This window comes from Desulfovibrio sp. JC010, assembly GCF_010470675.1.
Classification (GTDB): Bacteria; Desulfobacterota; Desulfovibrionia; order Desulfovibrionales; family Desulfovibrionaceae; genus Maridesulfovibrio.
On the sequence record NZ_VOIQ01000005.1, the window covers coordinates 173015 to 230685 of the forward strand.

Sequence of the window (57671 nt, forward strand, 5' to 3'; positions counted from 1 at the left end):
TTGCGGTTGAAGTTGCAGGTTAATGAAATTATCTCCACCCTGATGCTCAACTATATCGCCATCCTGCTGCTCGAACTGCTCGTGTTCGGCGCATGGAAGGACCCGGCCAGTTTCGGGTTTCCGGTGACACCGGAGTTCTCTCCCGCAGCCATTATCGGCCAGATCGGGGATACCCGTCTGCACTGGGGCTTTGCGGTCTGTGTCGGTTCCGGTATCGCCATGTGGGCATTCATGCGTTTCACCCGTCTCGGCTTTGAAATCAAGGTTGCGGGCGAGGGTGAGCGTATCGCCATGTATTCACGGCTGCCTTACGGAATGCTGACTATTCTGGTTATGGCTATTTCCGGCGCGCTAGCCGGATGGGCCGGGTGCATTGAAGCTTCCGCCACCATCAACAGGTTGCAGCCTTCCATCATGGTCGGTTACGGCTATACCGCCATTGTTGTGGCGTGGCTGGCGCGGCTGCATCCGCTCTACATCGGCATTTCCGCTTACCTGCTGGCTGCTCTGCGTGTAGGCGTTGAGAACATGCAGCTGGAATTGCAGACTCCGGCGTCTTTCGGCTCCATCATGGAAGGTCTGATCCTCATGTCCGTGCTCGCAGGCCAGATGTTTGTTACTTATAAGATTGTTAAGAAAAATTAGATACGGGTGATCTAATGCTGGAAAGTTTTATTGTCCCCTTGCTGGCTGCGACAGTGCAGTCCGGTACACCGATCCTCTACGCGACCCTTGGTGAGATTCTCACTGAGAAGGGCGGGGTGCTCAACCTCGGCGTGGAAGGCATGATGAGCATGGCGGCTTTTGCGGCTTTTTTTGTGACCCTGACCACAGGCAATCCGTGGCTGGGCTTCATTGCCGGAGGTGTTGCCGGAACATTCATGGCCGCGCTGCACGGCATCGTCTGTATCAGCTGCCTCGGTAATCAGGTTGTCTCCGGTCTGGCACTGACTATTCTCGGCGTGGGGCTGTGCAACTTCCTCGGTACCCCGTATATCGGGACTGCAACTGACGGCTTTGATAAATTCGCCTTTCCGGTGCTTTCGGCCATTCCGTACCTTGGGGACATCTTCTTCAGGCAGGACGCCCTTGTTTATGTTTCCTATATTATCCCGGTGCTGTTCATGCTTTTTATCAACCGCACCAGCCTCGGTCTGGCAATTACCGCTGTGGGCGAGAAGCCTGCAGCTGCGGCTGCCGTGGGGCTGAAGGCTATCCGTCTGCGCTGGATCGCGCTGCTGGGCGGCGGATTCCTGATTGGCCTTGGCGGATCGTATCTTTCCCTCGCTTATACCCATCTCTGGGCCAACGGACTTTCCGGCGGACGCGGCTGGATCGCGGTGGCCTTGGTTATCTTCGCTTTCTGGAGACCGGGACGCGCTGTTTTCGGTGCTTATCTTTTCGGTGGGGTTATGGCTTTTCAGCTCCGTTTGCAGGCCGTGGGAACGCATATTCCGTCTTCATTGCTGCTGATGCTGCCGTACGCCCTGACCATTCTGGTGCTGATCTTCTCCGCCGTGCGGGGACGCAGCGGTAACGCTCCCGCGCATCTGGGAATCAACATCGAGCCTGAAGGGTAGGTGCTAGCGATGAGTCAACAGGATTTCACCCGTCCCGAGTGCCAGAAGGCCACCGGATTTGAAGGCTGCGCACCGCTGATTTCGCTGAAAGGGATCACCAAGCGTTTCGGCAAGGTTGTCGCCAACAATAATATTTCACTGGACCTCTATCCCGGGCGTATCAAGGCCCTGCTTGGTGAGAACGGAGCAGGCAAGAGTACGCTCATGTCCATGCTTGCCGGGCGTTTTCGCCCTGACGAAGGCTACATTGAAGTAGACGGTCAGCGTGTGGATTTCTCCAACTCCAAGGACGCCATCAAGGCCGGGGTGGGCATGGTTTACCAGCACTTTATGCTGGTGGATACCATGACCGTAGCCCAGAATGTGTTGCTCGGTCAGGAGGGCGGATTTTTCGTCAATCCCAAGGAGATGGAAGAGCGGGTCCGCAAGCTGGCCGAAGACTATGAGCTTGAGATCGACCCTTCCGCCAAGGTTTCGACCCTGTCCATGGGCGAGAAGCAGCGGGTGGAAATCCTGAAGCTGCTTTACCGTGAAAGCAGGGTGCTTATTTTTGATGAACCCACAGCGGTTCTGACTCCCCGTGAAGCTTTCCGTCTTTTCGAAGCCCTCTGGGCCATGACCCGTCAGGGTAAATCTGTTGTTTTCATCAGTCATAAGCTTGAAGAAGTTATGGCTATTGCAGACGAAGTAGCCATCCTGCGCCGGGGTGTTGTGGACGGTGAAGTTCCCCGCGACAAGATTACTTCCAAGGCTGATCTGGCCTGCCGCATGGTCGGTAAGGAAGTTCTTCTTGAAGTGAATAAGGAAGAGGTTGAGCCCGGCGAGAAGGTTCTGGAAGTAAAGAACATGACCGGAATCGGGCTGCGCGATATCAATCTTGATGTGCGCAAGGGCGAAGTCGTCGCCATTGTCGGTGTGGCTGGTAACGGTCAGCAGGAGCTTGTGGAAGGTGTATGCGGTATGCGCAAGCCTCCTAAGGATACAATTTTCATCATGGGCAAACCGTGGCGCAAGTTTTTTGCGGAGATGAGCTGGAACAATTCCATGTCCTACATCCCGGAAGACCGTCTTGATCTTGCCACTGCCCGCAATCTTGACTTGGTGGACAACCTGTTGCTCAGTACCCGTCAGGGGTTCAGCGCAGGCCCGATTCTGCAGCACGATAAAGCCGCCAAAGTGGCAGAAGAGCTGGTAGAAGAATATGATGTGCGTCCCGGACGCATCCGTGCCCTTGCATGGCAGCTTTCCGGCGGAAACCTGCAGAAAATGGTGCTGGCCCGTGAACTTTACCGTCAGCCGCATCTTATCGTAGCTGAGCAGCCCACACAGGGGCTGGATATTTCCGCTACCGAGGAAGTCTGGAACAGGCTGCTCAAGGCCCGCGAAATGGCCGGAGTGTTGCTTGTAACCGGTGACCTCGGCGAAGCCCTGCAACTGGCTGACCGCGTGGCAGTTATGTATTGCGGCCAGATCATGGACGAATTTTCAGTCAACGACAAAGCAAAGGTGGACAGCATCGGTCTGCTCATGGCTGGTGTGCGGGAGTAATCCTTTCGACCTTATTTATCCGCTTTAAAGATTACACTTTTGTAGGCCCCATTCTGTATACAGAGTGGGGCCTTTTATTGTTTTGAATATAAAACGGGGTATTAATTCCCGTCTGTGAATGTCCGTTATTTAGGACAGGAGAGGCAAATGTGTCATTATAGAAAAAATGTGAAGTTTTTTTTGTTTCTTGTTCTACGTAAGTAGCTGTTGATTTGACTGCTGGTGTTTATGCTCTGGTGTAAAAAATCTCAAATTCAGCTCTAGTGAATATAACTTTTAATTGTTGAGCGGTGCTTAAGTCTGTTGATCGGTGAAGCAATAGTTGGTTTTGCGTTTATGGGTGTTGTTTTACATAAAACGAATTTGTGTGAAAATTTTCTCAATGTATTTTCTGTAGTCCGTAAATTCGCTGTTTTCAGGCGTTGCAGAGTATATACATCTACGTATTTTTATTGAAATAATCCCTGAATTTGAGTAGGTAGTTACGACTTTCATGAGGAGGATTAGAATGAAGACGAATTTTCTGTATGTTGGAGCGGCTGTGGTCTTTGCCGTTCTTGTTATTGTTTACTCTACCGCGACCAGCAATCTCAGTGAGGAGATTGCAAGCATCTCCGGCGATAAAAATGTTGAAATCGTTACCGAAGAGCTGGTTGTAAGGTTTCCCGTAAATCTCGAATTCAAGCGTCCTGAAGTGCTTAACAAGACCCGTTTCGCACTGGTCAAGTTCTCTCACTTTGACCATCAGGATGTTAACTGTGGTAAGTGTCACCACACCTGGGACGGCAAATCCCAGATCAAGAGCTGTGCTGCTGCCGGTTGTCATGACAACCTGAAACAGAAAGCTGCACCTCACTCCTACTTCAAGGCTTTCCATACCCTGAAGAGTGACATCAGCTGTCGTGGCTGCCATGTGAAGCTGAACAAGGAAGGCAAGACTGATCTCGCCGTTGCTCCTTGCGCAAACAACGCATGTCACCCCAAGCAGAAAAAAGCACACAACTAGAAAGTATTTCATAACTTTTTGAAGTTGTACGATAGAGCCGTCTGTGGTTGCCCCGCAGACGGCTCTTTCTTTTTGGTGAGTGTGTTGACTTTGTTTTATGTATTGTATAATTTAAGCATACCGTACGGTATGGTATGGATTTGAGGGGGGTAAATGGCAAATAAAAAGGAGCGGCATGAAGGGCGGCATTGTGCGGATGATCTTCTCGATGCCGGGTTGAAACTGCTGGAAACGGAAAGTGTGCACCAGCTTACAATTGACGCCTTATGTCGAAATCTAAAAGTGACCAAGGGCTCTTTCTATCATCACTTCAGTAGCCGGGCAGATTATCTTGAGCGTATGCTTGAACATTGGGTGGAGGGTTGGACGTTATCCAGTATTGAAGCTGCGGACAAAGGGGCTGACGCAATTGAGCGATTCAATTTGATAGTCGAGAATTCACATAAGCTGCCCTCAGGAACAGAGACCAGTATCAGGGCGTGGGCTTTACGGGATTCGTTTGCGCACAAGTATATTGAGCGTGTCGATAATATGCGGATTGAGTATTTGCGTTCCATCTTTGAAGAAGTCAGTGGTGATCCTGCTCGGGCGGCTTTGCTTTGCAAAATCAGTTATTCCATGTTCCTTGGGGTGCGGATGATGGGGGCAAATATATCTGAAAAAGAGCATGGCGATATTCTTAAATTATTGAAGCAGGAGTTGTACGGAATTTCTGCAGAATAAAGGAGCGTTATCATGCAGTCTGATATTTCATGGAATGAGGTCGAAAATCTTTTCAGCAGGGTGCAGTACGTGTCGCTCGGCACAGTGGACAGGGATGGTTATCCCCGCATTTCACCTATAGGTTCTGTGTCCTTTACCGGACCGGGCAGGGGATACTATTTTGAAAAATTCCCGAAAACAATGCGCGAAAATATTGAACGCGATCCGCGAATGATCCTGATGGCCGCAGAGTCGGGTGCGGGATTCTGGATTAAGTCTCTGTGGAAAGGGCGGTTCCCATCGCAACCTGCGCTCCGTCTCGTTTGCCGGACAGGGGAAAGACGAAAAGCCACTCAGTCTGAGATTGATGATTTTCTCGGCAAGGTCAGCATGTACCGCTTTTTCAAAGGGCATGATTTGCTCTGGAAAGACATGAATATGGTCCGTGAATTTGAAGTGTTGCGTATCGAAGGTCTTGAGGCCGGGAGAATGAACCCATGAATGAGTCAAAGGCAATCTTAAATTCAATTCCCCAGATACATAAAATCAGCACCAGTGCTGATCACGTATACAGCCACGTCTTTGACAGTCGTCGCGATATGGATGATTTTTTGGTCCGTTTGATGAGTTACAAGCCGGGTTGGTTGGTATTTCTGTACAAAGTCAGAGGTGTGCTGGCCAGAATAATGAGGCTGAAGCATGATGAGTTTGTAAATCACGGTCTTGAAGTTTCTGATTATGATTTCAATCCCGGCGGGCAGGTGGATTTTTTTAATTCAGTTGATTTTGAAGCGGAGAGATTTTGGATCGGCGAGGCCGAGGATAAGCATCTTATCGGATATATCGGAGTGGTTTCTGAAATTGCTGAAAATGGCTTGTATAATTACCATGTCTTTACGATTGTCCGTTACAGGCATTGGACTGGGCCTATTTATTTTAATCTGATTAGGCCGTTTAGTCATTTAGTGGTCTATTTCATGGGTAAATACGCGGCTAATTAAAGTAAGAAAAGCGCGTGAAAAATATTTTTCACGCGCTTTTATATTTATTCGAACAATGCGTCCGCAGCACTCATGTGAATTTCCATTTCGCTGTCTTTCAGCTTCAGCGTATGCTGCAACTCTTTCAGCGATTCTTCGGGGTCGAAGAGCGGGTAGTCGCTGCCGAAAAGGATCCGTTCCCTCGGATGTTTGTTCATGATGTCCAGCAGGACCTGTTTATCCATAAAAGGAATGGCACTGGAAGTATCCATGTAAACATCATATCCGGCCAGTTCTTCCGAGGCCCATTTCCAGTGGCAGTAGCCGCCCATGTGCGCGGCAATGCAGGTCAGTTTCGGGAAATTGTCCAGAATTTTGCGCAGCTTGATGGGGCATGACGGGTTTTTCTCAGGTGGCAGTTTGTCGCCCACATGGAACATAACCGCAAATCTGCCCTGTACCATTTCCAGCAGACGGTAGAATTTAGGTTCATCCATGAAAAATCCTTGAAAGTCCGGGTGAAATTTCAGGCCCTTGATGCCGTGTCTTTCCAGTTTGGCAAATTCTTTTTCCGGGTCGTCATAGTCCGGGTGCATGGTCCCGAAAGTGATAAATCTTTCATCCGACTTTGCCAGATCAATGGACCAGTTGTTGGCCGGAATGACCTGATCGGGCGCAGTGGCCGCCGTATGGACCACCACCCGGTCCAGTCCGGCTTTTGTCGCCCGTTCCAGCAGGTCTTCCGGATGGCCGGTTCCTTTTGCTGTTATGCCGTAATGGTCATGAAGCTGTTCAAGGACTTTATCAGCAATTTTTGGATGGAATGCATGAGTATGAACGTCGTAGTACATGAAGCCTCCGGCGGCCCTGCCGGGGGCCTTAAACCCTTTTTGTAAAAAGGGTTTAAGAATCCCAAAAACTTTTAGTAGGGCTTCGCCGTGTTGATTGGTTGGGCGGAGGGGAATTGCAAATTAGAATATTTCGCGCAGCCATTCAGGTACGCGTACGGGGCGTCCGTCTTTGTTAACGCAGGCGTGTTCGGTGAATCCTGATGCGATTAGTTTTGAACGGTCATCTTTGTAGATGTCGTAGATGAACTTGATGGAAGCGCGCTTCCATTCGCTGATGCCGACCTGAATGCTGAGCTGGTCATCGTACTGCGCCGGGATGCGGTAACGGCAGTTGGCCTCGCGCACGGGCAGGTAGATGCCCCGGTCTTCAACCTCGGCATAGCTCATGCCCCGTTCGCGGATGAAAAGCGAACGGGACCGCTCAAAAAAGTGCAGGTATTCTGCGTAATAAACCACACCCATGGCGTCTGTTTCTCCGTAGGAAACGGAGTGGGAGAGCCATGAATGCGGGCTTGGGAATTCGCTAGTCATGATTATTTGGTTTTATTCAATACCCATTGCATGAAATCGTGTCCGTCCGGGATGATGATTCCGGCGCGGTCGGCGGTTTCCTCGGTGAATGAAGTCTCACCCGAAGGAATCAGGCGGGGAGAGGTCATGATGAAGGGAACCGGGGTTTCATCGTGGGTTCTGGTTTCGATGGGAGTGTAGTGGTCGCAGGTGATCACGTAGTTGGCCTTATCCAGCGGATATTTTTCCAGCAGCGGGGCTACAATGCGGGAATCAAAACGTTCGATGGATTTGATCTTGTCTTCAACGCTGCCCATGTGGCCGGACTCGTCCGGTCCTTCAAGGTGTACGTAGACGAAATCACCGTGCTCGAGGAATTTCAGAGTAGCTTCGACTTTGCCCTCGTAGTTGGTATCCACCAGTCCGGTTGCTCCTTCCACGTTGATTACTTCCATGCCGGAAGCGTGGCCGAGACCTTTGATCAGGTCCACAGCGGAAATAACCGCGCCCTTCATGCCGAATTTTTCTTCAAACGGCGGCAGGATCAGCGGGCGTCCCTGCCCCCAAGGCCAGATGGATACGGCTTTGCTGCCGTTGCCTTCGAGCACTTTGGCGGCATCACGGACCAGTTTGTCCAGACGCTGGCTTTTGGCGTATTCGCGGATATCCTCGTCAATGGGCTTGTCGGTCAGGTCATGAGGCGGGCGGATATTCAGTCCTGCTTCCATTTCCCTGGCGCCGCCCTTCTGGACCAGAAGATGGCGGTACTGGATGCCGGGGTAGAAGGTAAATTCATCATTACCCAGTTCGGCCTGCAGCTTTTCCACCAGCGGCACGGACTCATCGCTGCCGATATGTCCGGCGGAGTAGTCGTACATGGTGCCGTCTTCGGTCAGTTCGGAAAGATTGACCAGATTCATGCGCCAGACCAGATCATCTGGATCAAGCTGTAAACCCTGTGCTGCGGCCTCAATGGGCCCACGTCCGGTATGGTATTTGGCGGGGTCGAAGCCCAGCAGGGACATGTTGGCTACGTCGGAACCGGGAGCCATGCCCTTGGGCACGGTACGGCAGGTACCGATGAGGCCTTTTCCGGCCAGTGCGTCCATATTCGGGGTCTTTGCGGCAGCAAGGGTGGTCTTGTTTCCGAGTTCTTCAATGGGCCAGCCGCCCATTCCGTCAGCTATTAAAAAAAGTAATTTCATAATTAAGTGTGCCTATTCAATGCCTTCGGCGACCCTGCCGGGGGCCTTAAACCCTTTTCCAAAAGGGTTTAAGAATCCCAAAACGTTTTAGTAGTTTTCCGCCGTCTTGTATGGTTATGCCTGTTAAAAATCTAAGTAAAATTTATCCAAAACAACAATTAGGGATTCCAAAGGGGCTTAGTCCCTTTGGCCCCGCTGAAGGCGGCTCCCGGCAGGGTCCCCGAAGGGCCGCCGGAGGCATCTTAGCCTTTCAAAATCCTCATAGACATGGTCGGTTTGGTGATGAAAGGCATTTTGTCGATCTCGGCAATGGCCGCATTCACGTCCTTGGTGGAGGACTTGTGGGTGGTGAAGACCACCGGGATCTCCTTGTCTTCTGGGCTGCCTTTCTGCACTGCCTGCGCAATGGAAATGTTGTGCTCTGCAAGACACTTGGAAAGCGCGGCCATAACCCCGGCCTTATCCTGCACGGTGAAGCGGAAATAGTATTCCGAGGTGGCCAGTTCCGGGGGCAGGATGTCTGCTTTTTCGATGGGAGCGTTGCAGAATCCGGTATTGTCCGGCTTATCGGTCTTGGCAAGGGCCATGATGTCGGCCAGCACTGCGCTTCCGGTGGGCAGCGAACCTGCTCCCTGACCGTGGAAAAATGCGGGACCTACTGCGTTGCCTTCAACGCGCACGGCATTGTAGTTGCCGCCTACGCGGGCCAGCAGCATGGTGTAGCGGACCAGTGCCGGGAAAACTCCGGCCTCAAGCTTGCCGCCCACATCGCGCACCTGACCGATGAGCTTGACCCGGTAACCGAATTCGCGGGCAAAGCGGATATCCTGTCCTTCGATTTTGGTGATGCCTTCGATGGGCAGGTCGGCAAGAGGATAGTCCTTGCCGTAGGCGATGCGGGCCAGCACACAAACCTTGTGCGCGGCGTCGATGCCTTCGATATCAAAGGTGGGATCTGCTTCGGCGTAGCCCAGTTCGGTGGCCTGCTCCAGCGCGGTGTCGAACTCCAGTCCGCTGGTGGACATTTCGGAAAGAATGTAGTTGGCAGTGCCGTTGAGGATGCCGACTATGGATTTAATGCGGTTTCCGGCCAGTGATTCCTTGATGGACTGGATGATGGGAATCCCCCCGGCAACGCTGGATTCGTAATAGAGGCCGACTTTGTTTTTAGCGGCTATTTCGAAAAGTTCGATACCGTGTTCGGCCAGCAGATGCTTGTTGGCGGTGACTACGTGCTTGCCTGCCTCAAGGGCTTTGATAACGATTTCTCTGGCCACGGTGGTGCCGCCCATAAGTTCTACAACAATGTCCACATCCGGGCTGGATGTGAATTCATCAGGGTCGGCGGTAAATTTTACTCCGGGTCCGGGCAGGAAATCCCTTTTCTTGTTCACGTCACGGACCAGAACGGATGCAAGCTCAAATTTTTTGCCGCAACGGGCGAGGATCACATCTTCGTTTTCTTCCAAAATCCGGGCGAGTCCGGTTCCGACAGTGCCGAATCCGGCGATGGCAAGCTTAACAGTCTGCATTAAAACCTCATTAATTCATTTCTCAAATTCATTTCTCATGTTTCAAAAAAAACTGGCAGGCTGCTTTATACCGCAACCTGCCAGAAATTTGAATAGTTATCTTTTACCCTTTTGCGAAAAGATCTTTCATGCCGCGCACGGCCTGATTGATTCTCTGCCTGTTTTCAACAAGGGCCATGCGTACATGGTCGTCCCCGTAGTGCCCGAAACCGAGTCCGGGGGCTACGGCAACCTTGCATTCGCGCAGCAGCAGCTTGGAGAATTCCACCGAGCCGAGATCCTTGAATTGTTCGGGGATCGGTGCCCAGACAAACTGGGTGGCTTTGGGTGGGGTTACATCCCAGCCGATGCGCTGCAAACCTTCGCAAAGGGCGTCGCGGCGGTCCTGATATACGTCCATGATTTCGCGAACGCAGTCCTGAGGGCCGGAAAGGGCATGGCAGGCCGCGATCTGGATGGGCTGAAACAGTCCGTAGTCCAGATAACTCTTGATGCGGGTCAGGGCCTGCACCATCTCCTGATTACCGCAGCAGAATCCCACACGCCAGCCGGGCATGGAGTAGCTTTTGGACAGGGAGAAGAATTCAACTCCCACGTCTTTTGCGCCGCGAGCCTGCAGGAAGCTGGGAGCTTCGTAGCCGTCAAAAGTAAAGTCGGCATAAGCGAGGTCGTGGATGACCAGCAGATCGTTTTCTTTGGCGAAATCAACGATTCTTTCAAAAAACGGAATATCCGCGGTTACCCCGGTGGGGTTGTGCGGGTAGTTGATGATCAGAAGTTTCGGTTTGGGCCATGTCTGGCGCATCGCCAGTTCGAGATCTTCGAAGAAATCCCTGTCCGCGCCGATGGGAATACGGCGAACATCCGCTCCGGCAATAATACTTGCATACGGGTGGATGGGATAAGACGGGTCCGGTGCGAAAACAACATCACCGGGTGAAAGCATAACCAACGCCAGGTGCGCCAGCCCCTCTTTGGCGCCCATGGTAACGACCACTTCCTGATCATAATCCAGTTCAACGCCATATCTTCTCTTATACCAAAGCGCCATTTCTCTGCGCAGACCTTTGATTCCCCTTGACGCGCTGTAGCGGTGGTTGGCGGGCTTGTTTGCCGCTTCCACCAGCTTGTCTACAATGTGCTGAGGGGTGGGGAGGTCCGGGTTCCCCATGCCGAGATCGATGATATCCTCACCGTCGTGGCGCATCTGCATTTTCAATTCGTTCACCTTGGCAAACACGTAGGGGGGCAGCCGGTGAACTCTTGGAAACTTGTCCATGGTCGTTACTCCTAAATAAAAATATAAACTTAAAGGACATATGTAACCATGGCGCGGGTCGCTGTCAAAACTTTTGTGCGATTGGCCGTGTTTATTAAGAATAAAAGTTTGAGAATTTAGAAAAATCAGAATTTAATTCGAAAATTAATATTTTTATGCATGTTATCACAGGGTGAAAAACATTTTTCCTTGAATAATGGGCAGGTGACGTTTGCATGTATTTTTTCAGCTTATGTTGACATTAAAAAAAAATAACGATTAATTATTAACAGAAAATTTTTTATCACTGTCGTCTTTTGAAATTTTAAACCCATCAGGAGGACCCGGTGGCTCTTTCCAAGAAATTTCTGAAAAGCAAACCTGTGTGCAAGGTTAAGTTTGAAGTGGAAAAGGATCAGGTTGAAAATGGCGAAGCTATTTATCTGGTCGGTGATTTTAACGAATGGAGTGAGGATTCCACTCCCATGAAAAAGTTGAAAAGCGGTAAATATACCGTGACCGTGGATCTTGAAACCGGTCGTGATTACCAGTTCCGTTATCTGGCGGGTGGTAATATCTGGTTCAACGATACCGATCCGGACCGCACTGAGATGACTCCCTACGGAGACTCGGAAAACTCAGTGGTCAGCGTTTAGAATCAACCAGTGATGATTTGAATATACGGGCGGGGGCTGATCCGGTTTCCGTCCGCTTATGTTCTTCTGTTTCTTTTTTATTATTTCCTGAGCCTGATCTTCCCGTTCCTTCTTGACCTTAGACCCTCTTTTTTTTAGCTTCATTCATTCTGTTGTTCAGCGTTGATATCAAGCGGGGCTTCCATACGGCCTGCGCTGACTATATTTATAGAAGAAAATTAGGGGGACATAATGGTTCAAAAAGCAGAAAAAATCTGGTTTGACGGTGAATTGGTTAACTGGGACGATGCACAGGTTCATGTGCTGACCCACACCCTGCACTACGGTGCCGGGGTATTCGAAGGCATCCGCGCGTACGCCACTGTAGACGGTAAATCCGCTGTTTTCAGGCTGCGTGAGCACGTGGTTCGTCTTTTCGATTCCGCGAAAATTCTCGGAATGACCATTCCTTTCACTGTTGAAGAAATTCACGATGCGATTCTCGAAACCCTCAAGGTCAACGGCCTGAAAGAAGGTTACATCCGTCCGCTGGTGTTCATCGGTGACGGTGCCATGGGCGTTCATCCCGGTAAAAACCCCATCCGTGTGTGCATCGCAACATGGCCTTGGGGCGCATACCTCGGTGAAGAAGCTCTTGAAAAGGGTATCCGCGTTAAGACTTCTTCCTTCAACCGCCACCACGTTAACGTAATGATGACCAAGTCCAAGGCTTGCGGTAACTACGTTAACTCCATCCTCGCCAAGGTTGAGGCTGTGCAGGACGGTTACGACGAAGCTCTCATGCTCGATACCGCAGGTTACGTATCCGAAGCTACCGGTGAGAATATCTTTATTGTTAAAGATAACGTCATCAAGACCACCCCGCTTACTTCCGTACTGCCCGGCATCACCCGTGCCAGCCTGATGAAGGTTGCCCGTGATCTCGGCTACGAAGTGGTAGAGCAGCTTTTCACCCGTGACGAACTCTACATTGCTGATGAAGCTTTCTTCTGCGGCACCGCTGCTGAAGTTACCCCCATCTGCGAAGTGGATAACCGCACCATCGGCGAAGGCAAGCGCGGTCCCATCGGTACCATCCTCCAGAAAGAGTACTTCAACGCTGTTAAAGGCGGTAACGATGAGTACAAAAACTGGCTGGATTACTACGAGATTTAATATCTTTTAAAACCGGGGAATCTGTAACAGATTCCTCGGTTAGTTTACTTTCTTTAGTTAACAGACGCGAAGCTAATTAAAACGTTTTGGGATTCTTAAACCCTTTGGAAAAGGGTTTAAGGCCCCCGGCAGGGTCGCCGAAGGCATTTTCATATATGAGTACATCAAATCTGACAGCAAAATACCGTCCGCAGACTTTTGCTGAAGTCGCCGGACAGAACGCAGTCAAAACAATTTTATCCCGTGCTGCTGAACAGGATAAAATAGCTCCCGCATATCTTTTCAGTGGAACACGCGGGGTAGGCAAGACCACCATTGCCAGAATTTTCGCCAAGGCACTCAACTGCAAAAACGCACCCACTGCTGAACCCTGCAACGAATGTGATAACTGCCGTCAGATCACCGCAGGCGTGGGTGTGGATGTGGTGGAGATTGACGCCGCATCGCACGGTAAAGTTGATGATGCCCGCAGGCTCAAGGAAGATATCGGCTACGCGCCTATTGAATTCCGTTACAAGGTTTTTATCATCGATGAAGCGCATATGCTTACCGTGCAGGCTTTCAACGCCCTGCTGAAAACCCTTGAAGAACCGCCGCCGCACGCCACCTTCATTATGGCGACCACGGAAACTCATAAATTTCCGGCCACCATCATCAGCCGTTGTCAGCATTATGCTTTCAAGATGCTGACCAATGACGAGCTGATCGCCCATCTTTCCAATATCCTGAACATGGAACAGATTGAGTTTGAGCAGGGGGCCATCGACCTCATCGCCAAGCGCGGCGCGGGCAGTGTGCGTGATTCCATGTCCCTGCTGGGACAGGTGCTGGCACTGGGCAGTGAAAAGCTTCTTGAAGATGATGTGCGTTCCATTCTCGGCCTTGCCGGGCGTGATGTTTTTTTCTCACTTATGCAGGCCATTCACGGACGTGATCTGGTTTCCGTGGGTGATATCGTGCAGCAGGTTCTCGGACGCGGACTTGATCTTGGATTTTTCATCCGTGAACTGGGCAACTGCTGGCGGAATATGTTCTTGCTCAATCAGTCCGGTGAGCGGGCAATACCGCTGCTCGGCCTTTCTTCCGAGGAAGCTGCTGAGTTCATGAAATGGGCCCAGACTTTCGACCGTTCCTTTATCCATGCCTGCTGGCAGATGACCGTGGACGGGCAGCGCAAGGTCATGACCAGTCTTGAGCCGGCCATGGCCCTTGAACTTTTGCTGCTGAATATGGCCAGCCTGACCGATCTTATTTCCATGGAGCGGGCCGGGGCATTGGCTTCAGCCGCACCCGCACCGCAACAACCGCCGCAGGCAGCTCCTGCGGCTCCCGCAAATCAGGCACCACCGCAGAGTGCGCCGCCAAGTCAGCAGCCTATGGGACAGCCCGCAGGCGGACAACCGGGCGGTCAGACTCCGCCGTGGCAGGGGGGACAGCAGGGAATGCAGCAGCCTCCGGCACAGCAGCAGGTTCCTCCGCAAAATCAGGGAATGGCTCCGCAGAGCATGGGCGCAAACGGTCGTCCCATGGGCCGTACCGAGTCCGGTTCTCCCGCAGGTAACCGTTCCACCAATGATATGGGAGCTGATGATTCCTCCCTTCCTGACGCGGCGGGGTCGCAGACCGGCAGTGACTTAAATCCCCCTGTTCCTGAATCGGAGAACCCGGCAGCGGAATCAATGCCGCCGCTGGAGCGTGTTCCCGAACCTGCTCCGGTCAAGCCGTCATTTCCGGCAACTGTCAGCGGCCCGCGCGATTTTCAGGGCTTTCTGCAATATGCAGGCGACAGCGGTAGTTGTTCCATTTCCGGTCTGAACAAATGTAAGGGTGAATTGATTGACGGTAAGCTGGTTTTGACTTGCGCTAATTCTTTTCACAAAGGGCAGGTCTGCGGACGTGATTCCCGCGGTGTTGTGGAGCGGTTGGTCTCAGAATATTTCGGCCCGGAAACTGAGCTGGAAATCCAGATTACCCAGAAGGGCAAGCGTAAGAGCAGGCAGGAAATCCGCACTGAGGTGGAAGCTCATCCGGATGTGCAAAGGGTCATGGAATCCTTCGGGGCAAGCATTATTTCCATTGATCCGCGCAAAGATATTTAAGAATAGCCGGGTGTTGTCCGGTTATTTGTGGTGTTAGTAAAAGTAAATTATTCCAAGGAGTAATATAATGAAAGGTATGAACGATCTCGTACGTCAGGCTCAGGTTATGCAGCGTAAAATGGCTGCTCTGCAGGAAGAACTCAAGACCCGCGAAGTGGAAAGCTCTGCTGGTGGCGGCATGGTTAACGTAAAAGTTAACGGATCTTCCGAAGTGCTTGAAATCAAAATCGATCCCGCTATCGTTGATCCTGAAGATGTAGAAATGATTCAGGATCTGGTACTCGCAGCTGTAAACGATGCCAACAAAAAAGCAAAAGCCATGATGGAATCAGAAATGTCCGCCATCACCGGCGGTATGAATATTCCTGGAATGTTCTAAATTATTGATGCCTCCGGCGGCTGGGGAAGGGGAACTTTTGGGAAAAGTTCCCCTTCCCCAGACCCCATCCCCTCAAAATTTTTTAGTAGGGCTTCGCCGTTGGAAGCGTTACGTTTGGGGGCCTTTTTTTAATATTTTTTTCCGCGTCCTGCCGTCATTTGCTTTGAATCCCAACTAAAACGTTTTGGGATTCTTAAACCCTTTTGGAAAAGGGTTTAAGGCCCCCGGCAGGGTCGCCGAAGGCAATAAATGGAAAATTTACCTGAGCCTTTACGGGTAGTCGCTCAAGAGCTGGCAAAGTTGCCGGGCCTTGGTCCCAAATCTGCGTTGAGAATCGCACTGACCATGCTCAAGATGCCTAAGGAGAAAGTCTCCGGCATCGGGCAGAGTGTTATTGATCTGCGTGAGAAGCTTTGCATCTGCGAGCAGTGTGCGAGTATTACCGATACCTGTCCCTGTAAGATCTGTTCCGATCCCAAGCGCGAGCATGACAAGCTCTGTCTGGTTTCGGAATGGGATTCCCTGCTGGCAATTGAGGAGATGGGGCTGTACCGCGGTTATTATCTGGTGCTTGGCGGGCTGCTTTCTCCGCTGGACGGGGTGACACCGCAGCAGCTGGAGTTCCAGAAGCTTGAAGAGCGTCTAGCCAAGGGCGAGGTCAAAGAACTCATCCTCGCGCTTGGTGCTACTGTTGATGCTGAAGCTACAGCTTCTTTCATCAAAAACATGGTCGAAAATAAATTTCCCGAAGTGGCTCTTTCCCGTCTCGCACAGGGCATCCCCATCGGTTCTGAAGTAAAATACACTGATAAAGAGACGCTTAGGCAGTCACTTGAGTATCGCCAGAAGCTTTAGATAAAAACGCACAAACCTATAAGCTGCCTCAATTCAAAACAACTGAAACGTTTTGGGATTCTAAAACCCTTTTGGAAAAGGGTTTTAGCCGCCGGAGGCAAAATCTTTTCATCAAAAAGCGCGTAGCGCATCAAAGTAAAGCCCGCAGGGTCGCCGAAGGCAAATGTCAGATATATTAACTGGTGAAGTCCGGACAGTTGTTTATCATAATGAAGAGAACGGTTACATTGTAGCCCGTATCTCATCCAAGGACGAGCCTACGCAGATCACGGTTGTGGGAGTTCTGGGGTCTCTTACGCCCGGCGAATCCGTGGAACTTCACGGTCGCTGGAAACAGCATCCCAAATTCGGCCGTCAGTTCGAGGCGGATTTTTATGAACGGGTCCGTCCAGCAACGGAAGCCGGGGTGATTCGTTTCCTGAAATCGTCTTCCATTAAGGGCATCGGTGAAGCAATCGCTACCGACATGGTCAAGACATTCGGCATAGATGTGCTGGATATTCTGGACGAAGAACCGGAAAAGCTGCTCAAGATCAAAGGTGTTTCCAAGAAAAAACTGGAGGCTATTAAAGAGTCATGGTCCTCCCAGCGCGAGATCAAGAACCTCATCCTCTTTCTGCACACCCACGAAGTGCCGCCAACATACGCGGCTAAAATTTTCAATCTTTACGGCGGTCAGGCCGTCAACAAGATTAGCGAAAATCCGTATGAACTGGCCTATGAAATCCGGGGCATCGGCTTTAAAACCGCTGATACTATGGCTCTTAAGCTGGGCTTTGCACCTGATTCACCGCAACGTATTGAAGCGGCCATCGTGTATTCGCTGTTTTCGGTAAGCGAGCGGGGCGGGCATATGTTCTCGCCCAAGGCCAAGCTTGTTGAGGACGTGGCTAAAATGCTCGGCGGCATTGATCTGGAACTGATCAGCGAGGGCATCTTTTCGCTGGAAGAACGCAAACGGGTCCGGGTGGAAAACCTGCCCGAACAGGACATTGAAGAAGCGGTTTTCCTGATGCATTTCTACCGTTTTGAACGGGAAATCTGCAAACGGATGCATGGTCTGGTCAGTCATCCTTCCCCGGTGAGTCGGGAGAAGGTGGAGAAAGCCTTGCCCGAAGTTGAGGCCGAACTTGGTTTTGAGCTTTCGGATGAGCAGCGCGAGGCTGTCTTTGAGGCCTGCGTAAACAAATTTTTCATCATCACCGGGGGACCGGGAACGGGTAAGACAACCATCACCCGCGCCGTGGTCATGACCCTGAAAGAGCTGGGGCTGAAGATCAAACTTGCCGCTCCCACCGGGCGCGCTGCCAAGCGGTTATCCGAGGCCACCGGGCGTTCGGCATCCACCATCCACCGCATGCTGCAGTTCACCCCGGAAGACGGCGGTTTTTATTACAATGAAGACCAGAAGTTGAAGGCCGATGTATTGGTGGTGGACGAGGCTTCCATGCTCGATGCCCAGCTTTGCCTTGCGGTGCTGCGGGCTGTTCCGCTGACCTGCAGGGTAATCTTCGTCGGCGATGTCAACCAGCTGCCTTCCGTGGGACCGGGTAACGTGCTTTCCGATCTGCTGCAAAGCGGGCAGGTGCCCAGCGCGGTGCTGAACCATATTTTCCGGCAGGCACAGGAAAGTTATATTGTCGTCAATGCCCACCGCATCAACGGCGGGGAATTTCCGTTGCCGCATCCGCAGGAAGCCCCGGAAGCTGACTTTTACTGGATTCCGCAGGAGTCGCCGTTAAAGGTGCAGGAAATGATCGCCCAGACTGTCTGCGAACGTATTCCTGAACGCTACGGACTTGATCCCATGACCGATGTGCAGGTGCTGACCCCCATGCATAAGGGCGATGTGGGCACCCAGAAGTTGAACGCACTGCTTCAGGAACGGCTTAATCCCGGCAACGGCAAGGGGCTGAAGCGCGGCTTCGTGGAGTACCGTGTCGGCGACCGTGTTTTGCAGCTGCGTAACAACTACGAGAAGGAAGTCTTTAACGGTGACCTCGGCCGGGTCATGTACATCAATACTGAAGAGAACGAACTCACTGCCGAGTTTGACGGCAATATCGTACATTACGAACTTTCCGAGCTTGATGAATTAACCCTCGCCTATGCGGTCAGCGTGCATAAATCGCAGGGCAGCGAGTATCCTGCAGTGGTCATGCCCATTGTTTCGCAGCACTATCTGCTGTTGCAGCGCAACCTGCTCTACACCGGGCTGACCCGCGCCCGCAAATTGGCCGTGCTCATTGGCAGCAAACGGGCCTTCACCATCGGGTTGAACAACGTTACGGCGGGTAAGCGGTTTACCAACCTGCGTCATCGCATCAAGCAGATATTTGATGAGAATTTATTGTAAGGATGCCTTCGGCGACCCTGCCGGGGGCCTTAAACCCTTTTCCAAAAGGGTTTAAGAATCCCAAAACGTTTTAGTTATGCTTCGCATTTGTAATATTGTACAATTGTCCGTTGTAAAAAGGCGAAGCCCTAGTAAAAGGTTTTGAAGAGTCCAGAGAAACTTTTGCAAAAGTTTCTCTGGCCGCCGGAGGCATTCTTACCTTCTGCGTCTTTCCCGAACCCAGCAGTTTCCTTCGATGGATTTTGCCCATTTTTTTAAAGACGCGGCCTGTTCGCCGATTTCCATGAGATTCTGGTCCGGTTCGCAGTCAAGGATAGCCAAGGACACTGATACGAGCGGGAATTTTGCAATGGAACCGTCCCGTCCTTTGCCTTCCATCCAGCCTTGCGCGGCATCATCTTCGTTGTAGTTGTTCTTGACCAGTCTTTTGAAAATACGGGTTACGGACTTGCAGATACGTTCTGCTTTTGCCGTGTCGGTGACCATTACGAAATCATCCCCGCCGATGTGGCCGACAAAATCGCCGTTGGCACCGTGTCTCTTGCTGGCCCATGAGACTATTTTGCTGATCTGAAGGATGATTTTATCGCCGTTTTTGAATCCGTAGGTGTCGTTGTAGACCTTGAAGTTGTCTAGGTCGGCGTAGATGATGCTGTATTTTTCCTTGGCCTTCATGCGGCGGTCGATTTCTTTTTCAATATCGAGGTTGCCGGGCAGTCCGCTGAGCGGGTTGGTTCCTTTGGCCACCTCCACCTGTACGTGGGCCAGCGTATCCAGCAGGCGTTGTACGGAAACAGTACCCATGAGCTGTCCTTTAAAAGTGACTACAATATCGTCGTAAGCCCGTTTGCGGGAGCGGGCCATGGCCTGCTGGGATACTTTTTCAACCGTTGTTTCAAGGTCAACGACGAGTGGTGCATCATCCATAACCGATGAAATGGGCTTGTTGGAATAGAGGGCCACGCCGTATTTACCGGAAAGATGCTTGTTCAGCTTGTATTCCATGACCAGACCGCAGGGGTAATTGTTTTTGACCACTACGATGCTGTTCAGTGAATTGGTGTCCTTGAAAATCTGCTGCACCATGGGCACCGGGGTGTCTGATTCAACCGACTCTACTTTCTCCACAAGGTTTTTGACCGGAATGCCGTAGGTTGTGGTGTTGGACACCAGATCAGAGTTGCGGCGCATGGTCAGTGCTTCTTCTGTCAGCTTCGGTTTTTCCCGTTGCGGTCTGGCGAAGAAATAACCCTGCCCCAGATGTACGCCCATGTCGGTCACGGTCAGGGCCTGTTCCTGTGTTTCAATCCCTTCTACAATCAGCTTGCCGCCGATTTTTTCCGCGAAATCGGTGAAGGTGTCGATGAGGGCGCGGTTGACCTGATTGGTCTCGATGTTGTCTACAAAAGATTTGTCCAGCTTGATGTAGTCCGGCTTGATCTCGGCAATGGAGGTGAGACCGGAGTATCCGGTGCCTGCGTCATCAATGGCCACCAGATAGCCCTGATTGCGGTAGTGGTCCAAAGTTTTGCGGAAGGTTTTGAAATCTTTGACGCTGTGACGTTCGGTTATTTCAAAAACAATGTTGCCGGGCTTCAGACCCCATTTATCGAGCAGCAGCTTGGTTTCCCCGGTGGTGAAGTTGGGATCGACAATTGTGCGCGGATGGATATTCAGGAAAAGTTTGTGGTGCGGGCTGTGATCTCCGAAGGCTTTGATGGCGGCCTCGCGGCATAATTTTTCCAGATGGAAGAGTTTGCCCAGCTTTTCTGCCATATCAAAGAGGGTCAGCGGAGAGCGGAAGGGGGAATTCTGCGGGCCGCGTGCCAAGGCTTCCCAGCCGTGAATGGATTTATCACTGAGGTTTACAATGGGCTGGTAGTGGCTGCGGATGTCGGAACCGGTGATGATATCGCTGAATTCGTTGCTGAGTTCAAGCTTTGAGATATCAACACTTTTTTGTGCTTCAAGCCGGGCTTCACCAATGGCCGAGAGAAAGCTGGACCAGAGCTTGTCATTGGTCTGCTCGGCCTGAAATGATGAATGCCCGCTGTTTACGGTCACGTTATTTCCGGTGCGACCTATCTGGTCGCTTTTGATGCTGTTTTCAATATTTACTTTGGCCTGATAGGCCAATTCCTGCAGAGAAAAATTGTTCATGGTGTCTGTTGGGTCCAGCAGGAAGAATTCCCCGGCGTTGAAAGAAAATATATGAAAATCATTATGCTGCAGACTTTTCTGTCCTTCTTTGGTTATGGCGCGGCGGATTTCGTTTTCCAGCTGATCTGCCCATTCCGGTCCGTACATGGCCGAAAGTGTGGGAAAGTCCTGAATTGCAAAGTATAATATATTGAGCCGGCCGACATTCTGGATCAGGCTTCCGATCCCCGGCCCCTCAAGGATATTTATTTTGTCTTCATGAGGAGCGGTAAGGTTATCGGCTTTTTTCTTCAATAGTTGTAGCATGATGTAGTATCCCCGACAGATATACACTGTTCAATTTGTTGGTCGATGTGCTTGTTCGTTTCAGTATGGTGCGCAAAAACTACTCTCAATTTTCAAGCGGTTGTTACTGTGCTGTTACAATGTGTTTAAGAATTGTTGCGGAGATGGCTTCTGCGGTTGGCGGATGTTTTATGTTTTCAGCAGATATCTTCATAAATTACTGGTGCAATGGTCATAACTAAGGTATTTTAAAGCAAAAATAATTTTGAAGAGGGTAATGGAAATTGATGAGATTGTTGCTGGTCTCCCCTGATTTGCGCCTTATGGGCGGGGTTGCTGAAACCGTGAAGACTTTGCTCGGTCAGCTTGAAGGGAGGGTGGACGTCACCCAGGTCATGTTTGGAGCCCGGGTCGGGCAGACCAGTCTTATCATGCGTGTTTGCAGAACCATACTGGATTTGTTTTATTTTGCCCGGATGCTCGTTTCCGGGCGTTTTGATATCGTCCACTTGAATCCTTCATTGGTTTTTGTTTCAGTATTAAAGGAGACAGTCTTATTCATTCTCTGCTGGCTGTTGGGATATTCAGGCAGGACCTTTATTTTTATCCATGGCTGGGATCAGGATTTTTTTAAACGGATTGCTTCCGGATGGATAAGTGCAAAGGTTATGCGTGCGGTGCTGAATCGGGCGGGATTGGTTCTTGTACTGGCAGAAGAGTTCAGGGATGAATTGATCCGGCTGGGGGTGGATGAGTCAAAGGTTGAAGTGGTCAGCACTATGGTTGATATGGATAGCGTCCCATTCTCTTCCGGATGCGCACGTGGCGAAAAGTCCATGCTGTTTATCTCGCGGATGATAGTCGGCAAAGGTGTGTATGAAATTATAGACGCCTTCAGTCTGTTAAGTAAGAGGTATGCCGGGCTTAAGCTGGTCATGGCCGGGGACGGCCCGGAGCGCGGAAGGTTGATGGAGCTGGCCGCTTCGCGTGATCTTCGTAATATTTCTTTTCCGGGGCATATTCAGGGGCAGGATAAATACAGAGCTCTTGAGGAAAGTTGTATTTTTCTTTTGCCTACATACAGCGAAGGGCGTCCGGTTTCGTTGCTGGAGGCCATGGCGTCCGGGCTGGTCCCGTTGGTGACTGACGTCGGGGGTATAAAGGATGTGACTGAACCGGATGAGACGGCTGTACTGCTGCCGGAAGCGAGTGCTGAAGCAATAGTTGATGGTGTTTCCCGTGTGTTGGATGATTCCGCACTCAGGATAAGGGTAGCTGGGAATGCACAAAAATACGCAAGGGCAAATTTTTGTTCCCGGCAGGTGGCTGAACGGATCATAGGTTTATATTCCCGTATTATTCGGGAGTCTTAAACATCAGCGGCAGGTGGCATGACTGGATTATTATTCCTGTTTTTCTTTTTCCGTCCGATCATGTTCATGGATATCGGGTGGTTGGTCTTCGGTCTCAATGTGACCGAGGTCTTTGCTATTTTTGCCACCGGAATTTTGATTATCGCTTTTATTTTACGCGCTGTCGTTGCCAAACAGCTGAATATCTCTATTGTTGATTTCTTTCTTTTTTCTTTCGTGCTTTGGGTTTTATTTATTTACCTGCTTTATATTGACCGTTCCCATTTAAAGGAAGCTGCAAAGTTTGTGCTCCCATTTATAACATATTTTGTTTTGAAAAATGTTATTATGGATGTTAAAAGTTATACCCGTTTTTTGAAAATGATGCTCATCGGGTATGCTGTTCCCATTCTCGCAAGTACATATCTTATTGTTCAGGGACGTGGTTTATACACGGTTTTATTCTGGACCGGGCTTTCAAGATTTAGTGGTGTGTATGCAAATCCTCATAACCTTGGTCACTGCATGGCCTTGTATCTGATGGCTCTTGTTCTATATACTGTTATATGTTCCGAACATGAAGATATTCTGCCTGTTTTGAAGCAGAGGCTGTTTTTTATTTTTTCCTGCACTATAAGTGTTTTTGCTCTCTATTGCTTATACAAAAGTTATGTGCGGACCTGTTTTTTCGGGTTTCTGCTTTTTATCTATTACTATTTGTTCAGGGTTAATAAAAAGCTGCTGGCTCTCCTGACCATGATCATGGGAGTGGTTCTCGTGCTTTCCGCTGCTGTGCTGTATACTATTTTCTCCGATATGTTTGATGCTGCCAAAGGTCCGGATAAAAGCCAGTTCGGTTCCGGGCGTCCTGTCATATGGATGCATAATATTGAGGAATTTGCTTCGCAACCGCTAGACGGTATTCTGGCCGGGGTCGGGGTCGGAAATATCAATTCCCATATCCCGGAACGTAAGCGGCGGCAGATCGGGGATATGCTCAACAGTCACAACGATTTCCTTGATGTGCTGACCCAGACCGGAATAATCGGATTTTTCCTTTTCGTGGCTTTCCAATTCTGTTTATTTCAGAAAATACGATTACTTGAGGGCAGGGAGCGTTACGTGTTCCTTGCCCTGTTCCTGACCGTTACCTTTATGAATTTTGTCAGCAACAGCTATGTCACCCGCTTCGGGCTGGGGCAGATGTTTTACGCTATTCTTGTTTATATTGAATTGCCGGAACATAAAATCCGCAGGATGCAGGCCGCAGCGGAGGCTGAAGACCCGGAGAAACTGCCATGAACAGGGAGCGGGCAGTCTGGCTGCTGAACAGATTGCGGGCCATGGGACCTCTTGAAATCCTTCGGCGTTGTCGCAATGAGCTTTATGCCTTTGCTCAGGGCCGTGGATATCTGCTTGCTCCAGATCCGCCTGTCCCGGATTTCAGTCGCAGGTCCGCTGTTTTTGTTCCTGAAACTGAGGGCATGGATGCTGCCGAGATCCTGCGTGTTGCTGACCGTCTGCTGGATCAGGGTATGGATGTATTCACTCTTACCGGGATTGAGTGCGTTAATCCGCAATGGAATCGCGATCCGTTCACGGGAATTGATGCACCGCTGAACTTCGGTAAAAAAATCAATTTCAAAGACCGCAACCTGTGCGGAGACATCAAATATCTCTGGGAGCCGGGCAGATTTCTGCAGGCTGTTCCCCCGGCTCTTGCATGGCGTGTCAGCGGGAATGAAAAATATCTTCGTGCAGTGCGATCCATGATTGAATCATGGCTGGAGCAATGTCCGTACATGCTGGGCGTGCACTGGGCCAGCTCCCTTGAGCTGGGCATCAGGCTTATAAACTGGAGTCTGGCCTGGCAGTATGTTGGAGGGCTTGAGTCCCCAATGTTTGAAGGGGAACAGGGGCGGGCTTTCCGGGATCGCTGGCTTAAATCCATCCATCAGCATCTTCATTTTATCAACGGCTGGTACTCGCAGGGGTCGTCAGCCAATAACCATCTCATCGGTGAAGCTGCCGGGGTTTTCATCGGTTGCTGCACATGGCCGTTCCGGGATGGATGCGGGAGCTGGAAAAAGCGTGCTCTTGGGATTCTTGAAACGCAGGCGCGCAAGCAGGTCTGGCCCGATGGGGCAGGCAAGGAGCAGACCCTTTCCTACCAACGTTTTGTGCTTGATTTTATGGTTCTTGCCCATGCGGCTTCACCGCAATCTTATTCAGAAGAATATTGCGCAATTCTTGAACGGATGGCCGGATTTATCCATGCCATGAGCGATGAACACGGTAATGCGCCCATGATCGGCGATGCTGATGACGGGCTGGTCTGCGGTCTTTCCCTCATACCGGGTAATATTTTGTCCCCGGCTAGGCCGTGCGATACGGAGTTGCAGGACTCTTTTCCGCAGGGCGGATACCATATTTTCCGTGATGAACAGGCCGGACTGTTCGCGGTGGTTGATTGCGGCCCCTTGGGGTTCGGCTCACTTGCCGCCCATGGACATGCGGATGCACTGTCGTTGTATCTTGCTGTCGGCGGTGTTGAGTTTTTAATTGACCCAGGCACATATGTTTATGGTTCCGATCCTTTTTGGCGGGAATATTTCCGGGGTACATCGGCTCACAATACCGTGCGTATTGACGGGCTGAACCAGAGCGAATCCGGCGGTGATTTTTTATGGACCAGCCATGCCCGTGCCCAAGGCAATGTTGAGCGGGCCGGGGACATTGACAGCTTTCGGGGCAGTCATGACGGTTACCAAAGGCTGGAGGATCCTCTGGGGCATCGCCGCGTCATCTCATTTAAACGGCAGGAACGGTGCATATCAGTCCGGGATGAATTGCTCTGCACCGCTGACCATTCTGCAGAACAGTTCTGGCATTTCAGTGAGGATTGCAGGGTGGAGGTTGTTTCGGAAAATAAGGTGGTAGCGGAAAATTCAGGCATACGGATCAGCATGAAATTCGCTGCGGGCGTGCGTTTGAAATTATTCCACGGGGATGAATCAAAGCCGCTGGGCTGGGTGTCCAGAAGATTCGGGGTTAAAACCCCTTCCACAACACTTGTTGCCGAGGCTGCTCTGGCAGGGGATACGGTGTTGTCTGTGGAGATTTTTTACTAAGTTTTTTTATTTCAGCAGGTTTAATGTTCCGGTCTATGCTTTTTTCTGTTATTTGTTAGTTAATTAAGTTGTTTTTGCATATCTTTCGGGTTCTTTTTGCTCCGGGGAGTGTTACACGTGGCAGCTGTTTTTTCTTTTATATCTGTTCTGGCAGCATGGATTGCTCTCTACTGGGATTCTTTTCCGCCTCTTTTGCGGCGTTGGAATACGGATGATTATTCTTACTGCTGGCTGGTTGTGCCCCTTGCCCTTTATGTTGCATGGCAACGGAAGGATTTACTTCCGAAAGTCATTACCCCGTCGGCCGGGTCGGCTTATGCTGCCCTGCTGCTGACCGGGGTTTTGTTTTTTTTGGGCAAGGCTTCAGCAGTAGACGCGCTGGTTTTTGTTTCCATGTGGCTTTGCGTGGTGGCGCTGGTTCTGTTCATTTACGGCTGGCGGTCCATGAAAGCGTTCTTTTTTCCGCTTCTTGTGCTCGCTTTTGCCGTGCCACCGCCGCCGTTCATCAACAGAACGCTTACCTTCAAGCTGCGCCTTATTTCATCCGATATTTCAGTGCGCATAATGCAGTTCATTGATATCCCGGTGTTCAGGGAAGGAAATGTCATTGATCTGGGAGTGATCCAGCTGCATGTGGTGGATGCCTGCAGCGGGTTGCGCTATGTTTTTCCGACTATTCTGCTCGGTATTCTGATGGGCTACTGGTTCAATACCCGCACATGGCAGCGGGTGCTGGTTATCCTTGCTACAGTGCCAACGGCAATTTTCACCAATGCCCTGCGTATTGCTATTGTCGGTTATCTGGCCCGTAATGTTTCCGTGGAGACTGCGGAGAGTTTTTTTCACGATGCTTCCGGTATTGTTATTTACCTGCTTTCAATTGTTCTGCTGGCCGCATGCAGCCTGCTGCTGAATTTGATCGGCGGGCGAAAACCGGAACAGCGTGCCGGATCGCGCCCCGGATATTACGGTCAGCCCGCCGGTAGGGCATTGCATGTTTTTCTTATGGCTGTGGTGCTCGGTGTCTATTTCGCCGGGAATATGTATCTGCTTTCCGGGCGGGTGGTGCCGCAGCGCGTGAGCTTTGATAATTTCCCCATGGCTTTGGGGGATTACGCCGGTAAGCGGGAGTATTACGGCGAGAACATTCTTAAATCCCTTGGCTCTGATGATTATCTTGCCGGGGTTTTCCGCGATGATAAGTCCGGGCGGGATATTCTGGTTCTGGTAACCTACTATGATTATCAGGAGCCGCAGCGCGCGGCTCACAATCCGGTCAGCTGCCTGCTGGGTGGAGGGGGCTGGAGCCTTGCTTCATCGCGGGATATTCCTGCTGATCCTGAGAAAGGACTTCCTTTCCGGGTGCGCAGGCTGCTTCTGGATAAACCGGGTGAGCGGTTGCTGGCATTCTACTGGTTCCAGCAGCGGGGCCGGGTGATTACGGACGAGTATATGAATAAAATTTATCTGGCTCTTGATTCCATCACCCGCCGGCGCACGGACGGCGCGCTGGTTCGCGTGGAGTTGCTGCTGCGGGACAATGAAAGTGTGGAGCAGGGCCAGAAGGTTCTGGAGAATTTTATTAAGAGCTTTTCATCAAAGCTTAAACCTTATATTCCTGAATAGTGTTTCGGTGTTGAATTTACAAATACGGGGAAGTCGATGCGAAAAAATATTCTTGCGTTAATCCTGATCATTGCAGCTGTCTGTTTGCTTTCCGGTTGCGAAAAACGACGGGATGATTTTTATCAGAAGGCAGTGGAATATTATAATAAAAAAATGTTCACCGAAGCCGGACTTGAAATAAAGAACGCACTTTCCATCGACCCGGAGTGTGCTTCCTGCCGTTTGCTGCTGGGTAAAGTGGCTTTGGAAAAGGGTAATTTTCAGGGAGCTTTTATTAATTTCAGGTATGCCACTGATCTGGACCCGGAGCTTGTGGAAGCGAAGGTGGAGTTGAGCAAGCTTTACCTGCTGGCCCGTGAGTATGACGATGCCGGGGACATGGCCCGCATGGCCTTGAATCTGGATGCATCGAATATTGAGGCCCGGTTGGTGCTGGCTTCTGTTCTTGCGGAGAACAAAAAGTTTTTTGAAGCGGAGAAGATGCTCGAAATTGCCCTGAACGAAGATCCGGGCAACCCCGATGTCTATCTTTCCATGTCCAGCGTATACACCCGGCAGGACAAGATGAAAAAGGCTGAAGAAGCCCTGCTTGAAGGGATCAGCCGTATTCCCCGTGATCCGTCTTTGCTGATGAAGACTGTGGCTTTTTACCGAAGCACCAATCAGAACGACAAGGCCATGCAATATGTGGAAAAGCTTCTGGATGCAGGGGAGGGAGATCCGCGTATTGAAGTTTTTGCGGCGGAATTTTATTCCGCTTCAGGGAATCTTGCCAAGGCTTCAGAATTGCTGGCCGATGTTGTGCACAGTCATCCTGAAAAAGCGGAATATAGGGTTATTTATTCACGCATCCTGAATTCCCAGAAGAAATTTTTGGAAACCGAGAAGGTCCTTAAAGAAGGTTTGGCTCTGGATACAGCCTCCCTGCCGATAAGGACCGCTCTGGCCGGGCTTTATATGTCGCAGGGGCGGCAGGAAGAGGCGGTAAAAGTTCTCAGGAACGGAATTGCCCTTGATCCCGAAGCTACTGAAAGTTCCGATTCTGTTGTCTACCGCAAGCAGCTGGCGACCATGTTTCTGGATATGAATGAATCGGGCCGGGCAATTGAACAGCTCAACAAGGTTATTGAACTTAACCCCAAGGATGCCGAGGCTCACTATTTGCGTGGGCAGATTTATCTTTTCGAGGGGCGCGGGCAACTGGCGGTTTCCGAATTCCGGCAGGTGATCAGGGATAATCCGGAAAGTGCTCCCGCCTACGTGCTCCTGGCCCGTGCGCATCTGATCAATGATGAAACAAGCATCGCCATTGAAAATCTTAAAGAAGCCATCAATCTTGATCCGGGCTACGGGCCGGCAAGGGAAGTGCTGATCAATACTTATCTGGACCGCAAGGACTGGCATCAGGCCATTCTTGAGTTGCAGCGTCTGCGGGAAAAGCGTCCTGATGATATCCAGATTATGGCGGCTATCGGCGATGTCTATGCCATTAAAGGGGACCGGAACCTTGCCAACCGTACTTTTTATGAGTTGTCAAAGGAGTTTCCCGATTCCCCGGTGGGGCAGATGAAAATGGCTGAACTGGCCCGTTCCGAAGGTAAGAATTCCCTAGCGGAAAAACATTATAACGCAGCCCTGAAGATTGCGCCGGAATCACTGGCCGCCATTCAGGGCAAGGTGGAAATTCTCACCGCCCAGAAAAAATATACCGCTGCGACAAAATTCTGTGAAAAATTACTGACTAAGTTTCCCGATAACCCGAGGATTTATGAGCTGCTTGGTCGTATTTATGCTGTAAGAGGTAATGTAGAAGCAGCGGAGACCAATTATACCCGGGCCACGGTGCTGGCCCCGGACTGGATGCTGCCGTATCTGCGCATCGGTGATCTTTACGTGAGTCAAAAAAAGCTCAAGGCAGGGATTGCCAAATTCAAGGATGAGGTCAAAAAAGACGGCGCAAGTCCCGGACCGCAGTTCATTCTGGGGCTCCTGTATGAGCAGAACGGGGATTATGATAAGTCTCGCGAGGTATATTCTCAATTGCTGAAACAGCATCCGGGATTCCAGCTGGCAGCCAACAATCTTGCCTACCTGCTGGCCACACGTTTTTCGGATAGTGGCGAACACATGGCAGAAGCTTTGAAGCTGGCCCGGATAGCGGCCAGCAGCCAGAGTCCCGAAGCCCTTGATACGCTCGGCTACGTGCTTTACCTGAACGGAGAGTATGAGCAGGCTTTGCATGTGCTTAACTCCGCGCTTCAGATACTGCCGGAATTTTCAGCTGCCCTTTTCCACAAAGCCATGGTCTACTATCGAGAAGGAAAGAATGATGATGCCAAGAAAATACTTAATAAGCTTTTGAAAAGTAAGGATGATTTTCCTGAGAAAAAGGAAGCTGAGAACCTGCTTAAGCGTCTTTAAGCTTAATGATCAACAATATATAAAAATGGAGGATGTAAAATTATGCATCCTTCATTTTTTTTGTTAGTATTATAGGTAACTACTCAGGTCCGTTTTTTGGTTCAGCTTTTGTTGTTTAAGCCCGGGAGGTATTATGGAATGGAAGATACATATCTCACCGCATATGCTTGAACCGGTTCACAGGATTCTCGATGTCGGTACCGGGCTGTTTCTTCTTCTGGGGCTCTATTACCATTTTTCCCCTGATTCTTTTGTTTCCAAGTCTACCCACATTGCTTTGCTGGTGTCCGTTACAGCTGCATTTTCTGTGGTCTCTTTTCATATCGCCGGGGTCTACCGGGAGTGGGCTGCTTCTGATCTTGTTGCGGAATGCAACCGCATAGTTGCGGCCATATTTCTCATTTTCAGCGGTTTGCTGCTGTCCGCTTATGCATTCAAGGTCTCAAGTATCTATTCCAGACGGGTCATTCTGGCGGCCATGTTCCTCTGGCCTGTATTGCTTTGTGTGGAACGTGTGCTCCTGCGTAAGATTGTTTTCCGTATATTTGCTGAAAATGTTGCGGCCCGCAGGGCTGTTGTGGCCGGGTGCGGAAAACTTGGACGTTCTCTTTCCGCCTGGGTGGATGATAATCCCTGGGCCGGAATACGGATTATGGCCTTTTTTGATTCGGTTGAATGTGACTGTGAGAGCAATTCACTTTGCGAGGGCACTTTGGATGATTTGCCTGCATATGTGAATAAGAATCATATTCAGCTTGTGTTTGTGGCTCTGCCCATGCGTGATGAATCCGTGCTCAATGAGCTTTTGCTGAGGCTGGAAGATAGCACCGCCCAGATTTATTTTTTCCCGGATATGTCCATTTTCAAGCATCTCATGGGCGGGGATGTGGCTCATGTGGCCGGGCAGACCGCCATCGTGCTCCGGTCTTCGCCTTTTGAAGGCATGAACGGATTCCTCAAGCGCATGGAGGATTTGATTATTTCCAGCATGATTCTGATCATGATTTCACCGCTTATGCTGCTTATCGCACTGGGAATCAAGTTGACTTCAAAGGGGCCGGTGCTGTTCAGGCAGTGGCGTTACGGGCTGGAGGGAGAGCCTTTCCAGATTTACAAGTTCCGGACCATGAAGGTGCTGGAGAATGGCTACAGCTTTACCCCGGCTACTGATAGGGACCCCCGGATTACGTGGTTCGGGCGTTTTCTGCGCAAGAACAGCCTTGACGAGCTGCCCCAGTTCCTGAATGTGCTGGCCGGGTCCATGTCTATTGTGGGGCCGCGGCCCCATGCGGTGAAGATGAATGAGGATTACCGCAAGCATATTCCCGGATACATGCTCCGGCATATCTCCAAGCCGGGCATTACCGGATTGGCGCAGATGAACGGTTATCGGGGCGAAATTAAAAATGATGAGGATATGCAGAAACGCATCTCTTTTGATATCGAATATCTGCAGCACTGGTCCGTACTCATGGACCTTAAGATCATTTTAAAAACCGTCTACAAGTTTGCGTGGAGACAGTAAAATTTCATGTCTGAAAAATGGCTTAACGGTTTAAATTCATTGAATAAGAACTTTTAAGAGATTTTGGAGGTCTTGTGAACAGTTTAAAATTATTTATTTTATGCTGCCTTGTCATTTTATTTGCATTAAATTCTCAGGGGGCTTCCGCTGAGCTGACTGTAAATGATGAATACAGGCTTGGATCTGAAGACATTATTGAAATTTCGGTCTGGGGCGATGAAGAGCTTGCACGGGAGGTTGTAGTCAGGCCCGACGGCGGGGTCTCGTTTCCCCTTGCCGGGGACGTGAAAGCCGGAGGGCTTACCGTTAACGAACTGCGCGATAAACTCAAAGAACGTATTAGCGAGTTTATTCCCGATGCTCCGGTTACGGTTATCCTGCGCAAGGTGGAGCACCCCAAGGTTTACGTCGTGGGAAAAGTTAATAAACCCTCAGTCCTCGTAATGGGGCAGGACATGACCGTGGTTCAGGCTCTGGCCATGTCCGGGGGCTTGAGTCCATTTGCGGAGAGCGGCAGCATCATTATCGTCCGCAGGTCCAAAGACGGCTCGCAGAAGGTTTTTCCCTTTGACTATGACGAATTGGCTGACGGCGAGAATTTAAAGCAGAATATTATCCTTAAACCCGGCGATACCGTCATCGTGCCTTAGGATATGTTTGCTTTAATCGGTTTAGACGGGGGAGTCAGATGTCCGGATCGGTTCGCAGAATCTTACGCGTTGCGGTATTCAGTCTTGTACTGGTGCCGGTCTGCGTTGTTCTCGCAGGGGAGGGAGGAATCTCCTGGCGGGTACGGATTCCTGTGATCCAGCCTCTTTCCGGCTGGTCCGGCAGGGCGGAAACAGGCTCGGCCGTTCATGTGGCAGATCTGAAGCTTCCGGTTAATGATGTGACCCTTTCGGCTGAACCGTTTGAACCTGTTGGTGAGCAGTCCTCCGTAGTCCGGGCTGTTGTCTCTGACGAAGTTGTGCGCAAGAGGGCGGCTGCTTCAGCTGTTCCTGCCGCCCCTGAACCTGTCGCCCCTGAACCTGTCGCCCTTGAATCTGTCGCTGAACCCGTGGCTGATGTTGAAGTCGGACCGGGCGTGGTCGCTTCAGTTGATGATATAAAGAGTGGGACTCCCGGCGGTAACGTCAAGAAAAAAGCTTCGGAAGCTGAGCAAAAGCGGGAATTTCAGGAGTCTGTTGAATCACACTCCGTATCTGTTATTCCCTCGGTTATCGCCCGCGAGAAGGAGGCTGTTGCTTCGGGGGATGACAGCTTTTACACCACACCCAAACGGGCAGTGGGGCTTTCCGGCAAGAAAGTAAAGCTGAAGCCTATTCTCAGGCTGCGCGAGATGTATGACAGCAACGTGGATTACAAGAAGTTTGATGATTTTGTGACCGAGATCACTCCGGCGCTCAAGGTTGATATTTATGATGAGGACCTGAAGATTAATTTCAGGGGGGATTTTATTTACAAGGATTACCTCAACCACAATGAGCTGGACAGGTATGATTACAATGTGGACCTTTCCGGCAGTTACAAATTCAGTCCGGCCCTTGAAGGCTCTGTTGATCTGAATCATAGGCGGTATCACAACCTTGACCAGAACACCTATGAGTCCGGCGGTGTGGATATTGATCCGACCATTATTTTAAAGACTTCCGCCACCCCTTCGCTGACCTGGCGCATGGGGGAGAAGGATAATCTGGTAATCAGCAACTATATCGATAAGACCAATTACGAACGCAGTTCCGATTCAGATTACCTGACCAATGTCTTGAGTTTTATCTGGGGGCATGCTCTAGATAATGAGCGAACTACTTTATATCTTGGTGAAATGAATACCTTTACCCATTACAGTCGTGAAATGGACGGATTTAAGAGTGATCAGGTCTCGTTTCAGGGGGTGGTCGGTATTGATCATCAGTTTACAGAGGGCTGGAAGCTTTCAGTTAAAGGAGGGCCGGGAGTTACTTTTTCTAATTATTCAAGTGACTCAATAACCGGTGATAGTACGGATTTTCTCTATCAGTTTCGTGCGGAGTTGGGGTATCGTGAGCTTACATTCAGTGTTGTTCCGGCCCTTGAAAGGACTGTGCGGCCCGGACGATACGGAGAGAACGAAATTTTTGATCAGGCGGAGTTGTATTTCAGGTATGAGTTTTCTGAGTATCTGACTCTGGATATGATCAATACTTACTGGATGAATGAGTCGGATGGAAAGAGCGGCGGAAGCAGGCATAAGGCTACCGGCGTGTTTTCTCAGTCGGTGGTGAACTGGATATTCGAAGAAGATTGGAGCGCGTATTGCGGGGTCAGCGTCAACTATTCACGCAATGAGATCAGCGGTACCAATAATGAAAGGTTCAGAAGCTGGGTCGGGATATCATATGCATTCCCGACCGAGATAAATTAAGAGAGGCCATATGCAGGAAAGCTCGGAGATTGCATATTATCTTGATGTATTGAAGCGCAGGAAATACCAGTTCCTTCTTCCGGCGGGGGTTGTGTTTTCGCTGATCGTTATTCTGGCTTTCGTGCTTGCTCCGGTCTACAAGTCCACGGCAACCATCCTTATTGAGGATCAGGATATCCCGCAGGATCTGGTTCAGACTACGGTTACAGGTTTTGTGGAAGAAAGGTTGCAGGCTATCTCACAGGTTGTTCTCAGTCATGGTAACCTTTTGAATATTATCAAGGAATTTGAGCTGTATCCCGATCTGGTCGGCAAATACACCACTGAGGAAATTATTACCAAGATGCGTGAGGATATCCAGCTGGAACCCATTACCGCTGAGGTTACCAACCAGTATTCCGGCCGTCCGGGAACGGCTACCGTTGCATTTACCCTCTCTTACGAAGGGCGGCGTCCGCAGAAGGTGGCGCAGGTGGCAAATGTGCTTACCTCCCTTTATCTGAAGGAAAACCTGAAGGAGAGAGAGGAAAAAGCCAAGTCCACCTTTGAATTCCTTGAATTGCAGCTTGCCGAGTTGCGGTCTGAAATTCTGGAGCTTGAATCCAGCATAGCCGTTTTCAAGGAGGAGCATGTCAACCAGCTGCCGGAGTTGCTGGTCCATAACATGAACTCCATGGAGCGGTTGCAGCGGGAGCTGGATCAGGTGCAGGAGCAGATTGCATCACTCAAGAACCGCAAGGTTTACCTTGAAGGACAGCGGGCGAGCATTGATCCCCGGCTGCGTATTGTAGCAAACGACGGGACCCGCTTTTCCACCGCCCGTGAGGATCTGGAAAAACTGCGTCGCGAATATCTTTCTTTGAAATCAAGATACTCATCACGTCATCCCGATGTGCAGGCCATGAAAAAGCAGATGCAGGCTCTTGAAGAGGAAGTTGATGCTGCAGAAAACATCGATTCCCTGAACCGGGAAATCAGGAATAAGGAGCAGGAGTTGACTGTCCTGCATAAGAGATATTCGGATAAGCATCCTGAAGTGATCATGCTCCGCAAGCAGATTGATGCTCTGAACGAGAGTCTGGAGGAAGCGGCTTTGCAGGACAGCATGTTTGAGTCGGCATCCGACCTGCCGGATAATCCGGGTTATATTCAGATCGAAACCCAGATTGCCTCCACCGAGCTTGAGATTGCCGAGGCTGAGCGTAATTATGCGGAACTGGTCAATCAGTACAGGGCCTATCAGCACAGGGTGGTCAGTACCCCGCAGGTGGAGCAGGAATACAAAATACTGCTGCGCGATTATGATAACGCACAGCTAAAGTATCAGGATATCAATAACAGATTGCTGGCCGCACGCGAAGCCAAAGGACTGGAGCAGAGCCAGCTGGCTGAACGGTTTACCCTGATTGATCCGCCTATTGTCCCGGAAAAACCCATTCGGCCCAATCGGCTGGCGTTGATACTTGTCGGCTTTGTGCTGGCTCTCGGCGTGGGGGCGGGGACCGGAACAGTGCTGGAGTTTATGGACCGTTCAATTCGGCGGCCTGAAGAACTTTCGTCTATAGTGAAGTATCCGGTACTGGCCATTGTGCCCTATTGGGAGACCGAGCTTGAAGCAAGGGCCATTGTGCGCAAAAAATGGGTAATGCTATTTACCGTTTTTTCTTTCATGATGCTCAGTGTGGCAGCGGTCCATATTTTTTATATGCCGCTGGATATTATTGCTGTAAAAGTAGTGCGTAAGGTGATTTTGAACTTCTAGAGGACAGGGAGTCAGGATGAGCAAATTGCTCAAGGCTGTTGAAAAGGCCAGACGAAACCGCATGCTGCAGGAAGAGCAGCTTAAAGCAGAAAGTGTGAACGAGTCTGCCGGTTCTACTGTGCCTGATATGCCGCCACCAATGCCGGAAGACAGTATCGGCGACAATGCTGCTGATAGTGATGGCGGACAGGATAAATGCAGCATCGTTCCGACTTCTTTTTATACCGACGATATTGTTCTGGATGAATTGCAACTGGCGAAAAACAGGATTCTGACCAAAAACAGCAGTGCTTCATTTACGGATATTTACAACCTGCTGCGGACCCAGATTTTTCACCGTACCAAAAGGAAAAATCACAATGTGCTGATGGTTACCAGTGCCATGCCCGGCGAAGGGAAGACCATCACCTCCATCAATCTGGCCATAAGTATTGCCCGCGAGGTGGACCAGTTCGCCCTGCTGGTGGATACTGACATGCGTAACCCAAGTATTCATAAGTATCTGGGAATAGAAGTGGAAAAGGGGCTGACCGATCATCTGCTCCATGATATTCCTGTTCCGGACCTTTTGATCAAGCCGGGTATTAACAAGCTTTCTTTCCTTCCCGCCGGGGAACCCATCAAGGGGTCCACGGAGATACTCGGTTCTCCCAAGTTGCAGGAATTAATTACGGAAATGAAGGACCGTTATCCGGACCGTTATGTTGTCTTTGATTGCCCGGATCTGCTGCATGCACCTGATGCGCTGGTTTTTTCCAGTTATGTGGATGGGATAATTTTTGTTGTGGAAGCAGGTAAAACTTCTCGCGAATATGTCCAGAAGGCTCTTGGTCTTCTGGAAGGACGAAATATTGTAGGCGTTGTTTTGAATAAGACCGAAAGGGAAAGTCTGGACGTTGTCAGCTGAGGCGGTGACTGAATGTATCGTGAGTTCTACGGCTTGGATGAAAAGCCATTCAATATTCTCCCTGATCCTGAATATTTTTATTTGAGTCAGTGGCACCAGCAGGCCATCACCCATATTGATTACGGGTTGATGAACGGAGACAGCCTTATCCTGCTTACCGGGGATGCAGGCACAGGCAAAACTTCCATTATCTATAAGCTGCTGCTTGAACACAGCGAAGACACCATTGTCGGTGTTATCTTCAACAGTGCTGTGGGCGGGGATCATATCGTGGAAATGATCCTTACCGAGCTTGAAGCTGAAATGCCGGAGAACCCTACCCCGGCATCCTGTCTCGATGCCCTGCAACAGCATCTGCTGAAAATTTATACTGAAGGTGAGAAACGGGTCCTGCTTATTTTGGATGAGGCTCAGAATCTGAGCGATGATGCTCTTGAGCAGGTGCGCATGATTTCCAATCTGCAGGCCGGGAAGGATAACCTTATCTCTATCCTTATGGTCGGGCAGACCGGTTTTCGCGACAGGTTGCGTAAGGCCCAATACAGCCAGATTGTGCAGCGCATTGTGGTTAGTGCCCATCTTTCCCGGCTGCGGGAGCAGGAAGTGAAGGAGTATATCTACTATCGTTTGCGTCAGGGCGGAGCCGAAGATCCGTTCATGATATTTACGGAAAATGCGTTAGCCAAGATCTGTGAGTATTCTCACGGAATTCCGCGTAATATTAATGTGCTTTGCGAGGGGGCCCTTATTTTCGGGTTCGCAGATGACATTACTCCCGTTACCGCTGATATTGTGGAGACTTTTGCCAGGGAGCGCATAAATGACGGGCTGCTCACTGTCCCGGAATCAACCCGTTGCTATGCTGAGGATGAGGTCGGTCGCTATATTGATGATCTGGAAAAAAGGGTGGCCAGCCTTGAATCTTCCGTGGGTATTGTGAAGCGGACTCTGGTTAAAATCATACAGAAGATTAAGCGCTTGAACGGAAAATAGTTATAGGAGGCGCGATGCGGCTTAAACCGGTTCTGGGTGCTTTGGTTTTGTTTTCGGTACTCTGGATTCCTTGTGCCGTGTCTGCCGCCGGATCTTCTGTTGCCGGCTATTCTGTTTTCAAAGAACGCCCCCGGCTCTATTTCAATAAAACCAGACTTAAGGAATTGCGTTCCCTGAAAGACGTGAAACCTTATTCCGATTTTCTGCGTATTATCCGTAAACGCGGGCGCGGACAGGTGGGCCACCGGGCACCTTCAAATCTGCTGCGTTACAATGAGGAAACTTTGCGTGTCCCGGCCAATGGGCTGGTTAACCATGCTTTTTACCATCTTATCACCGGAGATCTTTCTTCCTTTGCCACAGTACAGAATTTGTTGAGGACTTTTTGTTCTTCACCGGACTGGGCGAGCAATGAGGATCTCGGGGCGGCTCACAGTCTTTTCGCCTTATCAGTTGCTTACGACTGGCTGTACGATGACCTTTCGTCGGCCCTGCGGCTGATGGTCAAGGATGCTATCATTGAACACGCTGAAATTCTGGATGAAATAATCCGTAGCAAACGGCTTTGGTGGGCACAGGATAGGGGGCTGCTTCAGAACCATAATTACGTGAATACCGGAGCACTGGCCGTGGCCGGGATCGCTCTCTACGGGGAGGATCGCAGGGCTGAAAAATGGCTGAAGACGGCTGAGAAAAATTTTGACCGTGTCCTGTCTCTGCTTTCACCGGACGGCGGGTCCCATGAGGGAATCGGATACTGGAGTTACGGAACCCTCTGGCTGCTCAATTATTATATGGCCATGGCTCCGGCGCAAGGGCTGGAGAAAGTGCGTGACAACGGATTCCTGCGTAATACGGCTAAATTCCGGCTTTATGCTTCACTGCCCGGTTTTCAATATAATGTTGATTTTGCCGATTCGCCCATAGTGGATTTTTACGGTCCGGGAGCGATTCTGCGCTGTCTTGGCAGGATTTTTAAGGATGGGCATGCCCAGTGGCTGGCTGCTGAAGTAGAACGCAAACGACGCATGAGCACAATCCTCTGGCAGGATTACGTCTGGTATGATCCCGATCTTAAGCCGCAGGGCCCGCAGGATCTGCCCCTGCATGCGTGGTTTGATAATCTCGGTATTCTGCTGACCCGTTCTTCGTGGGAGGATGATGCTTCTCTTGTTTTTTTTAAATGCGGTCCGCCGCAGGGATTTCATGCTTTGTCCAAAGGTAATTTCCCCGGTTCGCACATCCACCCGGATGCCGGACATTTCGGGCTTTGGTCGGGTAAGCGTTCGCTGGTCAACGATGACGGATTTCTGCTTAAGAAATTCTCCATCAACCACAATATTCCGGTCTTCAATAAAATCGGCCAGTTGGGAGAGGGAACAGCTGTTTTTATGCTTCTCAACTATAAAAAGGGCAAGGGGGCGACCCCGAAACCGCGTTATGTGAGCGGAAACGGTTATCAGGGTGTGGAGGTCGAACTGGCCGGATATTATCCGGCATCGGTGCGTCCGAAATCGTGGAAACGGGCGATCGTGGTTATTAATGGAGCGGATATTTTTGTGCGTGACCGTATCGTTCCTGCGGGCAACACTTCCATTTTTTATCCCATGCATCTCTACCGCAAGGCCCGTCTGGTGCGTAAGGCCGGTGACGGAAAACTGTGTATTGAGCGGGACAGCGGTTATGCACTGAATTTTCATGGTGAAGGTTTCAGTACTTCTCTTAAGCGTTACGCCGGGCTGTTGCGGTTCATGGGCAAGAAGATTCCCCGTTCCGGCATGCTTTTTCAGGCGGAGCGCAAAACATCAGCACCTTCGACCATGTTTACGGCAGTGGGCAGGCCTGTTGACGGATGCACAAATCCGGAACTTTTGGTCAGTCCTGTGAGCGGAGACAGTGTTGAAGTTGAGTGCCGCGGCGGCAGGTATCGCATTGATTTTTCCAGGCTCGGGGTGCAGAAATTATGATCCATGTATTTTTGCTTTATGACAGCAGATCAGGTTCCACGCTGCTTTCTTCACTGCTTAACCGTTACGCCGGGGTTGTGGTTACGCAGGAGAGTCATTTCATCCCCCTTGTGCTGGAAAGCTACCCGGATGAACAAGCCATGGACGTGGATGGGCTGCTGGACCTTCTTTATTCAGAGCCCCGTTTCTGTGAATGGGGAATCGGGCGGGAGAATCTGCGCAACAGGCTGGATGGGCTTGAGCGGTTAACTTACCGTACTGTGTTTGATGCTGTTTTCAGGGAATATTTTAAAGTGCGCGGTGAAGGTCAGCCGGAAGTGCTCGTTATCAAGGGAGCGCGGCACGATTTTCATCTAACCCGACTGCGGGAAATTTTTGAAGGCGCGAGGTTTATCTCGCTGATTCGTGACGGGCGGGCGGTCTATAATTCCAAGCTGGACATGGTTTCCCTGACCGGAATGAAGATGTCCAACAATATTTTTCAGGCCGCTTTTGATTGGAAGAAAATGTTGCGCAGGCTTGCCGGGCAGTCTCTGATCCGCTTGCGTTTTGAAGATCTGCTTGCCGAACCGGAAGCTGAGGTGTCGCGGCTGCTTGCTGCGCTGGGTGTCAGCTCCGCAGGGCGTGAATTTGTTTCATCGCAGCAGGAGTATTATGAGCTGATCGGCAAAAAACAGAAGCATCTGCATGCAAATGTAGGCCGGGACCCGGACCGCAAAATTGCAGTGAAATGGAAAGACCGCTTGAGCGCGGCGCAGATTCAGCTTTACGAACTGATTTGCGGCCCTGAACTTTTACAGAACGGCTATGAGCTCTGCGCTCCCGGAAATGTGCCGTTTAAAGAAAGTACCGGGCTTATCCTCGGACAGGGGTTGCATTGGATATGGCTCAAGGTGCGCAATATTTTTTACTATACCTTTATTGAGCGCAGTATTCTCCGCAAGCTGAAGGAGAAGAAGTTTGAGTAGCACCCATTCTAATCTGAAAAAACTTATCCTCGTCTTCACTGCCAAGGGAGTGAAAGGTGTGGGCGGGCTGCTGCTGGCCTGGGTGCTGGCCAAGAAGTACGGGGCTTACGGTTCCGGGGTGTTTTTTATCGGCTATACCTTTGCATTTCTCTGTGCCAGTTTTGCGCAACTGGGCATCGGGAACGGTTGTTTGCGCTATATCCCGCAGTTACGCGCTGAGGATGAATCCAATCTTTCGTCCATGTGGACCATCTCACAACTGATTGTGGGCGCATTTGCTTTGCTGCTTTCGGCGATGGTTATGCTTTTTGCCGAACCTGCGGCCGGATTGGTTTTTAAAGATGTGTCAAAATGGGCGTATATTTTTTGTGCTGCGCCCATTATTTTTTTCTGGAGCCTGACCAGAATCAACATCATGGTCCGCCAGAGCTTAGGGGATATGTCCGGGATTACGCTGGTGGAAAACCTGATAATTCCGGCAGGTATGCTGCTGTTTGGCGGTTTGTCTTTTGTCATTGATTTCAGCGTGCTTGTTTTTCTGGCGACCGTAACTTCCCTTTATTTTATTTCGTTTTTGTATGCATTTTTCAGCACCCGGAAGGATTATAACTTACGGTTCTCGCTGAAGCTGCGCAGTTCTTTGCGGGTGCGGGAAATACTTATCTATTCCATACCGCTGCTGGTCATTGCTTTTTCCCAGACTTCCCTGATCTGGATAAATACGCTTATTCTCGGTGCTGTGGGGGCTGTTGTTGATGCCGCTCTATTTGTGGCGGCCATGAAAGTTGCGGTGAGTATTTCCATTCTGCTTTATACCTTTAACAGCGTTTACGCCCCGCAGATTTCTTCAGCCTATGCCCGTGACGACTTTGATTCTATCCGTTCATTATACCGTGATGCCACCCATGCGCTTACCTTTTGTTCCTTTTTGCTGCTGGCTGTAGTGGCGGTTTATGCGGAAGTGATTATGAATTTTTTCGGTGCGCAGTATGATGCAGGAGCAGCCTGTCTGCTCTGGATGCTGGTCGGGCAGATCTGTAATTGCTATACGGGTCCGGTGGGCTATCTGCTTATTCTTTCAGGTAAATCAAAGCTGGAAGTGTACAATACCGTTGCCGGATTGGTTCTTAATGCCGGACTCTGCCTGCTGTTTTACAAAACTTTCGGGGTCAGCGGGGCCGGGCTGGCTTTCTGTCTTTCCAATGTGCTTATCAATCTGCTGCGTTATTTTCAGTGTCGAAGATTCTTCAGAATTAATTGGCTGGATCGCACCCAGAAGTATTTTATTGGGATGCAGATGTTACTGGTCTGCGCTTTCCTGCTCTTAAATTTTTACAGTGTGAACCGGGAACTGCTGGTCGCGGTACTGTCTGCCGTATATCTGCTGCTTAATATCAGCAACGTTTCCAGCCTGATCAGCAAGCTGGGCAATCAGCATTAAAACAGGTGCAGGCTTTGCTCCGGGATGGCTACTTTAATGGGTAATCCTGGTTCCAGTTCGCCGTTGCCGATCATCTTGCGCGGTACAAGGGCGAAAATTTCCAGACCTTCATAATCCAGAGTGACCCGGATATGGAATCCTCCGGCAGTGATGCCCTTGATGATACCGTAGAAGCTGTTCTGTCCGTTGTGTTCACCTATTTCACTACCCAGCAGCACTTCTTCGGGCCTGAAGGCCAGCATTGTTTCTGACCCTTGTTTTTCCATCCTGCAATCAAGTATCAGGTCGCCCAGTTTTACGGAGTCTTTCATGGGAATGCAGGGGAAAGTGTTATTCATGCCTACGAATCCGGCCACAAACTCTGAACCGGGGGAGTTGAAAATATCGCGGATTTTTCCTTTGCGGACCAGTTCGCCGTTCCTGATGATAGCCCCGTTGGTGGAGAGGTAGAGAGCTTCATCAAAGTCGTGGGTGACCATCACAAAAGTAATCCCGGTTTCGCGGTGCAGATCTTTGAGCAGGTCCTGAACTTCCTGCCGGAAAGACGGGTCCAGTGCAGAGAGCGGTTCATCCAGCAGCAGTACTTTGGGCTTTACCAGCAGGGCGCGGGCAATGGCTGCACGCTGGCGTTCCCCGCCGGAAAGGTGGCGCGGGGTGCGGGGCAGAAGGTGGGAGATATTCAGCTTTTCCGCAAGTTCGGAAGCCTCGCAAACGGCTTTTTCTTCACTGATGCCCTGATATTTGGCACCGAAGATTATGTTTTCCAGTACGCTTAAGTGCGGAAAAAGAGCGTAGTCCTGATAGACAATGGACAGGCCCCGTTTTTCCGGAGGCAGGTGTACAATTTCATTGCCCGAAATTTTGATGGATCCTGAAGCTACCGGGACCAGCCCGGCGATGGTTTCCAGCAGCACGGATTTACCAGACCCGGTGGGGCCGAGCAGGGTGAAAAAGTCGCCTTCGGGGATATGCAGGTTGATGTCCCGCAGGGCGAATTCGGGCAGTTCAACATTGAGTTTTTCGATTTTAATCATGATTCCCTGCTCCCAAGTCCGCGTGAAAGAAGTCGCAGTGCCGCAAAGAGCACCAGTGAAAGAAAGATCAGCCAGATAGCCACCGGGCGGGAATATGAAAGCCCGTAGGCGGTGAACCGTTCATACATGAGTACCGGAGCGATCATGGGATGGTAGGCCACAATAACCACCGCGCCGAATTCACTCAGCGCACGGGCCATGCACATGATCATTCCGGTCAAAAGGGAACGCCATGCAAGGGGCAGGGTGACCCGGAAAAATGTCTGGGTGGGTGATGCTCCGAGGGTGCGGGCCGCTTTTTCCAGCCGTTCGGGTACGGCCTCAAATCCGTCCCGTGCGGCATTGAGGTAGAAAGGGAGCCCTACAAAGACCAGCACAGCCACAATCCCGGTATTGGTGCCCATGATGCGGATTCCGGCATCCATCAGCATCTGGCCGATCCAGTGGTTGCGTCCGGCTATGGAGAGCAGGGCGATACCGATGACCGGGTGCGGGATCATGATCGGCATGTCGATTATGGATTCCACCAGTGCTTTGCCTTTGAAGTCCTTGCGGGCCAGCAGGAAAGCGAAGGGAGTGCCGATGGCGAAAGATATGAATGCCGCCAGCCCGGAACAGAGCATACTGCGGGTGATGGCCGCACGCACATCCGGGTCCATAATGGTCTGGAGCATTTCCTCATAGCTGGAACCGAGGATCAACTGGCTTAAGGGGACAAGAATGAAGCCGAGGACCAGCACGGTGGAAACAATGGAGCTGACTGATGTCTTGTGAAATTTTCTCATGGCAGGAATAAGGAAAGCCGGGATTTAACCCCCGGCTTTCCGTTGTAAGGTCAGATTATTTCTTTACTTTGACGAGTTTCTGGAGCTCGGCAGGCATGTTCTTGACCATTGCTTCGTCAGGAACGATGGCCGGAACAAAGGGGGGCTGGCCCATTTCTTTCAGGATTTTCAGGCCGCCCTCAGGGGAGAGCATGTAAGCCATGAAAGCTGTGGCGGCAGGCTTGTTGGGGGCATCTTTGATCTGGGTGATGCCGTAGGTGATGGATTTACCGATACGGTCGATGGTGGTGCCGGGCTTTTTGCCGCTGACAGTCACTTTAGCCTGCTTGTAGAAGTTGTTGTATTTGTAGTCGGAAAGGTTGATGTGTTTGTCGAGGGTGATGTATTTCAGACCGTGCTGTACTGCCACGGAGAGGTATTCCCATGCGTAATCCATGTTTCCGGTCTTGAGCAGGGAGATCAGCTCAACGGATTTGGGGCGGACCCATTCTTTTTTGCGCTGGGAGATCAGCTTATCAAAGAGACCTTTTTTGCCGTAAAATTTTTCAGCCAGCTGCAGAACCATGACACTGCGGTAGCCGCAGGGGTCGAGGTTGGGATCGGAGTGGCCCCAGACAACGCCGGGCTTGGCGAGGATTTCATACCAGTTGTCTGCGTTCACTTCGGAAGCGTATTTGGAATCGTCGGTGTAGCAGAGTACCAGCTGGTTGGTGGCGAAACGGATGTTGAAGTCCGCGTATTTGGGGATCAGGTTCTTGTCGATGACCACATAGTCGGCGGAAGCCATGATGTCTGCGGGCTTGCCCACTTCGGAAATCATGCGCGCCATTTTGGTGGAACCGCCGGCTTCACGTTTGATGTCAACACCGGGATGCATGGCTTCGAATTCCTTTTCCATCTTGGCAAGGGGAACAGAAAGGCTGCCTGCGTGAAACATGATCACATCACCGCTGATTTCATCTGCGGCAAAGGCGGGCATAGCTGATACCAGTGAAAGCATAACGAGCATCACTCCTAAAGATATAAAACGCATTTTCTCTCTCCAGTTTAGGATAGTTAAAATTTAAGGGCAATTGGAATAACCGTATATTTAGTAGGGGAATTGTTGTCAAACTGGTGATATGTCATGCGCTGCATAATAAAAAAAGGCAAAAAAAAGCAGCATATGAATGCTGCGCGGTATGGACTCTTTGTCCGGGAAGAAGAAACATGGGCGCAAAAATGCTGCCGCTTGTTATTTGGGGGTGTGAACGAGCGGCTTTTTAAACTTGAATCCGTTTAGTGCGTGATCTGCTTGGTTGCAGTCTTGGAAGTCATTTCGCTGTCATTGCAGAGTTTGACCCTGTTGTAAAAGAGGTCTTCAGGACCTGCCTTGCTGAAGAGTTCCTGCAGCAATACGTTCAGGAACATGGACTTGCTGATTCCCAAGTTCTCGCAGGCATCTTCAATTTTTTCATTGATTTCGTGGTTCAGATACACATCTGATAACCGTGTATGCATAGTTGCCTCCTTAAATGATTGTTCTCGTTTACTATTATATTGAGTTTCAATTCAGTGTTTCTTCGCTTACCGCTACTTAATACATAATATGAAAAACTTGTTATGTACAGGGGGTTGCGCCGATTTAACCGTTCTGTCGTCAATTCTTAAACTTGGAATTTTGCACCAGACTGAACGGATGTGCAGTTTGTGAACTTGTGCATTGCACATATGTGCAAAAATAATGTGCAAATGGATGTGCAGATCAGGGTGGGAAAATGTTTAAAAATGATAAGTTGTTGTAAAGTAAGGGAAAGTGTTTTTGGCACGCTAGATGCTAAGTAGAAAAGCAAGACGGGCGAGGAAATTGTTCCCCTGCACTTTCCTCAAGCATAGCCCGAATAAATATACAGTCTTCATTCCTCATCATCACTCCTTTAAGTATAAAAGGACCGGGCTCCTCCAACCCGGTCCTTTTATATTTTTTATACTTAAATAAAAGAACGGCCGGTCTTTCTTAGTCCGGCCGTTATCATAAGTCTTAATCCCAGTGACCAATTAACGGTACAGAACCCTGATATCCACAAAGCTAGCCTTTTCAGTCCCGGTGAGAACCATGGCAGCGGTGAGTTCTGCTTTGAGCTGGTCGATGTATTTTTCAACACCTTCCAGCAGACCGCCCATGGTGGCAATGGAGAAGGGGCGGCCGATCATGACTGCATCCGCGCCCAGTGCCAGCATTTTAAGCACGTCGCTTCCGGTGCGTACGCCGCCGTCGACCATTACGGAACACTGTCCGGCAACAGCGCGGGAAATTTCAAAGAGCACCTCCGCTGTGCCGGGGCAGGAATCGAGCACGCGTCCACCGTGGTTGGAAACAACGATGCCTTTTGCTCCGGCATCAATTGCCATGCGTGCTTCATCCGGGGTCATGATGCCTTTGAGGATGAAGTCGGCATTGACGGATTCTATAATCTCGCGCAGTTTGCGCATGCATTTGGGGGTAACCGGGCGGCCCATTTTTTTAAGGGTGATCAGGCCCGCAGCATCGATATCCATGCCGATGATCTTACTTCCGGTTTCTTCCGCTTTCCGGAGTTTCTCGTTCAGTTCTTTATCTTCCCAGGGCTTGATAAAGGGAATGCCGTGTCCGGCAACATCTTTGATAGCCGCAAAGCCGCTTTCATGGATAAAGGGCGGTACCCCGTCTCCTGTGCAGCCGATAATTCCTTTTTCCTTACAGCCTTTGAGCTTGTTGGTGATGTAGTCCAGCTCGCTGACCTTGCCGCCCATGTTGAATTCCACACCGCCGATGGGGGCGGCAATGACCGGGATATCAAGGTCGATGCCCATGACATTGACTGAAGTGTCCGGTTCACTGAATTCATGGATGGTGCGCATGTTCAGCTTCAGATCTTCTAGAGCCTTAACATTGTTCTTGAAGCTGGATGCGGTACCCAGTCCGCCCATGCCGGGAACCTCGCCCACGCAGGCTTTACCGTTACAAACGGGGCAGACTTTGCAGTAGCCTTTCATCAATTCACGAGCATTATCACGTATTTCTTTCATTTGAGATCTCCTTGGGATGCCTACCGGCGGTCCCTGCCGGGGGCCTTAAACCCTTTTCCAAAAGGGTTTAAGAATCCCAAAACGTTTTAATAGTTTTAGATATTTATTCAACCAACATCGGCGAAACCCTAGTAAAAGTTTTTGAAGAGTCCAGAGAAACTTTTTGCAAAAAGTTTCTTTGGCCCCCGGAGGGTCGCCGAAGGCATTTTAGAATATAGAAATAAGCATTCTGGTAGCCACAATTATCAGCAGCACTGCGAAAATCTTTTTGAGCTTGCCTACGGGCAGGCTGTGGGCCAGCCGTACGCCGATGGGAGCGGTCAGCATACTGGCTGAAACGATACCGATCAAGGCGGGCAGGTAAACATAACCGATGCAGTAATGGGGCAAGCCTTCCACACCGATTCCGGTCCAGACGTATCCGGCAGTTCCGGCAATGGCGATGGGCAGACCGATGGCAGCAGCAGTGCCGATGGCGGTATGGATGACGATGTTGCACATGGTCAGGAAGGGTACGGAAAGGGTTCCGCCGCCGATACCCACAAGACTGGAAAAGATACCGATGACGTTACCGGCTGCAAACATCCCTTTAGTGCCGGGCACCTGCCGGGAAGCTTTGGGTTTGAGGCCGAAAAGCATCTGCGAGGCCACGTAGTAGAGGAAGACCACGAAGATTCCTTTCAGGAAATTGGTGTTCATAAAGGAAGTGGAAATGGAACCTAGAAACGTTCCGAGGATGATGCCCGGAGTTATGGCTTTGAATATATCCCAGCGTACAGCCCCGCGTTTGTTGTGCGAACGCATGCTGGAGATGGAAGTGAAGATGATGCTGGCAAGGGAAGTTCCCAATGCGATGTGCATGAGGTGCACTTCCGGGATGCCTAAGGGAGGCAGGGTGAAGACGAGGATGGGCACAATGACCAGTCCGCCGCCGATGCCGAGCAGTCCGGCCATAATTCCGGCAAAAATACCGAGTACAACGAAAATCAGTAAGGTGGAGAACATGCGTTCCTCCGTGGCTTTTAGCTAGTGGTTATTTAGATGAATCACGGCCTGTTGCCGCTTCTTCCACTTCTGAGATGTGCTGGCGCATGGTTTCACGGGCCAACGCCGGGTCCCGGTTTTCAAATGCTTCAAGGATTTTGAAATGTGCGGCAATGGAAGCCTGCTGCCTTGCGGGCGGTTGCAGGATTTCGCTGCGGCTTTCTTTCATGATGCGGTCAAGGGCCTGCATCATTTCCGGGAAAATGGAGTTCCCGGTTGCCTTGGCGATTTCATGATGCAGAGAGGCATCGAGCTCGCTGGTGTTTTTACCGCTTTGGGCCTGCATCTGCTGATCGCAGACTATGACCTTCATGCGGTTCAGTGTTTCTTCGTCCATGGAAGCGGCGGCCAGCGCGGCGATTTCCGGTTCAATTACTTTTCTGAACTGGAAAATGTCGCTGATGCGTTTTTTCTGGTCGCTGAAAGCTGTGGTGAAGGCATCGAAGATGTCCGCATCCATATCCGCTAGAATGTAAGTTCCGTCACCGCGGCGGCTTTCCACCAGATTTTTCTGGGCCAGCGATTTGATGGCTTCGCGGATAGAGCTTCTGGAAACCTTGAATTTTTCCGCCAGAGCACGCTCCGCAGGCAGCTTGTCGCCTTTTTTTAGATTGCCCGATTCAATAAGCTCGGCAATCTGCCGGGCCACTGACTGGTGCACTGTTTTTGTCGGATTTGAATCCATAATGGGTCCTACCAATTTGTGAATTTGAGCAATTGGTCTGACCAATATCATTGATTGGAGGATCGGGCAAGGGGAGAGGGACGTTAAAAAAAGCTGCCTATCATACGATAGACAGCTTTTTATAAATCGGTACAATTTAAACAACTAAAAGGTTTTGGGATTCTTAAACCCTTTTGCAAAAGGGTTTAAGCCGCCGGAGGCGAAATGGTTTGTCAAAAAGCGCGCAGCGCATCAAATTATTTCTTCTTCCACTTACGGGAATATTTTTTCTTTTTGCCTGATTTTTTCTTGGCCCGTTCAGCGATTTCAGCGGTGTTTTTTTCGGCTTCTTCTTTGAGCTTGAGGTAATTTTCCAGCCTGCGGCGGGTGATGGTGTTGTTTTCAAGGGCCTCGCGCACTCCGCAGCCGGGTTCGCGCTCATGGCTGCAATCGGAAAAGCGGCACATTTCTTCTGCTTCCACAATTTCGCTGAAAGCACGGTCGATCCCGGCATGGCAGTCGTGTAGCTGCAATTCGCGGATGCCCGGAACGTCGATAAGCAGTGCTCCGGTGGGCATTACGTGCAGGGAGCGGGTGGTCGTGGTGTGACGGCCTTTGTCGTCACCCTGACGGATGGCCCCGGTCTTTTCTTTTTCCGTGCCGTTGACGGTGTTGAGCAGGGTGGTTTTGCCGACCCCGGATGAGCCGAGCATGGCTATGGTTTCGCCGGGTTTGAACCATTTCTGGAGGCATTCAACACTTTGCGGGTCCTTGCCGTTGATGGTCATGATCGGCATTCCATCAAAAAGATGATCGGCCTGCTTGCGGTATTCCAGTGCTTCTGCGGTCAGGTCTTCCTTGGTCAGCACGAGTACGAAATTTACCCCGGCCTCAAGGGCGAGGGAGATGTATCGTTCAATGCGGTTCAGATTGAATTCGCTGTTGCAGGAGGAGACGATGAAAAGTGTATCGATGTTGGCGGCAATTGGTTGCAGCTTTACTTCCTGACCGGGGGCCATGCGTTGCAGCAGGCTGGTGCGCGGCAGTACTTTTACCGGGACCATTGTTTCGCGGTCCATGAGCAGCCAGTCGCCTACGGTGGGCTGTTCGTTCAGGCTGCCGATGCCTTTTCCGGCAATTTTGAGCAGCAGTTCGGATTCTCCGGTAGAAACAACCAGATGCCCCTTGTGGGTCATGGTTACACGTGCGGGAATAAGTTCGGTACTGTTTTCAGCTTCAAACTGGTCTTTGAAGCTTTTTTTCCAGCCCAGTTCAGTGAGTGAATATTGTTTTTGATTCAAGAAGTCCTCCAATTGAGAAATCTAAAATACAATCGGCGTACAGGCAAGGGCTGACAACCAATATATTAAAATCGGGCAATAATAAGCAGCTTCGATTTGTTCCGTTTTCCTTTCATTATTAATGGCGGTGTGTTAATTAATAAGTAAGGACTGAAGTGGTTTTTTGCTGAACAGATTGAACTGCGGGAGTGGAACATGAGCAAGGAAGTCCGTGATCTGATCAAATTGCATCTGCCTGATTACAGCGGTTCCCGTTTCGGGAATCTGTATACCGATACTACTGAATTCATGAATATTGATTTTAGTGATGTGATCCAATTGGGTGATGAACATTTCCTTGTCTCGAAAAATGAAATGGAACGCAGATTCGGCCTTGATGATCCCAAGTACTGGGTCAAAAGGTGCAAGCGGCTTGAGAACGGTCAGCCCCAGATCTTGAAACTTGCATTCTATGAGAAATTTCCCATGAATATCGGCCCATTCAAGATTGAGTGCTACCGCAGCCCGCGTAAGGAGGCCCGTATACTTGATCTGGTCCGGGGTGATATGCGTTTTATGCAGGGCTATTCAGACAACGACTCCGCAGGCAATAATGTCCGCGTTCTTGATATTATTCGCGGTAAGCGGCTTGATGTCTGGGTCCACAATATTCCCGTGGATCACCGGACCTATTTCCATGAGCATTTTCCTGAAATATTTGAAAAATATATCGGGGCCTGCGAGGCCATTAAATTCCTGCATGATAATGATGAGAAGCATGGTGATGTCCGGCGGGACCATCTCTGGGTGGAGTATGGGACCGGGGATTACCGCTGGATCGATTTTGATTATGCTTTTGAACTTTATGAGAATCCTTTCGGGCTCGATGTTTTCGGGTTGGGCAGTATTCTTATCTATCTGGTAGGCAAGGCCAACCTGACTTCTCAGACCCTGCATGAGTACGGTATTGACCCGTCCATGCTCTCTTCATTTTCTCCGGGGGACTATTCGGTAATCATCGGGAACAGAATCGTTAATCTGCGTAAGATTTATGATTACATCCCCGCATCATTAAATAATATTCTTATGCATTTTTCATCCTCAAGCTCGGTTTTCTACGAGAGTGTGGATGAATTGATCTTCGATATGAATAACAGTTTGAAGGAGATACGCGGGTTGTAAGTAATTTCGTGCTGAGTAAAAAACAGCAGGAGGTAACCGGGATGGAAACCATGAAGATGTTGATTGCTTTTGACGGTTCAGAGAATTCATTCAAGGCTGTGGAATATGTGGGTAATATTGCCCGCAATTGTTCCGGCTGCGAGATTGTTATTCTTTATGTGGAAAGACTGCCGGATAAGGATTTATTTAATGATGATGCTGCCTGGGAAAAACAATGCGCAGAGAATGAGCAGGCTATCAAGGATAAACTGGCTGAGGCTGAAAAGAAGCTGGTTTCCATGGGAGTTAATCCCGGTGAAGTAATGACCGAGTATTTTGCCAGCTGCAAATCCCCGTTCCATGAAACAGACATCTGCTCCACCGGACGCAGTATCGGCATGGATATTCTGCGTATCCGCGAGGAGGGTGAATACGGAACCATCGTCATCGGCAGGCGTGGGGTCAGCAAGGCTGAGGAGTTTTTGTTCGGTTCTGTCTCCACAAAAGTCGTTCAGTCAGCTGTTGGGTGCACTGTCTGGGTTGTGAACTGATTAGTTTATGTGTATCTAATAGTTATCCGGTTTTTCAGGAGATTATATTTTGAAGAGATTATGCTCTTTATTTATGGGGTTACTTTTGTTGTTTACCTGTTCTGCGGTACAGGCAAAACCGAAAGTGTTCTTTATTGAAAGCTATCATAGCGACTACAAATGGGATCAGGAAATGCTCTCCGGCCTTGATTCTGTGTTTGGCGATATGGTTGATCTCTATAATTTTCAGATGGATACCAAGAGGCTGGCAGTTGATTGTTACTCGGAACGTGCCAGCCTTGCCTGGGAGCGTTATCTGGAGATCAATCCCGATGTGGTGATTGTCTCAGATGATAATGCTTTGATGCTTCTAGCCGGACGTTTCCTCAAGACTGACACTCCTGTGGTTTATATGGGCATCAATAATAATCCCCGCAATTACGCACCCCTTGGGAAAAATATTACCGGGGTACTGGAGCGTCCGCTTTATAAAAGAACTATTAAGTATTTAAAGGATATGCTTGTTTTCCGGGGGGAGAAGGTTTTGATCCTGCTGGATAAGGGTACAACCTCCGGGGCTTTCAAGGCTTCTGTTTTTCAAAATAGAGACAGTCTGATCATAAGCGGCATTGAGACTGACATCAAATTGTTATCTTCATTTGATACATGGAAAGACGCGGTGAGAAATGCCCGTGCGAACGGCTACAAGGCAATAGTTATCGGTCTGTATCACCGGATTTTTGAAAACGGTGTTCATGTGGATAGTGAAGATGTCTTGAAATGGACTTCTGCCAACTCTACAGTTCCCGTCTTTGCGTTCTGGGAAATGAGTGTCGGCAAGGGCAAGGCTGTCGGCGGTATGGTATTGAGCGGGGAAGTGCAGGGGCGTGCTGCAGGCAAAATGGTCCAGAAAATTATTGATGGAACCCCGGTGGAGTCCATTACACCTGTCATCCCGACACAGGGTGAGTTTGTGTTCAGTCAATCAGAACTGGACAGGTGGAAAATCAGGCTTCCTCGCTATATCAAAAAGCAGGCCCGGATACTCAAGTAGTCGTTTGTTTTGCGTCGATTGGGTTACGTTGCGGGGTAATGCTTGACTCAATGTGAATGCTCATTTATTTAATTTTCCTCTTTGGCAAAATAACAAAGCAGGTGAAAATGATGAATAAGATAAATCTTCTCTTTTTATGTACCGGCAACTCTTGTCGCAGCCAGATGGCCGAGGGCTGGACCCGTCATCTGAAAGATGACCGGGTCAATGTTTATTCCGCGGGAATCGAAACCCACGGCCTGAATCCCAGCGCGGTAAAGGTTATGGCTGAAGCCGGGGTGGATATTTCCGGTCACAAGTCCCAGCACATTGATGAACTTCGGGATGTGCCTATTGATATAGTGGTCACAGTCTGTAACCACGCCCATGAAACATGTCCTTTCTTTCCCGGTGGAAGCAAGGTTGTTCATGTGGGTTTTGACGACCCGCCGCATATGGCAAAGGAAATCGCTGAAAAGGGCGGTTCTGCTGAAGAGCAGATGGACTGCTTCCGCAGGGTCCGTGATGATATCAGGAAATTTGTGGAGACATTGCCCGAAGCTCTGGTTGACTAAAGCTGTATTTGCTTTTTTATGCTTGCAAAAGCCTTCTGCCGCCCGGCAGAGGGCTTTTTATTTTTGCTGCTGTTCATGTTATTCATAGTCTCTGTTAATTTTGTTTTGCTGAAAATTTTAGTTTTTTATTCCTTTTATCTGATTTTAAATTGAGATTGATCACGTGATCAGTATTTTTTAGTTGTCTTTTTTGGTTAATACGTAATATGGATGGGTGTAAATAAAGCAAAAGCATAGTGCTTTCAGGGGATGATCCACAAAATTTTTACAAGGCGGCAGGAGAGATGGAGTCTTTAAGAGAGTTATACCGTATTGGAGTGGGGCCTTCTTCCAGTCATACAATGGGACCGCGTATGGCTGCGGAAAGGTTTTTGGAAAAACATTCTGATGCGCCCCGGTTCAGGGTTACACTTTTTGAGAGTCTTGCCGCTACTGGCAAGGGACACCTTACTGACTGGGCTGTTCTCAGCGTTCTGGGCGATGAAAAAACTGAGTTGATCTGGAAAGCTGAAGAAAAGATGCCCGAGCATCCTAACGGTATGTATTTCGAGGCCTTGGACGATTCCGGAGCGGTAGTAGGGGAATGGAAAGGTTACAGTGTGGGCGGCGGAGCCATCCGTGAAGAAGGTGTTCCTGCGTCAAATGCCGAACCAGTTTACGGACTCAGCACTATTGCTGACATTATGGCTCATTGTGAGGATAAGGGCATCACATACTGGGAGTATGTGGAGCAATGCGAGGGGCTTGAAATCTGGGATTTTTTGCGAGGGGTATGGATTGTGATGGAAGCCTCCCTTGAACGCGGTCTGGAGCAGGAGGGCGTTCTGCCCGGTTCCATCGGGCTGCGCAGGCAGGCTAAATCGTACTACCGCCGCACCAAGCATGCGGGGCCCGACATGCAGCTTACCGGGATGACAACAGCCTATGCGCTTGCTGTTTCCGAAGAAAATGCCGGAGGCGGTGAGATCGTAACCGCACCCACCTGCGGATCATGCGGCATTGTTCCCGCAACCTTGCGCTATCTCAAAGATACTCAGGAGCATATCAAGGAAAATGATCTGCTCCGCGCGCTGGCCACTGCCGGTTTGTTCGGTAATGTGATCAAAACCAACGCATCCATTTCCGGTGCTGAGGTGGGGTGTCAGGGTGAGGTCGGTTCGGCCTGTGCCATGGCAGCTGCTGCCGCCACCCAGCTTATGGGCGGAACCCTGCGCCAGATTGAGTATGCTGCGGAAATGGGCCTTGAGCATCATTTGGGCCTGACCTGTGATCCCGTGGACGGGCTGGTGCAGATTCCCTGCATTGAGCGCAATGCCTGCGCTTCCACCCGCGCCCTTGCCCGTGCCCAGATGTCCATTCTTTCCGACGGCTCCCATCGCATCCCCTTTGATGAGGTTGTGGAAGTGATGAAGAAGACCGGGCACGACCTGCCCAGCCTCTACCGCGAAACAGCTGAAGGCGGGCTGGCAAAAGCTTATAACGAGCGCGAGAAGTAAATGATTGACTGTTTTGATAACAATTTGAAGGTCGCCCCGTTCGGGAGCGGCCTTTTTATTTGCCGGGTAGGGTGGTATGGTCTGAATAATTATTAAATTGTTTTAAATGCAGTTCGTTATTTAATTCTAGGAGTTGATAACGGCTTTGTTTATGGAGGGAAAATGCGGATCTTATTTTTTTTGCTTATAATTTTTCTTTTGCCTCTTAATGCCCATGCGAAGTTGATTAAGTCCTTTTCAGACGAAGTTGTCAGACAAACACTTCAAACAGTGTATAATCAATGCAGATCTGATACGTCCGGTAAGGTTGCCGATTACATTCCTGCTCTTGCGAAAGGTGACCCAAAGCATTTCGGTATAGTCATATGTACTGTGGATGGGAAAATGTACAAAATCGGAGATACGGATGTTACTTTTGCCATTGAATCCATATCAAAAATATTTTCTCTAGCACTGGCTCTGGAAGATGCAGGCAGGGAGACTATCCTCAAAAATGTAGGCGTGTACCATACCGGATTGCCTTTTAATTCCATTATTGCCTCCGATGTCCGTGAGGTGATATTGCAGAATCCTCTGGTCAATGTCGGTGCGATTACGACAACCAGTTATATCAATGGCACGGACAGTAATGATAAGTGGCGGCGAGAGTTGGATAAATTCAACCTGTTTGCCGGGCGTAAGCTCACAGTAATGGAAGATGTCTTCAGGTCCGAAGCCGAAACCAACCAGCACAATCGTGCTTTGGCCTGGCAGTTCAGCAGCTTTGGTTATCTTAAAGGTGACCCGGATGATGCTACATTGCGTTATACCCGAGCTTGTTCAGTGGGGATAACCTGTAAGGATTTGGCCGTAATGGGGGCAACTCTAGCTAATCAGGGCTGTAATCCTGTTACTGGAAAGCAGGTGGTCAAAAAAGAATTTGTGCGGGATATCCTGTCTGTCATGACCATTGCCGGGCTTTATGATTCCACGGGGCCGTTTTTTTTCCGTACCGGACTGCCAGCCAAAAGCGGGGTAGGAGGAGGAATTGTAGCAGTTGTGCCGGGGCGATTTGCGATTGCAACTTTTTCGCCTCCTTTAGATAAATTCGGGAATTCCGCACGTGGTGTAAAGGCCATGACGAAATTGTCGGAAAATTTGGAGCTACATGTTTTGAATCCGTGATTCCTGTAGAAAGATGAAAGGCCGGGGCTGACGCTCCGGCCTTTTGGGGTTTTTAATACAAATGACAAGCGACCTTATGATCGCTTTCCGTCTCTTTGAGTTCCGGTTGCTCCTGCGAACAAATATCCATGGCCTTTGGGCAGCGGGGGTGGAAAGGACATCCTGAGGGGGGTGAAATAGGGCTGGGCATATCTCCTTCGATAACTACATCCTCTCCCTGAACTGCCGGGTCCGGGACCGGAACAGCATCAAGCAGGATTTGTGTGTAGGGATGCTGGGGATTGCTGTAGAGCTTTTCCGCAGTGGTGATTTCCATAAGCCGGCCCAGATACATGACCGCCACTCGGTCGCTGATGTGGCTGACCACCGAGAGGTCGTGGGAAATGAATACGTAGCTCAGTCCGAATTCCTGCTGGATGGATTTAAGCAGGTTGAGAACCTGTGCCTGCACGGAAACGTCCAGTGCTGATACGGGTTCATCACAGATGATCAGGTCCGGGTTCATGGCAATGGCCCGGGCGATGGCAACGCGCTGACGCTGACCTCCGGAAAATTCGTGGGGGTAGCGTTTGTGGTGCTCCGGTCTTAAGCCGACCTGAACCAGCAGTTTTTCCACCCGCTGTTGAATCTCTTCTTTACTGCCGGATTTGTGGATACGCATGGATTCGGAAATAATATTGCCGATTCGCTGGCGCGGATTGAGCGAGGAATACGGGTCCTGAAAGACCATTTGGAGCATGGTGCTGCGTTCGGCTGTGGTCCAGTCATCAAGCTTGCGTCCTTTGAAATTTATGGTCCCTTGATCCGGCTTTTCCAGTCCGGTAAGCAATCGGGCGAGGGTGGATTTACCGCAGCCGGATTCTCCCACCAGTCCGAGAGTTTCACCTTTTTTTACCTCAAGTGTGACGTCGTTAACTGCTTTGACTGTGGCCTTGGACATGGAAAAAAGGCCGTTGCTGACCGGGTAGTGGCGTTTGACGGTTTTTATTTCCAGAATGTTTTCGTTCATTTTTGACTCATTTTATTATGTATGCAGCCAGCAGCGTAACTGTCTGCCGTCTTTTTCCAAAAGCTGCGGTTCCTGTTCACGGCAGAGGTCAAAGGCCCGCTCACAGCGCGGGTTGAAGCGGCAGCCGCGGGGCAGGTCCAGCAGGGCGGGGACATTGCCGGGGATGGGGGTAAGTTCCGTGCGGCAGCCCAGCCGGGGCACGGAATTGAGCAGCCCCTGCGTGTACGGGTGTAACGGTTCTTTAAAAATATCGGAAATGGAAGCTGATTCCACAATCTGTCCCGCGTACATAACCGCCACCCGTGTTGCCACCCGTGCCACCACGCCAAGGTCATGGGTGATGAGCATGAGCGAGCCGTTCATTTTGTGTTTCAGATCATCCAGCAGCCGTAGAATCTGGGATTGAATGGTCACATCCAGCGCGGTGGTGGGTTCGTCGGCGATGAGGATTTCCGGGGAACAGACCAGAGCCATGGCGATCATGACCCTTTGGCGCATGCCGCCGCTAAGTTCATGGGGAAAATTGTTGATCCGTTTCTGCGGGTTGGGGATGCCGACCAGCTTGAGGGCATCTACAGCGGCTTCTGCTGCCTGCTTTTTATCCAGACCTTTATGCAGACGCAAGGTTTCACCGATCTGGTCCCCGATTTTAAAAACCGGATTCAGCGAGGTCATGGGCTCCTGAAAGACCATTGATAAATGGTTCCCGCGTATTTTCTGCAGCTTCTGTTCGGAGAGTTGTACAAGATCCTGATCACGGTAAAGGACCTGTCCGCCTGTGATCCGGCCCGGCGGATCGGGGATAAGCCCCATTACCGAGAGGGAAAGTACGGTCTTGCCGCAGCCGGATTCACCGACGATGGCTAAAGTTTCTCCTTGCCCTAAGTCCAGACTGGCATTATCCACAGCCTTGATGATTCCGCCCGGAGTGGCGAAAGATGTGGTCAGATTCTTGATTTTTAACTTTGGTGCGGTCATAAATGGTGAGTTATGTATAATTTTGCAGGATCGCGAAACACATCTAATATTTAATAGTTTAGATAACATAAAAATACAATCGACTTTGGAGTAATATACGTGGATAAAATCGCAGTAATCGGTGGCGGACTGGCCGGGTGTGAATGTGTAATGCAGCTGGCCAAGGCTGAGGTTGAAGTCGTTCTCTATGAAATGAAGCCTGATAAATATTCCGAGGCCCACCACCTGCCCGGTCTGGCGGAGCTGGTTTGTTCCA

General features: G+C 50.2%; 50 protein-coding genes (2 of these 50 running past the window's edge). 34 read left to right on the forward strand and 16 right to left on the reverse strand.

The genetic code is table 11. From position 1 onward, the window contains the following. The 7 genes from FMR86_RS07460 to FMR86_RS07490 all read left to right on the forward strand — a co-directional run. Nucleotides 1-645, forward strand: the 3' portion of a protein-coding gene (locus FMR86_RS07460; protein ID WP_163350468.1) for an ABC transporter permease. 414 nt of this gene lie to the left of the window's left edge; 645 of the gene's 1059 nt are visible here — the last part of the coding sequence; its start codon lies off the left edge, out of view; the stop codon is at nucleotides 643-645. Nucleotides 646-659: 14 nt separating this feature from the next. Continuing rightward, nucleotides 660-1580 (forward strand): ABC transporter permease, encoded by a 921-nt coding sequence (locus FMR86_RS07465; RefSeq protein WP_163350469.1) that lies wholly within the window; start codon nucleotides 660-662, stop codon nucleotides 1578-1580. Between the two features lie 9 nt (nucleotides 1581-1589). Continuing rightward, the gene (locus FMR86_RS07470) at nucleotides 1590-3128 is read left to right on the forward strand and encodes an ABC transporter ATP-binding protein (RefSeq protein WP_163350470.1); all 1539 of its coding nucleotides are present in this window, start codon (nucleotides 1590-1592) and stop codon (nucleotides 3126-3128) included. Nucleotides 3129-3636: 508 nt separating this feature from the next. Next, nucleotides 3637-4134 carry a cytochrome c3 family protein gene (locus FMR86_RS07475; RefSeq protein ID WP_163350471.1) on the forward strand — a complete coding sequence of 166 codons (498 nt, stop codon included), beginning with the start codon at nucleotides 3637-3639 and terminating at the stop codon, nucleotides 4132-4134. Nucleotides 4135-4287: 153 nt separating this feature from the next. After that, nucleotides 4288-4857 carry a TetR/AcrR family transcriptional regulator gene (locus FMR86_RS07480; protein ID WP_163350472.1) on the forward strand — a complete coding sequence of 190 codons (570 nt, stop codon included), beginning with the start codon at nucleotides 4288-4290 and terminating at the stop codon, nucleotides 4855-4857. A gap of 12 nt (nucleotides 4858-4869) precedes the next feature. Then, entirely contained in the window at nucleotides 4870-5337 is a 468-nt protein-coding gene (locus tag FMR86_RS07485) for a pyridoxamine 5'-phosphate oxidase family protein (protein WP_163350473.1), read from the forward strand. Then, a complete protein-coding gene (locus tag FMR86_RS07490) occupies nucleotides 5334-5837 on the forward strand; it encodes a DUF2867 domain-containing protein (protein ID WP_163350474.1) in 504 nt (167 codons plus the stop codon). The genes FMR86_RS07485 and FMR86_RS07490 overlap by 4 nt, the downstream gene beginning before the upstream one ends. 44 nt (nucleotides 5838-5881) lie before the next feature. On the opposite strand, the gene FMR86_RS07495 is transcribed toward FMR86_RS07490, so the two are convergent. From FMR86_RS07495 to FMR86_RS07515, 5 genes are all read right to left on the reverse strand, one after another. Next, the gene (locus FMR86_RS07495; RefSeq protein WP_163350475.1) at nucleotides 5882-6667 is read right to left on the reverse strand and encodes an amidohydrolase family protein; all 786 of its coding nucleotides are present in this window, start codon (nucleotides 6665-6667) and stop codon (nucleotides 5882-5884) included. Between the two features lie 120 nt (nucleotides 6668-6787). Further along, nucleotides 6788-7198 (reverse strand): thioesterase family protein, encoded by a 411-nt coding sequence (locus tag FMR86_RS07500; protein ID WP_163350476.1) that lies wholly within the window; start codon nucleotides 7196-7198, stop codon nucleotides 6788-6790. 2 nt (nucleotides 7199-7200) lie between these two features. After that, nucleotides 7201-8382 carry a cofactor-independent phosphoglycerate mutase gene (locus tag FMR86_RS07505; RefSeq protein WP_163350477.1) on the reverse strand — a complete coding sequence of 394 codons (1182 nt, stop codon included), beginning with the start codon at nucleotides 8380-8382 and terminating at the stop codon, nucleotides 7201-7203. A gap of 242 nt (nucleotides 8383-8624) precedes the next feature. Next, nucleotides 8625-9914 carry a homoserine dehydrogenase gene (locus FMR86_RS07510; protein WP_163350478.1) on the reverse strand — a complete coding sequence of 430 codons (1290 nt, stop codon included), beginning with the start codon at nucleotides 9912-9914 and terminating at the stop codon, nucleotides 8625-8627. A 103-nt stretch (nucleotides 9915-10017) separates the two neighbouring features. Next, entirely contained in the window at nucleotides 10018-11193 is a 1176-nt protein-coding gene (locus tag FMR86_RS07515) for an aminotransferase class I/II-fold pyridoxal phosphate-dependent enzyme (RefSeq protein WP_163350479.1), read from the reverse strand. Between the two features lie 326 nt (nucleotides 11194-11519). Here FMR86_RS07515 and FMR86_RS07520 point away from each other — a divergent pair, with 326 nt between their 5' ends. The 6 genes from FMR86_RS07520 to FMR86_RS07545 all read left to right on the forward strand — a co-directional run bounded on the left by FMR86_RS07520 (nucleotide 11520) and on the right by FMR86_RS07545 (nucleotide 18672). Beyond that, nucleotides 11520-11828: an isoamylase early set domain-containing protein gene (locus tag FMR86_RS07520; RefSeq protein WP_163350480.1), complete on the forward strand. Its 309-nt coding sequence runs from the start codon at nucleotides 11520-11522 to the stop codon at nucleotides 11826-11828. Nucleotides 11829-12059: 231 nt separating this feature from the next. Next, nucleotides 12060-12983, forward strand: coding sequence for a branched-chain amino acid transaminase (locus tag FMR86_RS07525; RefSeq protein ID WP_163350481.1), 924 nt, complete (start codon nucleotides 12060-12062; stop codon nucleotides 12981-12983). Between the two features lie 155 nt (nucleotides 12984-13138). Next, complete coding sequence (dnaX, locus tag FMR86_RS07530) at nucleotides 13139-15082, forward strand: DNA polymerase III subunit gamma/tau (RefSeq protein WP_163350482.1); 1944 nt, start codon at nucleotides 13139-13141, stop codon at nucleotides 15080-15082. A 67-nt stretch (nucleotides 15083-15149) separates the two neighbouring features. Continuing rightward, nucleotides 15150-15461, forward strand: a complete 312-nt coding sequence (locus tag FMR86_RS07535; RefSeq protein WP_163350483.1) for a YbaB/EbfC family nucleoid-associated protein — start codon at nucleotides 15150-15152, stop codon at nucleotides 15459-15461. A 249-nt stretch (nucleotides 15462-15710) separates the two neighbouring features. Then, on the forward strand, nucleotides 15711-16316 hold the full coding sequence (gene recR / locus FMR86_RS07540; RefSeq protein ID WP_163350484.1) for a recombination mediator RecR: 606 nt from the start codon (nucleotides 15711-15713) through the stop codon (nucleotides 16314-16316). A gap of 163 nt (nucleotides 16317-16479) precedes the next feature. Then, nucleotides 16480-18672 (forward strand): ATP-dependent RecD-like DNA helicase, encoded by a 2193-nt coding sequence (locus tag FMR86_RS07545; RefSeq protein ID WP_163350485.1) that lies wholly within the window; start codon nucleotides 16480-16482, stop codon nucleotides 18670-18672. Nucleotides 18673-18867: 195 nt separating this feature from the next. Here FMR86_RS07545 and FMR86_RS07550 read toward each other — a convergent pair whose 3' ends face one another. Further along, complete coding sequence (locus FMR86_RS07550) at nucleotides 18868-21138, reverse strand: GGDEF domain-containing protein (protein ID WP_163350486.1); 2271 nt, start codon at nucleotides 21136-21138, stop codon at nucleotides 18868-18870. A 266-nt stretch (nucleotides 21139-21404) separates the two neighbouring features. Here FMR86_RS07550 and FMR86_RS07555 point away from each other — a divergent pair, with 266 nt between their 5' ends. From FMR86_RS07555 to FMR86_RS07620, 14 genes are all read left to right on the forward strand, one after another. After that, entirely contained in the window at nucleotides 21405-22490 is a 1086-nt protein-coding gene (locus tag FMR86_RS07555; protein ID WP_163350487.1) for a glycosyltransferase family 4 protein, read from the forward strand. 18 nt (nucleotides 22491-22508) lie between these two features. Next, on the forward strand, nucleotides 22509-23771 hold the full coding sequence (locus FMR86_RS07560) for an O-antigen ligase (RefSeq protein ID WP_163350488.1): 1263 nt from the start codon (nucleotides 22509-22511) through the stop codon (nucleotides 23769-23771). Beyond that, a complete protein-coding gene (locus tag FMR86_RS07565; RefSeq protein ID WP_163350489.1) occupies nucleotides 23768-25600 on the forward strand; it encodes an alginate lyase family protein in 1833 nt (610 codons plus the stop codon). The genes FMR86_RS07560 and FMR86_RS07565 overlap by 4 nt, the downstream gene beginning before the upstream one ends. 117 nt (nucleotides 25601-25717) lie before the next feature. Beyond that, nucleotides 25718-27226, forward strand: a complete 1509-nt coding sequence (xrtD, locus tag FMR86_RS07570) for a VPLPA-CTERM-specific exosortase XrtD (RefSeq protein ID WP_163350490.1) — start codon at nucleotides 25718-25720, stop codon at nucleotides 27224-27226. Nucleotides 27227-27262: 36 nt separating this feature from the next. Beyond that, the gene (locus FMR86_RS07575; protein ID WP_163350491.1) at nucleotides 27263-29647 is read left to right on the forward strand and encodes a tetratricopeptide repeat protein; all 2385 of its coding nucleotides are present in this window, start codon (nucleotides 27263-27265) and stop codon (nucleotides 29645-29647) included. A gap of 133 nt (nucleotides 29648-29780) precedes the next feature. Then, nucleotides 29781-31172, forward strand: coding sequence for an undecaprenyl-phosphate glucose phosphotransferase (locus FMR86_RS07580; protein ID WP_163350492.1), 1392 nt, complete (start codon nucleotides 29781-29783; stop codon nucleotides 31170-31172). Between the two features lie 74 nt (nucleotides 31173-31246). Next, nucleotides 31247-31822: a polysaccharide biosynthesis/export family protein gene (locus tag FMR86_RS07585; RefSeq protein WP_163350493.1), complete on the forward strand. Its 576-nt coding sequence runs from the start codon at nucleotides 31247-31249 to the stop codon at nucleotides 31820-31822. A gap of 38 nt (nucleotides 31823-31860) precedes the next feature. Beyond that, a complete protein-coding gene (locus tag FMR86_RS07590) occupies nucleotides 31861-33576 on the forward strand; it encodes a hypothetical protein (RefSeq protein WP_163350494.1) in 1716 nt (571 codons plus the stop codon). 10 nt (nucleotides 33577-33586) lie between these two features. Next, nucleotides 33587-35338: a lipopolysaccharide biosynthesis protein gene (locus FMR86_RS07595; protein ID WP_163350495.1), complete on the forward strand. Its 1752-nt coding sequence runs from the start codon at nucleotides 33587-33589 to the stop codon at nucleotides 35336-35338. Between the two features lie 16 nt (nucleotides 35339-35354). After that, nucleotides 35355-36245: a polysaccharide biosynthesis tyrosine autokinase gene (locus FMR86_RS07600; RefSeq protein WP_163350496.1), complete on the forward strand. Its 891-nt coding sequence runs from the start codon at nucleotides 35355-35357 to the stop codon at nucleotides 36243-36245. A 12-nt stretch (nucleotides 36246-36257) separates the two neighbouring features. Next, nucleotides 36258-37238 carry an ExeA family protein gene (locus FMR86_RS07605; RefSeq protein ID WP_163350497.1) on the forward strand — a complete coding sequence of 327 codons (981 nt, stop codon included), beginning with the start codon at nucleotides 36258-36260 and terminating at the stop codon, nucleotides 37236-37238. A 14-nt stretch (nucleotides 37239-37252) separates the two neighbouring features. After that, on the forward strand, nucleotides 37253-39205 hold the full coding sequence (locus FMR86_RS07610; RefSeq protein WP_163350498.1) for a DUF4962 domain-containing protein: 1953 nt from the start codon (nucleotides 37253-37255) through the stop codon (nucleotides 39203-39205). Further along, nucleotides 39202-40173 carry a sulfotransferase gene (locus tag FMR86_RS07615; protein ID WP_163350499.1) on the forward strand — a complete coding sequence of 324 codons (972 nt, stop codon included), beginning with the start codon at nucleotides 39202-39204 and terminating at the stop codon, nucleotides 40171-40173. The genes FMR86_RS07610 and FMR86_RS07615 overlap by 4 nt, the downstream gene beginning before the upstream one ends. After that, complete coding sequence (locus FMR86_RS07620) at nucleotides 40166-41614, forward strand: polysaccharide biosynthesis C-terminal domain-containing protein (protein ID WP_163350500.1); 1449 nt, start codon at nucleotides 40166-40168, stop codon at nucleotides 41612-41614. The genes FMR86_RS07615 and FMR86_RS07620 overlap by 8 nt, the downstream gene beginning before the upstream one ends. Here the strand turns inward: FMR86_RS07620 and FMR86_RS07625 are convergent. The 8 genes from FMR86_RS07625 to rsgA form a co-directional block, all read right to left on the reverse strand. Further along, nucleotides 41611-42648: an ABC transporter ATP-binding protein gene (locus FMR86_RS07625; protein ID WP_163350501.1), complete on the reverse strand. Its 1038-nt coding sequence runs from the start codon at nucleotides 42646-42648 to the stop codon at nucleotides 41611-41613. The two genes, FMR86_RS07620 and FMR86_RS07625, sit on opposite strands and share 4 nt — an antisense overlap. Continuing rightward, nucleotides 42645-43433 (reverse strand): ABC transporter permease, encoded by a 789-nt coding sequence (locus FMR86_RS07630; protein ID WP_163350502.1) that lies wholly within the window; start codon nucleotides 43431-43433, stop codon nucleotides 42645-42647. Before FMR86_RS07630 ends, FMR86_RS07625 begins: the two co-directional genes overlap by 4 nt. Before the next feature lie 55 nt (nucleotides 43434-43488). Then, entirely contained in the window at nucleotides 43489-44466 is a 978-nt protein-coding gene (wtpA, locus tag FMR86_RS07635; RefSeq protein ID WP_163350503.1) for a tungstate ABC transporter substrate-binding protein WtpA, read from the reverse strand. Between the two features lie 245 nt (nucleotides 44467-44711). Then, nucleotides 44712-44933, reverse strand: coding sequence for a hypothetical protein (locus FMR86_RS07640; RefSeq protein ID WP_163350504.1), 222 nt, complete (start codon nucleotides 44931-44933; stop codon nucleotides 44712-44714). Nucleotides 44934-45470: 537 nt separating this feature from the next. Continuing rightward, nucleotides 45471-46481 (reverse strand): alpha-hydroxy-acid oxidizing protein, encoded by a 1011-nt coding sequence (locus FMR86_RS07645; RefSeq protein ID WP_163350505.1) that lies wholly within the window; start codon nucleotides 46479-46481, stop codon nucleotides 45471-45473. Between the two features lie 207 nt (nucleotides 46482-46688). After that, entirely contained in the window at nucleotides 46689-47486 is a 798-nt protein-coding gene (locus tag FMR86_RS07650; RefSeq protein WP_163350506.1) for a sulfite exporter TauE/SafE family protein, read from the reverse strand. A gap of 28 nt (nucleotides 47487-47514) precedes the next feature. Further along, nucleotides 47515-48210 carry a FadR/GntR family transcriptional regulator gene (locus FMR86_RS07655; protein ID WP_163350507.1) on the reverse strand — a complete coding sequence of 232 codons (696 nt, stop codon included), beginning with the start codon at nucleotides 48208-48210 and terminating at the stop codon, nucleotides 47515-47517. 236 nt (nucleotides 48211-48446) lie between these two features. Beyond that, nucleotides 48447-49490 (reverse strand): ribosome small subunit-dependent GTPase A, encoded by a 1044-nt coding sequence (gene rsgA, locus FMR86_RS07660; RefSeq protein ID WP_163350508.1) that lies wholly within the window; start codon nucleotides 49488-49490, stop codon nucleotides 48447-48449. 195 nt (nucleotides 49491-49685) lie between these two features. Between rsgA and FMR86_RS07665 the strand changes: the two genes are divergently transcribed. From FMR86_RS07665 to glsA, 6 genes are all read left to right on the forward strand, one after another. Further along, on the forward strand, nucleotides 49686-50651 hold the full coding sequence (locus tag FMR86_RS07665; protein ID WP_163350509.1) for a serine/threonine protein kinase: 966 nt from the start codon (nucleotides 49686-49688) through the stop codon (nucleotides 50649-50651). Between the two features lie 41 nt (nucleotides 50652-50692). After that, a complete protein-coding gene (locus FMR86_RS07670) occupies nucleotides 50693-51181 on the forward strand; it encodes a universal stress protein (protein ID WP_163350510.1) in 489 nt (162 codons plus the stop codon). Nucleotides 51182-51305: 124 nt separating this feature from the next. Next, nucleotides 51306-52214, forward strand: coding sequence for an ABC transporter substrate-binding protein (locus FMR86_RS07675; RefSeq protein WP_373682459.1), 909 nt, complete (start codon nucleotides 51306-51308; stop codon nucleotides 52212-52214). A gap of 107 nt (nucleotides 52215-52321) precedes the next feature. Continuing rightward, entirely contained in the window at nucleotides 52322-52768 is a 447-nt protein-coding gene (locus FMR86_RS07680; protein ID WP_163350511.1) for an arsenate reductase ArsC, read from the forward strand. Nucleotides 52769-53052: 284 nt separating this feature from the next. Beyond that, the gene (locus FMR86_RS07685; RefSeq protein WP_163350512.1) at nucleotides 53053-54264 is read left to right on the forward strand and encodes an L-serine ammonia-lyase; all 1212 of its coding nucleotides are present in this window, start codon (nucleotides 53053-53055) and stop codon (nucleotides 54262-54264) included. 162 nt (nucleotides 54265-54426) lie between these two features. Beyond that, on the forward strand, nucleotides 54427-55428 hold the full coding sequence (glsA, locus tag FMR86_RS07690) for a glutaminase A (RefSeq protein ID WP_163350513.1): 1002 nt from the start codon (nucleotides 54427-54429) through the stop codon (nucleotides 55426-55428). Nucleotides 55429-55480: 52 nt separating this feature from the next. On the opposite strand, the gene FMR86_RS07695 is transcribed toward glsA, so the two are convergent. Both FMR86_RS07695 and FMR86_RS07700 read right to left on the reverse strand, forming a co-directional pair. After that, entirely contained in the window at nucleotides 55481-56437 is a 957-nt protein-coding gene (locus FMR86_RS07695; RefSeq protein WP_163350514.1) for an ABC transporter ATP-binding protein, read from the reverse strand. Nucleotides 56438-56452: 15 nt separating this feature from the next. Then, nucleotides 56453-57415 (reverse strand): ABC transporter ATP-binding protein, encoded by a 963-nt coding sequence (locus FMR86_RS07700; RefSeq protein WP_163350515.1) that lies wholly within the window; start codon nucleotides 57413-57415, stop codon nucleotides 56453-56455. A 99-nt stretch (nucleotides 57416-57514) separates the two neighbouring features. Between FMR86_RS07700 and trmFO the strand changes: the two genes are divergently transcribed. Then, a protein-coding gene (gene trmFO / locus FMR86_RS07705) for a methylenetetrahydrofolate--tRNA-(uracil(54)-C(5))-methyltransferase (FADH(2)-oxidizing) TrmFO (protein WP_163350516.1) crosses the window boundary here: on the forward strand, nucleotides 57515-57671 show its 5' portion. 1160 nt of this gene lie beyond the right edge of the window; only the first 157 of its 1317 coding nucleotides appear in the window; the start codon lies at nucleotides 57515-57517; its stop codon lies beyond the right edge, outside the window.

Bases quoted from the DNA above. Each gene is read 5' to 3' on its own strand.
- FMR86_RS07465 (WP_163350469.1), top strand. From the start codon at position 660: ATGCTGGAAAGTTTTATTGTCCCCTTGCTGGCTGCGACAGTGCAGTCC.
- FMR86_RS07470 (WP_163350470.1), top strand. From the start codon at position 1,590: ATGAGTCAACAGGATTTCACCCGTCCCGAGTGCCAGAAGGCCACCGGA.
- FMR86_RS07475 (WP_163350471.1), top strand. From the start codon at position 3,637: ATGAAGACGAATTTTCTGTATGTTGGAGCGGCTGTGGTCTTTGCCGTT.
- FMR86_RS07480 (WP_163350472.1), top strand. From the start codon at position 4,288: ATGGCAAATAAAAAGGAGCGGCATGAAGGGCGGCATTGTGCGGATGAT.
- FMR86_RS07485 (WP_163350473.1), top strand. From the start codon at position 4,870: ATGCAGTCTGATATTTCATGGAATGAGGTCGAAAATCTTTTCAGCAGG.
- FMR86_RS07490 (WP_163350474.1), top strand. From the start codon at position 5,334: ATGAATGAGTCAAAGGCAATCTTAAATTCAATTCCCCAGATACATAAA.
- FMR86_RS07495 (WP_163350475.1), bottom strand. From the start codon at position 6,667: ATGTACTACGACGTTCATACTCATGCATTCCATCCAAAAATTGCTGAT.
- FMR86_RS07500 (WP_163350476.1), bottom strand. From the start codon at position 7,198: ATGACTAGCGAATTCCCAAGCCCGCATTCATGGCTCTCCCACTCCGTT.
- FMR86_RS07505 (WP_163350477.1), bottom strand. From the start codon at position 8,382: ATGAAATTACTTTTTTTAATAGCTGACGGAATGGGCGGCTGGCCCATT.
- FMR86_RS07510 (WP_163350478.1), bottom strand. From the start codon at position 9,914: ATGCAGACTGTTAAGCTTGCCATCGCCGGATTCGGCACTGTCGGAACC.
- FMR86_RS07515 (WP_163350479.1), bottom strand. From the start codon at position 11,193: ATGGACAAGTTTCCAAGAGTTCACCGGCTGCCCCCCTACGTGTTTGCC.
- FMR86_RS07525 (WP_163350481.1), top strand. From the start codon at position 12,060: ATGGTTCAAAAAGCAGAAAAAATCTGGTTTGACGGTGAATTGGTTAAC.
- dnaX (WP_163350482.1), top strand. From the start codon at position 13,139: ATGAGTACATCAAATCTGACAGCAAAATACCGTCCGCAGACTTTTGCT.
- FMR86_RS07535 (WP_163350483.1), top strand. From the start codon at position 15,150: ATGAAAGGTATGAACGATCTCGTACGTCAGGCTCAGGTTATGCAGCGT.
- recR (WP_163350484.1), top strand. From the start codon at position 15,711: ATGGAAAATTTACCTGAGCCTTTACGGGTAGTCGCTCAAGAGCTGGCA.
- FMR86_RS07545 (WP_163350485.1), top strand. From the start codon at position 16,480: ATGTCAGATATATTAACTGGTGAAGTCCGGACAGTTGTTTATCATAAT.
- FMR86_RS07550 (WP_163350486.1), bottom strand. From the start codon at position 21,138: ATGCTACAACTATTGAAGAAAAAAGCCGATAACCTTACCGCTCCTCAT.
- FMR86_RS07555 (WP_163350487.1), top strand. From the start codon at position 21,405: ATGAGATTGTTGCTGGTCTCCCCTGATTTGCGCCTTATGGGCGGGGTT.
- FMR86_RS07560 (WP_163350488.1), top strand. From the start codon at position 22,509: ATGACTGGATTATTATTCCTGTTTTTCTTTTTCCGTCCGATCATGTTC.
- FMR86_RS07565 (WP_163350489.1), top strand. From the start codon at position 23,768: ATGAACAGGGAGCGGGCAGTCTGGCTGCTGAACAGATTGCGGGCCATG.
- FMR86_RS07575 (WP_163350491.1), top strand. From the start codon at position 27,263: ATGCGAAAAAATATTCTTGCGTTAATCCTGATCATTGCAGCTGTCTGT.
- FMR86_RS07580 (WP_163350492.1), top strand. From the start codon at position 29,781: ATGGAATGGAAGATACATATCTCACCGCATATGCTTGAACCGGTTCAC.
- FMR86_RS07590 (WP_163350494.1), top strand. From the start codon at position 31,861: ATGTCCGGATCGGTTCGCAGAATCTTACGCGTTGCGGTATTCAGTCTT.
- FMR86_RS07595 (WP_163350495.1), top strand. From the start codon at position 33,587: ATGCAGGAAAGCTCGGAGATTGCATATTATCTTGATGTATTGAAGCGC.
- FMR86_RS07600 (WP_163350496.1), top strand. From the start codon at position 35,355: ATGAGCAAATTGCTCAAGGCTGTTGAAAAGGCCAGACGAAACCGCATG.
- FMR86_RS07605 (WP_163350497.1), top strand. From the start codon at position 36,258: ATGTATCGTGAGTTCTACGGCTTGGATGAAAAGCCATTCAATATTCTC.
- FMR86_RS07610 (WP_163350498.1), top strand. From the start codon at position 37,253: ATGCGGCTTAAACCGGTTCTGGGTGCTTTGGTTTTGTTTTCGGTACTC.
- FMR86_RS07615 (WP_163350499.1), top strand. From the start codon at position 39,202: ATGATCCATGTATTTTTGCTTTATGACAGCAGATCAGGTTCCACGCTG.
- FMR86_RS07625 (WP_163350501.1), bottom strand. From the start codon at position 42,648: ATGATTAAAATCGAAAAACTCAATGTTGAACTGCCCGAATTCGCCCTG.
- FMR86_RS07630 (WP_163350502.1), bottom strand. From the start codon at position 43,433: ATGAGAAAATTTCACAAGACATCAGTCAGCTCCATTGTTTCCACCGTG.
- wtpA (WP_163350503.1), bottom strand. From the start codon at position 44,466: ATGCGTTTTATATCTTTAGGAGTGATGCTCGTTATGCTTTCACTGGTA.
- FMR86_RS07640 (WP_163350504.1), bottom strand. From the start codon at position 44,933: ATGCATACACGGTTATCAGATGTGTATCTGAACCACGAAATCAATGAA.
- FMR86_RS07645 (WP_163350505.1), bottom strand. From the start codon at position 46,481: ATGAAAGAAATACGTGATAATGCTCGTGAATTGATGAAAGGCTACTGC.
- FMR86_RS07650 (WP_163350506.1), bottom strand. From the start codon at position 47,486: ATGTTCTCCACCTTACTGATTTTCGTTGTACTCGGTATTTTTGCCGGA.
- FMR86_RS07655 (WP_163350507.1), bottom strand. From the start codon at position 48,210: ATGGATTCAAATCCGACAAAAACAGTGCACCAGTCAGTGGCCCGGCAG.
- FMR86_RS07665 (WP_163350509.1), top strand. From the start codon at position 49,686: ATGAGCAAGGAAGTCCGTGATCTGATCAAATTGCATCTGCCTGATTAC.
- FMR86_RS07670 (WP_163350510.1), top strand. From the start codon at position 50,693: ATGGAAACCATGAAGATGTTGATTGCTTTTGACGGTTCAGAGAATTCA.
- FMR86_RS07680 (WP_163350511.1), top strand. From the start codon at position 52,322: ATGATGAATAAGATAAATCTTCTCTTTTTATGTACCGGCAACTCTTGT.
- FMR86_RS07685 (WP_163350512.1), top strand. From the start codon at position 53,053: ATGGAGTCTTTAAGAGAGTTATACCGTATTGGAGTGGGGCCTTCTTCC.
- glsA (WP_163350513.1), top strand. From the start codon at position 54,427: ATGCGGATCTTATTTTTTTTGCTTATAATTTTTCTTTTGCCTCTTAAT.
- FMR86_RS07695 (WP_163350514.1), bottom strand. From the start codon at position 56,437: ATGAACGAAAACATTCTGGAAATAAAAACCGTCAAACGCCACTACCCG.
- FMR86_RS07700 (WP_163350515.1), bottom strand. From the start codon at position 57,415: ATGACCGCACCAAAGTTAAAAATCAAGAATCTGACCACATCTTTCGCC.